We start from the raw sequence: 56057 nt of genomic DNA, 5'->3' as shown, positions 1-56057 counted from the left end.
GGTCATCAACAACGATTGGGGCCGCGGCGCCGCCGAGGACTTCGGCAAGATGATGAAGGAGAAGGGCATCGGCGTCGGCCTGGTCGAGACCATGGACCAGGGCGCCCAGGACATGAGCGCACAGCTCTCCAAACTGAAGGGCTCGGACTCCGAAACGATCATCGTCACCGCGGCGGTCGATCAGCTCACGCTGCTGTTCAAGCAGGCGGCCGCGCTCGGCCTGAAGAAGCGGATTATCACCACCGGCGGTTCGCAGAACCCCGACCAGATCATCGCCCAGGCCGGGGCCGCCGCCAACGGCACCATGCATCTGACGACCTTCCTGCCGTGGTTCCCAGACAAGACGCCGAACCCGGAAGCGACCACGTACTTCGTCTCCGAATGGAAGAAGCGCGGCTTCGACTTCGCGGGCTGCACCGAGAGCTTCCGCGGCTATGACGGCATCCGCACCGCGGCGGCCGCGATCGAGAAGGCCGGCAAGGCCGAGCCGGCCGCGATCAAGGCGGCGCTGTGGGACATCAAGCTGAAGGGCCTGAACGGCGACATCGTGTTCCAGAAATCCGGCCCTGCCGGCAAGGAGAGCGGCCAGAGCCAGCCCAACGTGTACCTGATCGAGATCACCGACGGCAAAGTCGGGATGAAGGACCTCTGATCGTACGACACGACCACCGGCGAGGCGCGACCAGCGCCTCGTCCTCCCCCGGCAGGTGAGGATCGACCTTGGGCGAATTACTCCAGCATCTCATCAACACGCTCGTGCTCGGCGGCACCTATGCGCTGCTCGGCATCGGCCTCACGTTGATCTTCGGCATCATGAATGTCGTGAATTTCACCCATGGCATTCTTTACACCTTCGGTGCCTACGTGATGTTCATCGTGGTGCAGAAGTTCGAGTTGAACTTCTTCGTCGCGCTGCCGCTGGCGATCGCGAGCGGCTGGGCGCTCGGCGCGCTGGTGGAATTGACGTTGCTGCGGCCGCTGCGCGGCTCCGACATCGACACCACCATGCTGGTGATGATCGGCGCCTGGATCGCGATGCAGTCGGCGACGCTGTGGGTGTGGGGCGGCGTCGCCAAATCGGTGCCGACGCCGTTTCCAGATGCGCCGCTGGAGATCGGCCCGATCTCGGTGTCGTGGCTGCGGCTATTCGTGCTGCTCGCCGCCGGCGCGCTGATCGTGCTCACTTACGTGCTGATCAACCGCACCCGGCTCGGCAGCGCGATGCGCGCGACCTTCCAGGATCAGGACACGGCAGCGCTGATGGGCGTCAACGTCAACCTGATCTACACCTCGACCTTTGCAATGGGCTCGAGCCTTGCCGCCGCGGCCGGCGCGCTGCTCGGCCCGGTCTATGTGGTCTATCCGGCGATGGGCGACCTCGCCGCCGTCAAGGCGTTCGCCATCGTCATTCTCGGCGGTCTCGGCAACATCACAGGTGCGGTGATCGGTGGCTTTATCCTGGCGCTCGCCGAAGAGCTGGGCGCCGGCTACATCTCGTCCGGCTATCGCGACGCGATGGGCTTCCTGATCATCATCGCCGTGCTGGTCTTCCGCCCGACCGGGCTGTTTCCTCGTGCGGAGCGCGTCGGATGAAATTGTTACTGTCGATCATCATCGTCGCTGCGCTCGCCGCCGTTCCGCTATGGCTGAGCGATCCGTATCTGCTCAACGCGCTGATCACCACCGGGATCTTCGTGATCGGCGCGATGAGCCTCAATCTGCTGCTCGGCTTCACTGGCCAGCTTAGCCTAGGCCACATCGCCTTCTTCGGCATCGGCGCCTATGTCAGCGCGTTGACCTCGCTCGGCTTCAGCGTCAACCTGCCGTTCGGATTGCACGTCGTGCACGAGCCGTGGCCGCCGCTGGCTGGCTTCACGGTCGCCGTGCTGGTGTCGGCGCTGTGCGGCTATTTGGTTGGGCGTCTGTCGTTCCGGGTGCGCGGCGCCTATTTCGTCATCGTCACCATCTCGTTCGCTGAGGTGGTGCGATTGGTGGCGCTGAATTGGGTCGAGCTGACGCAGGGGCCGTTGGCGCTGACGAGCATCCCGCCGATGCAGGTGAGCTTCCCCGGGCTGGGCGAGTTCATCTTCCGCACCAAGCTGCACAACTACTACCTAGTGCTTGGCGTTGCCGTGCTTTGTTATCTCCTGATCGCCCGGCTGGTGCGTTCGCATGTCGGTCGGGCGATGCGTGGCTTGATGGAGAACGAGACGCTGGCGGTGTCGATCGGCATCGATGTCACCAAGATATTGACGCCGGCGGCTGTGGTTTCGGCCGGCATTTGCGGCGGCGCCGGCAGCTTGTACGCGCACTACATCAAGATCATCGATCCTGAAATTTTCGCCTTCATCAACACGGTGACGATGGTGATCATGGTGATCACCGGCGGCAAGGGCACGCTCGCCGGGCCGGTGGTCGGCGGGCTGATCTTCGGCCTGATGCCAGTGGCGCTGCGGCCGGTGATGGCGCCGGAGGCGCAGTGGATCGCCTATGGCAGCGCGCTGATCGTCATCCTGTTCATCATGCCGCGCGGCATCGTGCCGGCGCTGGTGCAGTGGCTCCCGCGGATGAAATCGGTGGCAACGCCAAGCTTCGCCAAGCGTGGCGTCGAGGAGGGCGCATGATGACAGTCTCTGCAGCCTTGAAGCAGCCTGCGATACGGACTGCGCTCAGCGTCGACAAGGTCGCGATGCACTTCGGCGGCCTCGTCGCGATCTCCGACATGACGTTCTCGGTGGGCGAGGGCGAGATCGTCAGCTTGATCGGCCCGAACGGCGCCGGCAAGACCACGGCATTCAACGTCGTCACCGGCTTCCTGACGCCGACACATGGCGACGTCACCTATCGCGGCCAGTCGCTGCGCGGGATGAAGCCGCAAGCGATCGCCGATCTCGGTCTGATCCGCACCTTCCAGCGCACGAGCGTGTTTCCCAACGACACGGTCTACGACAACGTCCTGATTGGGCTGCATCGCCGCGGCCGGGTCGGCGTGCTGCCGTCGGTGCTCGGGCTGCCGCGGGTGCGGCGGCTGGAGGCGGAGCTGAAAGAGAAGGCGGCCGAGCTGGTCGAATGGGTCGGCCTCGGCCGCCGGACGCATGATCTCGCCGGCTCGCTGTCTTACGGCGAGCAACGCCTGGTCGGCGTTGCGCTGGCGCTGGCCGCCGAGCCGTCGATGCTGCTGCTCGACGAGCCGGTGTCCGGCATGAACGCATCGGAGACGCATACGTTCGTCCAGCTGATCCGCAAGATCCGCGATCGTGGCATCACGATCCTGCTTGTCGAGCACGACATGCCGATGGTGATGAGCGTGTCGGATCGGATCGTGGTGCTGAACTACGGCCGGATCATCGCCGAAGGGACGCCGGACGTGATCCGCAACGATCCGGCGGTGATCGAAGCTTATCTCGGCCAAGGGGTGAAGCATGCTTGAGCTCATCAACGCCGTATGCGGCTATGGCGGCGTCACTGCGCTGCAGGGCATCACCTTCGAGGTCAAGGCCGGGCAGCTCGTCGCGTTGATCGGAGCCAATGGCGCCGGCAAGAGCACGACGCTGCGGGCGATCTCCGGCCTGGTGCCGCTGCGCGCCGGCGCGCTGCGGTTCGACAACGAGGTGCTGACGGGCGCAAAGCCGCCCCGCATTCTGAAATCCGGCATCGCGCATTGCCCGGAAGGCCGCCGCGTATTTCCGCACATGACTGTCGAGGAAAACCTCGACATGGGCGCTTATTTGCGCAGCGATCGATCCGAGGTGGCCGCCGACCGCGACCGGATCTATGGCGAGTTTCCGCGACTTGCCGAGCGCCGCAAACAGGCCGCTGGCACGCTGTCCGGCGGCGAGCAGCAAATGCTTGCGATCGGTCGTGCGCTGATGAGCCGGCCACGCCTAGTGATGTTCGACGAGCCATCGCTCGGGCTGGCGCCGAACATCGTGGAGCGCACCTTCGCGATCATCCGCCGCATCCGCGACACCGGCACCACGGTGCTGCTAGTCGAACAGAACGCCTTTGCGGCGCTCGACATGTGCGACCACGCTTACTTGCTGGAAGGCGGTCGCATCGTGTTGTCGGGCACCGGCGCCGAGCTGATCGCCAATCCGCACGTCCGCAAGGCGTATCTCGGTGGCTGAGGATTGGACCGGCGGCGTTGCGCGGTCACAGGACCAATGGTTTCCGGTCTGCAGCCTGCCGCGGCTGACGGCCGAGGGCATCGTCGCGGTTCGTGTGGCCGGCGTCGATCTCGCGTTGATTTCGGACGGCGGCATGGTGTCGGCGTGCGAGCGGGCCTGTCCGCACGAGCAGGCCGATCTCGCCTGCGGACGGGTGGTCAACGGGCGGCTAGCCTGTCCGCGCCACGACGCCTCCTTCAGCCTGATTGACGGAGCGATCTCGGACGGCTGGCCGAGCCGGCCGTTACGGCTTTATCCGGTCCGGGTCGAGCGCGGCGAAGTGTTGATCAACGCTGTAAGCTTGATGCCGAAGCGCTGAGGACCTGCCACCAATCTCATTCCGGCTGATTAGCCCGAACCGAACCAAGTTGTACACCAAGGTCGTCATGGCCGGGCTTGTCCCGGCCATCTACGCCTTTGGGCGAGGCAGCTCAGTAAGGCGTGGATGCCCGGCACAAGGCCGGGCATGACGGGAAAGTCGGTGCAGGACTATGTAGCGCTGGCTTTGCACCTGTAAGCCTCAGCCGACCAATTCATGCGCGGCTTTGACGAGCGCGCCGTCGGGCTTGCGGAGTTCGGCGAGGATCGAGAAATGATCGTGGCCGGCGAGCGGCAGCAGCCGACCCGGTGCACCTGCGGCCTGACGGCGCGCGTACAAGTCCATCGAATCCAGCACCAGCGCCGGCAGTTCGTTCGCGCCGTAGGCGAGGTCGAGGCGCTTGTCGATCACCGGCAATCGCGATGGAGACAGCTTTTCGACTTCTTCATCGGTGAGTTGCAGCGCCTTGTTCAGCCCGGTATCGCGGATCGGCCCGAGATCGAACACTCCGGAGATCGACAGCCCCGCGGTGACCAGCGGATGATCCAGTGTCATCGCCACGAGGTGGCCGCCAGCCGACCAGCCCGAGGTGACGACTGGCCCGGCGACGCCGTGCTCCGGGCCATGCGCGGCGAGCCAGTCCAGCGCCGCGCGGCTCTCTTCGACGATTGTGGTCAGCGTCACGTCGGGCGCCAATGAGTAACCGGGGATTGCCATCGACCAGCCGTGCGCGGCGATGCCTCCGACCAATATGGCGAACAGCTCGCGCGAATTCTTCTGCCAATAGCCGCCGTGCCAGAACACCAGGCAGGGCGCGTCGCGCTCGGCCGCGGGATAAAGGTCGATCTTGTTGTTCGGGCGTGGGCCGTAGGACAGGTCGAGCACCGACTTCAACGTCGCGCGTGCCTGCGCGGACGAGGAGTTACGTTCGGCGATCAACTCGGGGCTGTTCTTGACGGCGCTGTTGTTGTCGTAAGCCGCGTCGCGCTCGCTTTGCGAAAGTTGCGCCCATTTGGTGCGGGGATCGGTAGGGCGGTCATTCGTCATTACGGCTCCATTCGGCTGTGGGCTGATTTCCGCCAGCTTTGCAGCAACCCCGTCCGCCTGTCGACCGCATTGTCCAGGCAGATGCCGCCTCGCGATTAATCAGCTCCGCGGACAACGGACATCAGCGGTCAGAGCGTGATCATGGAGGGGCGGCCCGTTCGCTGGGGAGCGTCGGCTCGCGTACATTGCGCGAACAGTCGTCGGCCTGTGTGGCGGCGCACCACTTGAAGTTGTTGCGCCGGCTACCGCGACCGCCGCTCGCGCGTCATCCATGGCAGCCGCTGGCCACAGCCATTGTCACCACACTGTCACACAACCCGGCGAGAGAGTGTCGGCGATTCACGTGGGCACCCTCATGGACTATTTCAGGCGTTTCACCTTTCTGTTCTCGGCTCCCACCTTCGAGGCGGATGATCTTGAGGGCATCCGGTTCAACCAGATCGTCGCCGAGATCGAACGGTCCGGCTTCGAGATCGTCAAGGCGCGCAAGCTCGAGGATGCCGAGATCGCGGTGCAGACTGACGCCGCGATCGGCTGCATGGTGGTCGACTGGGGCAAGAAGGGGCTCGAGGGCAAGACTGCTGCGCTGATCAACCTGATGCGGCGGCGCGGCCTCGATTTCCCGATCGTGCTGCTGATCCGCCGCAAGCGGTTTGAGGAAGTGCCGGTCGAGGTGCTGGATTTCATCGACGGCTACGTCTTTCTCTCCGAAGAGACGCCGACCTTCATCGCGCGCAATCTGATCAGCCGGCTTAAGCAATATGCCGACACGCTGAAGACGCCGTTCTTCGGCGCGCTGGTCGATTATGCGGAGGAGGGCAACCAGCTCTGGACCTGCCCCGGCCATAACGGCGGCATGTTCTACAGCCGCAGCCCGATCGGCCGGGTGTTCATCGAGCACCTTGGCGAGGCGGTGTTTCGCGACGACCTCGACAATTCGGTGCTCGACCTCGGCGATTTGCTGACCCATGAGGGGCCGGCGCTGCGCGCGCAGAAGGAGGCCGCGCAGATCTTCGGCGCCGAGAAGACCTACTTCGTGCTCAACGGCACCTCGACCTCCAACAAGGTCGCGCTCGGTGCGCTGGTCACCGACGGCGACCTCGTCCTGTTCGATCGCAACAACCATAAGGCGGCGCACCACGGCGCGCTGATGATGGGCGGCGGGATTCCGGTCTACATCCCCACCGTCCGCAACGCCTGGGGGCTGATCGGCCCGGTGGCATGGGATGCGCTGGACGAAGAGGCCTTGCGCGAACGCATCCGCAGCCATCCGCTGGTCAAGGACCCGGAAGCGTGGCGCAAGCCGCGTCCGTTCCGCGTCGCCGTGGTCGAGCAGTGCACCTATGACGGCACCATCCACAGCGCCGAGATGATCCTACGCCGCATCGGGCATCTGTGCGACTACATCCTGTTCGACGAAGCCTGGGCCGGCTTCATGAAGTTTCACCCGCTCTACGCCGGCCGGTTCGCGATGGGGCTGTCGAATCTCGGCGACGACGCGCCCGGCATTATCGCGACGCAGTCGACCCATAAGCAGCTCGCCAGTTTCTCCCAGGCCTCGCAGATCCACATCAAGGATCGCCACATCCGCGGCCAGAAGCGGCGGGTCGAGCACCGGCGCTTCAACGAGAGCTTCATGCAGCACGCCTCGACGTCACCGTTCTATCCGCTGTTCGCTTCCCTCGATGTCGGCGCGCAGATGATGAAGGGCCGCTCCGGCGAAGTGCTGTGGGACGATACGATCCGGCTCGGCATCGAGCTGCGCAAGAAGATCCGCGCGGTGCGGCGGGAGTTCGAAGAGAAGGAGGCGCGGGCCGAGCGGCGGTGGTTCTTCGATCCGTTCGTGCCCGATCGGGTGACGATCGCGGATGCCGCGCGCGAAGGCGCCGTGCACGACGTCGCCTGGGAGGCGGTGAGCACCGACCAGCTCGCGACCGATCCGGCGTTCTGGCAAATCGGACCGAGGGCAGCCTGGCACGGCTTTGCCGATATGGCGCTCGGCTTCGCCATGACCGATCCGAACAAGCTGACGCTGCTGACGCCCGGCTTCGACCGCGCGACCGGCCGCTATGCCGAGCACGGCGTGCCGGCGCCGGTGGTGGCGCAATATCTGCGCGAGAACCGGATTGTGCCGGAGAAGAACGATCTCAACTCGCTGTTGTTTCTGCTGACGCCGGGCGTCGAGGCGAGCAAGGCCGGCACGCTGATCAGCGGCCTCGTCGCGTTCAAGAAGCTGCACGACGACAATGCGCCGCTCGACGAGGTGATCCCGGAATTCTGCCGGCGCCGGCCGGCGCGCTATGCCGGCGTGCGGCTGCGCGACCTGTGCGGTCAGATGCACCGGTTCTTCCGCGATGCCGATGTCAGCGCGCTGCAGGCCAAGCAATTCCTGCCCGAACACATGCCCGAAATCGCGATGTCGCCGCACGACGCCGCGCGCTGCCTGGTGCGCAACGATGTCGATTATCTGCCGATCAGCCAGGTCGCGAACCGGATCGCCACCACGCCGTTCGTGGTCTATCCGCCGGGGATTGCGACGATTGTTCCCGGCGAGCGGCTGAGTGAACGGGCCAAGCCGATGCTTGATTACTTGCAGATGTTCGAGCGCAGCTTCAACGAATTCCCCGGCTTCGACGTCGAGATCCAGGGCGTCTATCGCGAGTTCGACGAAGCGGGCCGGGTTCGTCTCTACACCTATGTCGTGGCCGAATAGCCTGCCGCCCTTTGGAGTTGCCGTGGACGCCGCTTCGCCGATCCTGATCCGCGCCTCGCACGACGGCGACGTCGAGGCGATGCTCGATATCTATCGCTATTACATCCGGCGCGGTCTCGATGAGGGGATCGACGACCATGGCACGCCGCAGCCGGACGATCTGAAAGAGCGGCGCAAGAACCTACGCAATCGCCGCTTTCCGCATCTGGTGGCGATCCGTGGCGAGACCGTCGTGGGATATGCCTATGTGGTGCTGTTTCGCAAGCGGCCGGCTTATCGCTATACGGTGAAGCACTCGATCTATGTGCATCCGGATCACCTCGGCAGCGGCATCGGCCGGTTGTTGGTGCACGAGCTGATCGACGCCTGCGCCGCGGCGGGCTTCCGTCAGATGATCGGCTACATCGACGGCGACAACACCGCTTCGCTCGGCCTGCACCATAGCTTCGGCTTCGCCACCGTCGGGCGGCTGCCAGGCGTCGCGTATCGTTATGGCCGCTGGGCCGATACGGTGATGGTGCAGCGATCGCTGGGAGCCGGCGCGACCACGCCTCCGGTGATTTGATCGGAGCTCAATCCGACATGCTCCCTCTCAGGCTGCGCGCGTCAGCGTGAGGTCACCTCCGGCTTCTGAACGTCAACGTGATCAGCGCACCGCCGCCTGGAGCGTCGACCACGTCGATGGCGCCGCCATGTTCGTCGACGACCGCTTTGACGATCGCAAGGCCCAGTCCGGCGCCATCGCTGCGGGCGCGGTTGCCGCGCCAGAACCGCTGGAAGATCAGGCCGCGGTCAGCCTCTGCGATGCCGGGGCCATGATCGCGCACCGCGACGCTGGGTCGCTCCGCATCGATTTCGATCATCACCTCGGTGCCTGGTGGTGTGTGGCGGATCGCATTGTCGACGAGGTTGCGTAGCGCGCGCCGGATCATCTCGGCATTGCCGCGCACAGGGACGGGATGATCACCGCCGCGCAGGCCGATCTCCTTCCCGGCGGTGAGCGCAGCCGGCGCGACGGTCTCGATCAGTTCGGTTGCGATCTCGACGAGGTCGATGGTCTCGTCCGGATCGACCCGCATCGCGTCCATCTCGGCGACATCAAGCAGCTGCGACACGATCCGGCTCATCGCGGCAAGGTTGCGCTGCAGGTCTTTCCCGGCCGGTTTCGGCTCCAGCGTCTCGATCCGCGCGCTGAGGATCGCGAGCGGCGTCCGCAGTTCGTGAGCGGCATCCGCGGTGAACCGGCGCTGCTCGTTGAAGCCGTGTTCGAGCCGATCGAACGCCTGATTCACAGCGCTGACCAGCGGTCGGATTTCGCTGGGGATACCCTGCATCGGCAGCCGGATGTCGGTGCGGCTCGGGCCGATACTGGCGGCGCGCTCCGAAGCGTCGACCAGGGGGCGGATCGCGCGCCGGAAGATCACGATGTCGAAGGCGAGGAGCAGCAGCAGGATCGGCAGAACGATCCAGCCGGCGCGATGGAAGAAGTTGGCTGCAATGTCGTCGATGATGACGTCGCCATTCGACAGATCTTCGACCACCTGGATCGTCAGCGTCCGGCCGCCAATGCGTCGCTCGATGCTGTCTCCCGACAACCCGGTCGAACCAGTGACGAGACCGAACCACGAGGCGCGGTCCGCGGATCGGCGCGGTAGCAGCGGTTCGCGGTCCGGGTTCGAACTGAACAGCACTTGGCCTGAGCTGTCGATCACCGCATAGGCATAGCGGCCATAGGCCGCCGAATACACGTCACGCAGGTCCTGCGGCAGGGTGAGATCGAGTTGCCCGTCCGAGCCGACGGTGAGATGTTCGGCTACGACTTCAGCTTGGCGACGCATCGCATCGCTGTGCAGCCTGTCGATCTCGCGATTGAGCAGCCAGAACAGGATCAGCGGCAGCACCACCGCGGTGATCGTCAGCGCCACCACATGCAGCAGCAGGATGCGGGTGGTCAGCGAGTCGCGCCGGAACACTTACTTGATCTCCGACAGCAGATAGCCGACGCCGCGGATCGTCCGGATCTGCACCGTGGCACCGAGTTCTTCGAGCTGCTTGCGCAGCCGCGAGACATAGACCTCGACCGCATTCGAGGCGACGTCACCGCCGAGGCCGAAGATCTGATCCTCGAGCGTCTTCTTCGGCACGACGCGACCTTGCCTGCGCAGCAGCAATTCGAGCACGTTGAGCTCGCGGCCCGACAACAGGCGCGGCCCGCCACTGATCAAGATCTGGCGGCCTTCGGTATCGAAAGTCAGATTTCCGAGGGTAAGCGAGCGGCCGAGCAGGTGACCAGGGCGACGCAGAATGGCTTCAATGCGCGCCACCATCTCCTCGATCGCGAACGGCTTGACCAGATAGTCGTCGGCGCCGGCCTTCAAGCCGGAGACGCGGTCCTGCACGCCGCTGCGCGCGGTCAGCACCAGCACCGGGATCGATTCATGGCCGGCGCGCAGTTCGCGCAATAGCGACATGCCGTCGCCGTCCGGCAATCCGAGGTCGAGCGCCATCGCGACGTAGTTCACCGATGCAAGTGCAGCGCGCGCATCCTCGACACCGCTGACGATATCGACATCGTAGCCGGCGGCATTGACGCCCCGCGAAATCAGGTCCGCCAGTTCGAGGTTGTCTTCGACGATCAGGAGGCGCATCGCGGGGGCAAACAAGATTGTGACGATCGGGACTTGTGCTTCGTACCACGTGCAAGCCGTGAGCGTACAGAAGTCAAACGAAGGCAGCGAAATTGGTAATTTTGCGAGCGCGACGGCGCCGTGTCAGGTTGGTGTAAGCTCGGTCTGCTAACCACAGCGAAGGCGTCCGGAAACGGCCGATCTGTTCGACTGCGGGGCGCAGATGCAGCACAGCTGGAAGACACCGATTTACGCTGCAGCGGTCGCGCTTCTGATTGCGGCTGGGTGCGTGGGGCTTGCCATGCGATCCGGCAGTCTCGTCGCGCCGGCCGGAGCGCAGCCGGCGGATACGAGCCGGGATGGCATCGATCTAGCCCAGCAGACGATCGCGCTCTCGGCCAAGCAGGTCGAGGCGATCAGCATCGAAGCGGTCGAGCAGCGCGAATTCCGCATCACCAAGGACGCATTGGGTTCGATCGCCTACAACGAAAACCTGCTGGTGCAGGTGTTCACGCCCTATGCCGGACGGATCATCGACACCTTCTTCAATCTGGGCGACGAGGTGAAGAAGGGCGCGCCGCTGTTCACCATCGACAGTTCCGATCTGCTGCAGGCGGAGTCGACGCTGCTCGCGACCGCCGGCGTACTGGAGCTGCAGAACCGCAATCTCAACCGCGTGCGGCAACTGCTGAAGACCGGCGGTGCGCCGCAGCGCGATGTCGATCAAGCCACGTCCGATCAGCAGACCGCTGAAGGCAATCACAAGGCCGCGCGAGATGCAGTCCGCATCTTCGGCAAATCGGAAGCCGAGATCGACCGCATCATCGCCGAGCGGCACGTCGACTCGACCCTGATCGTGCGCAGCCCGGTGGACGGGCAGGTGACCGCACGCAACGCGGCACCGGGTCTCTACGTGCAACCCGGCAGCGCGCCTGCGCCGCTGACGCTCGCCAATCTGTCGATCAAATGGATGGTGGCCAACGTCGTCGAGACCGATGCGCCCGCGTTCCGGCTCGGCCAGCCGGTCGAAGCGCGGGTGGCGGCCTATCCTGGGCAGGTGTTTCGCGGCCGGGTGACGGCGCTCGGCAGCAGCATCGATCCGAGTTCGCACCGCCAGTTGGTTCGCTCAGAGATCGACGACCCGGCCAATCTGCTGCGCCCCGGCATGCTGGCCAATTTCACTATCGAGGTGGCGAAGCCGGTGACGTCCCCCGCGGTGCGGCTCGATGCGGTGGTGCGCGAAGGTGACGGGACCATGGCGGTTTGGGTGACACGCGACCGTCGCAGCTTTCAACGCCGGCTGGTCAAGATCGGCCTGGCTCAGGGCGGCCGCCGCCAGATCCTCGACGGCCTCGCGCCGGGTGAGCTGGTGGTGGGCACCGGCGCGATCTTCCTCAGCAACAAGCTCGCGAATGCCGCGAGCGGCTGACCGACACAACTGCCGGCGGCGTTCATCGTGTTCAAGAGCATCATCGAGTTCGGCCTGACCCGGAAGGCCATCATCGTGCTGGCGCTGATCGTGTTCGGTGGCGCCGGCATCGCCGCGTTCACCCGGCTCAACGTCGAGGCCTATCCAAATCCTGCGCCGGTGATCCTCGAGATCACCGCGCAGGCCGCGGGGCTGTCAGCCGAGGAGATGGAGAAGTACTACACCATCCCGATGGAGGTCGGGCTGTATCCGACACCCGGCGTGGTCAACATCCGCTCGACATCGTTCTACGGCCTATCGTTCGTCCGCGTCACCTTTGCCTACGGGGTCGACTACTATTTCGCGCTGACGCAGGCTGCCAATTCGATCCAGCAGAACATTTCGCTGCCGAATAATCTGGTGCCGACCATTCAGCAGTCGAGCCTGGTCGGCGAGATCTTCCGCTATCAATTGGTCGGTCCGCCGAATTACGGGCTGACCAATCTGCGCACTGTGCAGGACTATATCGTGGCGCGGCGGCTGATGACGGTGCCTGGGGTGGTGCAGATCAACGCCTGGGGTGGGACCACCAAGCAGTTCAATGTTGACGCCGACCTGCAGAAGCTGGAGGCCTACAACATCACCGTGCCGCAGATGGTGTCGGCGCTCGGCAACGCGAACCTCAACGTCGGTGCGCGCGAAATCACCATCGGCCAACAGTCCGTGAACATCCGCGGCATTGGGTTGGTCGATTCCGGCGGCGATGATTCCATCGCCAATGGCTACAAAGTCCAGGACATCGAAAACGTCGTGCTGACCCAGTCGGGCGGGCTGCCGATCCAGATCAAGGATGTCGCCAAGGTCTCGGTCGGCTATGTGCCACGGCTCGGCATCGCCGGGCGCGACAGCAGCGACGATGTCGCCGCCGCGATCGTGGTGATGGGGCGGACCCAGCACACCAACGACATCGTGCCGAAGGTCGAGGAGGAGGTCGCCAAGCTCAATCGCGACGGCAGCCTGCCGCCCGGTGTCAAGATCGTGCCGTATTACGATCGCGGCGCGCTCGTCGCGGTGACCACCCGGACGGTACTGCACAATCTGATCGTCGGTTGCCTCTTGGTGTTCCTGATCCAGTGGATCTTTCTAGGCGACCTGCGCAGCGCGCTGATCGTGAGCGCCAGCATTCCGTTCGCGCTGTTCTTCTCGATCATCATCCTGGTGCTGCGTGGCGAGGATGCCAATCTGCTGTCGCTCGGCGCGGTCGATTTCGGCATCATCGTCGACTCCGCCGTGATCATGATGGAGAACATCTTCCGCAATCTGCAATCGCCAGCCGAGCAGCAGCGGCGGATGCTGGCGCAGCTGCAGCAGAGCGGCGCCGGCACGGGCGAGCCGCAGGTGTGGACCGATCGGCTGCGGCTGATCTTTCTCAGCGCACTGCAGGTCGACAAAGCGGTGCTGTTCACCGCTGCAATCACGGTGACCGCGTTCGTGCCGCTGTTCACCATGCAGGGCGTCGAAGGCCAGATCTTCGGGCCGATGGCGCGGACCTATGGCTATGCACTGGCAGGTGCGCTGATCTCGACCTTCACGATCACACCGGTGCTGGCATCGCTGCTGTTGCCGAAGACCATTGAGGAACACGAGACCGCGATCGTGCGCGGTCTGCGCCGCGCCTATGAGCCGGTGCTGCGCTGGTCGCTTGGCCGCACCAAGGTCGCGGCGGTCGTTGGCCTGGTGTTCCTTTGTGTCGCCGGTTTGGCGGCCAGCCGTCTCGGCAGCGAGTTTCTGCCGGCGCTGGAGGAGGGCAATTTCTGGATCCGGGCCGCGATGCCGCCGACGATGTCGCTCGATGCCGGCACCAGTTACGTTCGCAAGATGCGCGAGATCCTGCTGCGGCATCCGGAAGTCATCACCGTGGTGTCGCAGCACGGCCGACCCGACAACGGCAGCGACGCCTCTGCGTTCTCCAACGTCGAACTGTTCGCCCCGGTGAAGCCGTTCTCGGAATGGCCAGCAGGCCTGACCAAGGAGATGCTGGCGGAGCAGCTGCAGAAGGAATTCGACGCCGAGCTGCCGGGCGTCACCTTCAATTTCTCGCAGTACATCCAGGACAATATCGAGGAGGCTCTGTCCGGGGTGAAGGGCGCCAACTCGGTCAAGATCGTCGGTCCGAACCTGCAGGTGCTGGAGCAACTCGCCGGGCAAGTGATGCAGGAGATGGCCAAGGTGCGCGGCGTCGCCGACCTCGGCGTGTTTCATCTGCTCGGCCAGCCCAATCTCAACATCAAGGTCGATCGCGAGCGCGCCGCGCGCTACGGCCTCAACACCGGCGATGTCAATTCGGTGATTCAGGCGGCGGTCGGCGGCAGCATCGCCACCACGGTGCTCGAAGCCGACCGACAGTTCGGCGTCGCGGTGCGGCTCGATCCGAAGTTTCGCGAAAGCGTCGATGCGGTGCGCGAGCTGAAGATCGCTTACGCGACGCCGAGCGGCGTCAACGCCTACATCCCGCTCAGCGAAGTCGCCAACATCTCGCTCGACACCGGCGCGTCCTTCATCTACCGCGAGAGGAGCCAGCGCTACATTCCGATCAAGTTCAGCGTCCGTGGCCGCGACCTTGGCGGCACCGTCGCCGAGGCACAGCAGCGGGTCAACGACGCGGTGCAGCTGCCGCCCGGCTATCGGCTGATCTGGTCCGGCGAGTTCGACAATCTCCAGGATGCCAAAGCGCGGTTGATGATCGTGGTGCCGATCACGCTGCTGCTGGTGTTCGTGCTGCTCTATGCGTTGTTCAATACGCTGCGCGACAGCCTGATAGCACTGCTCGGCATTCCGTTCGCGGCCGGCGGCGGCGTCATCGCGTTGTATCTGTCCGGGCTGGAATTCAGCGTCTCGGCCGCGATCGGTTTCATCTCGCTGCTCGGCGTCGCGGTGATGGACGGCATCCTCAACATCACCTATTTCCGCGAGCTACGCGCCGGCGGCGTGAGCGTCGCCGATGCGGTGCGGCAGGCCTCCGAGCAACGGATGCGACCGATGCTGATGACGGCGCTGTCGGCTGGCGTCGGGCTGTTTCCTGCGGCGCTCTCGCACGACATCGGCAGCCAGGTGCAGCGGCCGCTGGCGACCGTTGTGGTCGGCGGCATGTTCATCGGCCCGCTGTTGCTGCTGGCGGTGGCACCGGCGCTGCGCAAGCTCGCTTTTGCTCGCGAGGAGGTGGGGCGGACCAGCGCTGCTCCCCAGGCAGCACCACAGGGAGAGCCGTGATGCTGCGTTGGCTCGGCGCCCTCGGCACGTGCGTTTGTCTCGCCGGCTGTGCTGTCGGTCCGAATTTCGTGCAGCCCCCGTCCCCCGAGGTCGATCGCTATACGGCGGCGGCCGTGCCTGTGAGGTCGCCAGGGAAGACCCAGCCTTTCGTGGTCGCCGAGGATGTGCCGACCCGCTGGTGGTCGGCGTTTCGCTCGGAGCCGCTCGACCGGCTGGTGCGCGCGACGGTGGTTCGCAATCCAAGCCTGCAGGCGGCGGATGCTGCGATCAAGGTGGCGCACTTCAATGCGCTGGCGCAGCGCGGACTGTTCTTTCCGCAGGTCAGCGCCAGCTATGGTCCATCGACACAATTGTCGTCGAACAACGAGGCTTCCGATGCGCCGCAGCAGCGGCTGTCGCTGCACACCGCGCAACTCAACATCGCCTACACGTTCGACGTCTGGGGCGGCAACGCGCGGGCGGTGGAGAGCCTTGATGCCGTCACCGAGCAACAGCAGTTCCTACTCGAGGCGACGCATTTGACGCTGACCGCCAATGTCGTCACTGCGGCGATCGGGGAGGCCTCGCTGCGCGGCCAGATCGCTGCCACCAAGAAGATTGTGGCGATCGAGCGCGACATCCTCGGCATCCTTAAGTCGCAGTTCGAGGCAGGGCAGGCGGCGCAGGTCGATGTCCTGACCCAGGAGGCGGCGCTTGCCCAGGTCGAGCAGACCTTGCCGCCGCTGGAGAAGCAGCTGGCTATTCAACGAGATCTGTTGACCGCGCTGGCCGGCAACTACTCGGCGGCCCAGGTCCCGGAGCGTTTCGAGCTGGCGCGCCTCAGCCTGCCGCGCAACATTCCGGTTGTGGTGCCGAGCACGCTGGTGCGACGCCGGCCGGACGTTCGGGCTGCGGAGGCCAATCTGCATGCGGTAAGCGCGCAGGTCGGTGTGGCGGTGGCGGCGCGCCTGCCGAACATCAGCGTCGGCGCCAGCACGGCCGGCGCGAGCGCTACCAACTTTGCGCAACTGTTCGCGCCCGGCACCGGGTTCTATCTGCTGGCCGCCAATGCCACCCAACCGATCATCGACGGCATGGCCTTGCTGCACAAGCAGCGCGCCGCCGAGGCGGCACTGGAGCAGGCGGACGCGCAGTATCGCCAGGCCGTGATCTCGGCGCTGCAGAATGTCGCCGACGCGCTGCAGAGCCTGCAGCACGATGCAGCCCTGGTGCGCGCTGCCGCCAAATCGGAGGCCGCAGCAAAGGCCAGCCTCGACATCATCCGCAAGCAGCTTGCGCTCGGGCAGGTTAATCAGGTTGTGGTTCTGAACGCCCAGCAGACCTACCTCAATGCCTCGATCGCGCATGTTCAGGCGGAGGCGACGCGCCTGTCGGATGGGGCGGCGCTATTCATGGCCATCGGCGGAAGCTGGCCGGCGGGATGTGGAACCGATTGGCGAAGCTGCGTGCTCGACGATCTGCCCGTCACGGCAACTTTGCAGTAGGCCCGAAGGAGCAGGCGGGTTCCCGGCCTGCGACAGATCGATCCGCCGCGATTTTGTTATGTTATTGCAGATCGACAGGGATGCGAGGCGCGTGTTATCCGCTTGTCTCGACCCGTGAGTGCCATCGTGAAGCTGATCGCCCGCATTTTCCAGCATCGTCTGCTGCGCGTTTCGCGCCAGGCCTTCGCTATGGCCGTGCTGGCGGTGTATCTGCTCGCGGGCGCCATGCACGGGGTGTGCGATCTCGACGTGACCACTGGTTCCGCCACTACGATCGTCTCGCTGCCGTCGCACGGCGGCGACCATTCGGATAGCATCATCGCGGGCGATCACCACTGCCACGGTTGCTTCTCGGTGTCGCTGCCGAGCCCGAGCGTCGTCGCGACCGCGGCCGAGCTCGCCACTGCGCCCATGCACTATGAAGACGCCGAACGCCGCAGCGTTCAGCGTGGAATCGAACCTCCGCCACCAAAAGCCCTGATCTGAACATGACCGCTGGGCGCCACGCGCCCTCAATCCGTCGTTCGTCAGGTCTTCATCATGTTGTCTTCGATCGCCACGCGGCTCGCGTGCGCGGCCGTCTTGCTCGCCGGCTGTGTGCTGGCGGGAGAGGCCGGTGCGCAAACGCTGACTATGGGCAACGCGCTACAGCGCGCCCTCAACGCCAGTCCGCGGCTCACCGCCGCCGAACGTGACGTCGGCATCGCGCGGGGCCAGCGCATTCAATCCGGTGCGCTGATCAATCCCGAGATCTCCTACGAGCAGGACAATTCGTTCGGCTCAGGCGCTTATCGCGGCACGCGGTCGGCGGAGTCGACGCTACAGATCAGCCAGATGTTCGAGCTGTGGGGCAAGCGCGACGCCCGCATCGCCGCCGGGCAGGCGGGGCTCGATGCCGCCTCCATTGGTCGCCAGGCGGTGCGGCTCGAGGTGCTGTCCGAGACCGCGATCGCTTTCGTTACGGTGCTCGGGCTGCAGCGGCGCATTCAGATCCTCGACGAGCAGATCGCCGCGATCGACGCGATCACGCCGCTGCTGCAGCGCCGCGTCGAAGCCGGCGCATCGTCGGTGGCGGAGACCGGCCGAGCCGAGGTCGCTTCTGCGCTGGTGAAGGCGGATCGCGAACGCACCCGGTCGGCGCTCGCTACCGCCCGGCGGGAGCTGGCGATCCTGATGGGCGATACTGCGCCGAAATTCGCTGCGGTCTCCGGCCGGCTCGAAGCAATCGGCAAACCACCGGCGTTTCAGTCCGTGATTGCGGCGATCGACGCCAATCCGCAGCTGGTGCGCTGGAAGGCGGTGTATGCGCAGCGCAACGCCGAGCTGTTGCTGGCGCGCCTCAAGCCGTATCCGGACGTCACCGTGGCGGCCGGCTGGCGGCGCTACAACGAGACCGGCGACAACGCCGTCCGCTTATCGGTGTCGGTGCCGATCCCGCTGTTCGATCAGAACCAGGGCAACATCCTATCGGCGCAGGAGAGCCTGGCCAAGACCGCGGCGGAACGACAGGCCAATCGCAATACGCTGATCGTGATCGCGGGACGTGCCTACGACTCGCTGCAAGGCTCGCTGCGCGAGCTGGCAATCCTGCGCGACACCGCGATCCCGAAAGCCAGGGATGCCGCCGCCGCGATCTCAGAAGGCTACGGCCAGGGGCGCTACTCGCTGCTCGAAGTGCTCGATGCCCAAGGCAGCGTCGCGCAGGCGCGGCTGCGCGAGCAGGAGGCGCAGCAGAACTTCCATGTCGCCGTCGCCACCATCGAGGGTCTGGTCGGCAATCCTTTCGCATTGGCGCGGGGAGGCGCGCGATGATGAAACCGTTGATGTTGATCTGTGGTGCCGCTGCGATGTTTGCGCTCGGTGCCGCCGTTTCCGCCTATGCTCCGATCGGATCGCGCGAGCCGGCCCGGCAGGCTGCGAAGGACTCAAAGGGACACAATCACGCCGAGGGTGAGAAGGACCATGGTCATGAGGGCCACGGCGAGGAGGGCGCGGTCGAGATGAGCGACGCCAAGGTCGCGGCCTCAGGCATCGAGATCCGCACCGCCAAGGCAGAGACGCTGCACGAGTCGCTGGTGCTGAACGGCATCCTGCAGCCCAACCAGGAGACGCTGGTGCAGGTCACGCCGCGGTTCCCCGGCGTGGTTCGGGAGATCAAGAAGCGGATCGGCGACACGGTCGAGAAGGGCGAGCTGCTCGCCAAGATCGAAAGCAATCAGAGCCTCAGCGTCTACGAGATGCGCGCGCCGATCTCCGGCACTGTGATCGATCGCCAGATTTCGCTGGGCGAATACGCTTCCGAGCAGAAGCCGGCGTTCATCGTCGCCGATGTCTCCACGGTGTGGGTCGACCTGTCGGTGTATCGGCGCGATCTGCCGCGAGTGCGGATCGGCGACAAGATCTTGATCGACGTCGCCGACGGCGGCAAGCCGATCGAGGCCAGCCTGTCGTACATCTCCCCGGTCGGCAGCAGCGATACGCAGAGCGCGCTCGCCCGTGCCGTGGTGCCGAACGATGCGCTGCGCCTGCGCACCGGCCTGTTCGTCTCGGCGCGGCTGATCCTCTCGGCCAAGCCGGTGCCCCTCGCGGTGCGAGCCTCGGCGATCCAGACCGTCGAAAATCGCAGCGTGGTGTTTGTCCGTAACGGCGACAAGTTCGAGGTGCGCGACGTCGAGCTCGGCGACCGCGATGCCGAGAATGTCGAGGTCATGTTCGGCTTGCTCGATGGTGATCGCTACGCCGCAGCCAACAGCTTCGTGGTGAAGGCAGAGCTCGGCAAGGGATCGGCCTCCCATGAGCACTAATGTGATCGCCTCGGTTCGCGGAGATCGCTCATGATCGACCGGGTTCTTGCCTTCTCCGTCCGCCAGCGCTGGCTGGTGATGATCGGCGTGCTGATGATGGGCGCGTTCGGCGCCTGGAATTTTACGCGGCTGCCGATCGACGCGGTGCCGGACATCACCAACGTCCAAGTTCAGATCAACACCAACGCACCCGGCTATTCGCCGCTCGAAGTCGAGCAGCGGATCACCTTTCCAATCGAAACCGCGATGGGCGGGCTGCCGAACCTCGTCAACACGCGGTCGCTGTCGCGCTACGGATTGAGCCAAGTCACCGTGGTGTTCAAGGACGGCACCGACATCTACTTTGCCCGGCAACTCGTCAACGAGCGTGTGCAGCGCGCCAAGGATGTGCTGCCGACCGGAATCGAGACGGCGATGGGACCAGTCTCGACCGGTCTCGGCGAAATCTACATGTACACCGTCGAGGCGAAGGAGGGGGCGACGCGCGCCGACGGCAAGCCGTTTACGCCCAGCGATCTGCGCACCGCGCAGGATTGGATCATCAAGCCGCAATTGCGCAACGTCCCCGGCGTCAACGAAGTCAATACCATCGGTGGCTTCGCCAAGCAGTTCCACGTGCTGCCCGATCCGGCGAAGCTGATGGCCTATCGCCTCAGTTTCCGCGACGTGATGACGTCGCTCGCCAGCAACAACGCCAATGTCGGCGCCGGCTACATCGAGAAGAACGGCGAGCAGTATCTGGTGCGCACGCCGGGTCAGGTTAGTGACGTCGAGGAAATCCGGCAGATCGTGATCGGCTCGCGCAGCGGCGTGCCTGTGCGGATCATGGATGTCGCCGAGGTGAAGGAAGGCACCGACCTGCGCACCGGCGCTGCGACGCTGAACGGACAGGAGGTCGTGCTCGGCACCGCGATGCTGCTGATCGGCGAGAATGGCCGCACCGTGGCACAGCGGGTTGCTGCGAAGCTGCAGCAGATCGAGAAGTCGCTGCCGGAAGGCATGTCGCTGCGCGCTGTGTACGACCGCACCCATCTGATCGACGCCACCATCGCGACGGTGGAGAAGAACCTCGTCGAGGGTGCGCTGCTGGTGATCGCGATCCTATTCCTGATCCTCGGCAACTTCAAAGCGGCGTTTGCCACTGCGTTGGTGATCCCGCTGGCGATGCTGTTCACCATCACCGGGATGTTCGAGAACAAGGTCAGCGCCAATTTGATGAGTCTCGGCGCAATCGACTTCGGCATCATCATCGACGGCGCCGTGATCATCGTCGAGAATTGCCTGCGGCTGCTGGCCCACGAGCAGCAGCGGCAAGGCAGGCTGCTGACCCGTCAGGAACGGTTCGACACCATCATCGCCGGCTCGCGCGAAGTGATCAAACCGAGTCTGTTCGGCACGCTGATCATCGCGGTGGTGTATCTGCCGGTGCTGACGCTGACCGGCGTTGAAGGCAAGATGTTCACGCCGATGGCGCTGACCGTGCTGATGGCGCTGCTCGGCGCCAGCCTGCTGTCGATGACATTCGTGCCCGCCGCGGTGGCGCTGCTGGTCACAGGCAAAGTGTCCGAGAAAGAGAACTGGTTCATGCGGCTGGCGCACCGGGCGTATCTGCCGCTGCTCGATCTGGCGATCCGGTTTCGGCGGATGATCGTCGTGGCGGCGGTGATGCTCGTGGTCGTGAGCGGGTACATGGCAACACGGATGGGCGGCGAGTTCATCCCGAGCCTGGATGAAGGCGACGTCGCGATCCAGGCGATGCGGATTCCCGGGACCAGCCTGACCCAATCACTCGACATGCAGATCGCGCTGGAGAAGCGCATCCTGGCAATTCCTGAGGTGAAGGATGTGTTCGCCCGCACCGGCACGGCGGAGGTCGCGACCGACCCGATGCCGCCGTCGATCTCCGACGGCTATGTGATGCTGAAGCCGCACGATCAATGGCCGGATCCCAAGAAGCCGAAAGCTGAGGTCGTCGAACAAATCGAAACGGCGGCCGAGCAGGTGGCGGGCAGCCTGTATGAGCTGTCGCAACCGATCCAGTTGCGCTTCAACGAACTGATTTCCGGCGTGCGCAGCGATGTCGGCGTCAAGATCTTCGGCGACGATCTCGATGTGCTGACCCAGGTCGCCGGGCAAGTGCAATCGGTGCTGCAGAACATCAAGGGGGCGGCCGATGTGAAGAGCGAGCAGGTTGCCGGGCTGCCGGTGTTGACGGTGAAGCTCGACCGCAAGGCGCTGGCGCGGTTCGGCATCAGTGTTGCCGAGGTGCAGAATTTGGTCGAGATCGCCGTCGGCGGCAAATCGGCCGGGTTGTTGTTTGAAGGCGATCGCCGCTTCGATCTCGTCGTCCGGCTGCCGGATCAGATCCGTACCGATATCGAGGCGATCAAGGCGTTGCCGATCCCGCTGCCGCCGGCCGAGGGGCAGGCGAAAGCCACACCGGCGGCGTTCGGCGTCTCGCCGCTGTCCCAGATGCGTTACGCACCGCTGTCCGAGCTTGCCGAGATCGTGGTGGCACCGGGGCCGAACCAGATCAGCCGCGAAGACGGCAAGCGCCGCATCGTGGTCTCGGCCAACGTCCGGGGCCGCGACCTGGGCTCATTCGTCGGCGAGGCACAGCGGTTGATCGCCGACAAGGTCAAGCTGCCGGCGGGGTATTGGCTCGGCTGGGGCGGGCAGTTCGAGCAGCTCGTCTCGGCGACCCAGCGCCTGACCATCGTGGTGCCGATCGCGCTGCTACTGATCTTCCTGTTGCTGTTCATCAGCCTCGGCTCGGCGGCCGATGCACTGCTGGTGTTCAGCGGCGTGCCGCTGGCATTGACCGGAGGGATCTTCGCGCTGCTGCTGCGCGACATTCCGCTGTCGATCAGCGCCGGCATCGGCTTCATCGCGCTGTCCGGCGTCGCGGTGCTGAACGGCCTCGTCATCATCACCTTCATTGAGCGGCTGCGCGGCGAAGGCCGCCGGATCGTCGAGGCGGTGCGCGAGGGCGCGCTGACGCGGCTGCGTCCGGTGCTGATGACCGCGCTGGTCGCTTCGCTCGGCTTCGTGCCGATGGCGCTTGCCACCGGTGCCGGCGCCGAGGTGCAGCGGCCACTGGCGACCGTGGTGATCGGCGGCATCGTGTCGTCGACGATCCTGACGCTGCTGGTGCTGCCTGCGCTCTACATCCTGTTCCGCCGCGAAACGGCAACTGCGGGTGCCGATACGGATCCTGTCCCTAACACTTAAGGAGCTCATCGATGAAGAAGATGCTGATCGTCGCAGCCGCGCTGTTGTTCGCCGCGCCGGCGTGGGCGCAACACGACCACCACAAGGGGCCGAACGGCGGCCCGGTCGAAGATGTCGCCGGGGTGCATGTCGAGATGGTCGCCTCGGGCAAGACCGTGACGTTCAACGTCTTCGACGAGTCGAATAAGCCGCTGCCGACCAACGGCTTCTCCGGCGCCGCCTTGCTGATCTCTGGAAGCGAGCGCGAGACGCTGTCGCTCACTGCAGCCGGCACCGCGCTGAAGGCGGAGTCCAAATCGGAGATCGCTATAGGCGCTTCGGTCAGCCTCACGTTGAAGACGGCGGACGGCAAGACCGGGCAGGCGAAGTTCAAGCCCTGACGCAATGCGGGTGTTCGTCAGCGCGACGGTTGGAAGGCCAGCCGCGCTGTAGCGCACGAATTATCCCACTGCGGCTTTGCAATAGGGGACTTGGAGCGCCTTGCGAATGCTGACGCGCCAAGTTGCCGGCCCGCTCTCGAGATAGTCCCAACAGAAACTGCCGGGCCGCTTCACGTCGAACAGATAACGCAGCGGCCGCGGGTCGTGATCGCTGACCAGCTCCAGCCCTCGCTCGGGCGTGAGCTGGTCGAACAGGCTGAACACGATCGGGTGGCGCAGCGGCCGGGGAAACAGCCTGACGTCGATGACGGTGGTGATTTGATCTGTCATGCATGCAGCATCGCCGCGACGCCGCCCGCGATCGTTGTCGGGGCGCAAACAAAAGCGGCGATGTGACGTGCTTTTAAGATCGCTGCGAGTTGGCGAACGCGCGTAGCCGTGCGAGCCGGGCGATCGACGAAGCGGCGAGGCTCTGCGCCAATTCCAAACCCGCCTGGTCGGTGGCGCGGTCGGATTCATCCAGATAGATGGAGGTCAGTTGCTCGGCATAGCGCACCACGCGTCGCGGCACGTCTGCAGTGGTCTCACTGTCGGATTTCCCCGGCAGCTCGGCGCTGAGAGCCGCAAGGTCGGCTGAAGCAAGGCCATTCGACGACAACAGCTTCTCTTGGTCCGTTGGCGGCAGAGTTTGCGACCAGCGCACGATCTCTTTCAGCAGCAGGCTTTCCATCAGTGCGGCCGAGGACATTTCCCCCGTCGTCTGCTCTCCTGCGTCCTCGCCTTTGCACGATTGCTCGGCTCGCCACGCCAACCGGCGCTCGCGCCGCAGCAGGTCGGAGTCGACCAGCGCTTCTCGCGCCATTGTCTCCGCTGCGATTCGAAGCTCGGGCGCTGCGGCATGCGCGGCGACGTAGGTCCAGAACACGAAAGCTCGCTGCCGATGCCGAACGGCGATCGCCCACGCTTGGTACGGCGTCGACAGGGACGAGTCGGCCAGTTCGACGAGTTCCGATTTTGGAACCAGATCATCACCTGGGCCGATCGCGGGTGCGGCATCGGCTTCCTTGCGCGGAAGAGTCGAGCGACGTAGCTTGATCTCGGCGATCCGATCCTGTTCGCGCTCGCGCAGTGTCTCGAACACGCAGCGCACAGGTTCGACACTGTGATCGCTGTCATCTGTCAGCGACGCCGCCATCTGATCATAAGTCGAGGCGGCGCGTTCGGCCTGCGCCAGAGCGATGGCGTAGAGCTCGGCAAGAGTCTTCACCGCGTGCGTCGGTGTTGATGTCAAGAGCGGAGTGTTACGCATGGTCGTCTCTGGTTGAGCAGTTTAGGCATTATGTGCCGAATTTGCGCTGGCGCAAATCGGTGTCTTTGTCGGCTGCTATCGAAAGTCGACCACGCGATCCAGAACAACGGCGTTCTGTTCACTACTTGGAACCGGACCGTTGAGAAGATTGCGCCCAATCCTTGCCCTGTTTTTGTTTGTGCTCGCTTTGGCGAGCAGCGTGACGGCTGCTGATGCCGCGAGCCATCTGGGCGATTATCTCGGCCGTGCGACACCTTCCGAGCTCGTGCCGGGCGCAGACCGCTTCGGTCCGATGCAGGGCGATCCTGCGCTCGCCCCGGCGTATCAAGGCGATCGATTGCTGGGATTCGCCTATCTGAATTCGGACTTTGTTAACGCCACCGGCTATTCCGGCAAGCCGATCCAGATGCTGATCGGCATCGATCCGAACGGCGTGATCACCGGCCTGAAGCTGGTCGATCACAAAGAGCCGATCGTTTTGGTCGGCATTCCGGAAGCCAAGATCCTCGCCGCCGTCAACAAGCTGATCGGCGCCGATATGGCGCCGGTGGCGCGTGGCAAGGCTGCGGCGCCGCAAGTCGATATCGTCAGCGGCGCCACCGTCACCGTGCTGGTGATCGGCGACAGCATCGTACGTTCGGCGACCAAGTTGATTAAGAGCGGCCGGATCGGCGGCGGGCAGGGAGACGTCGCGCAGGCGCCTCCGGTGAACAAGACGGTCGATCTCACCAAGAGCGAGGTACGCGATTGGGAGAGCCTGGTCGGCGACGGCTCGGTGCGCCGGCTGCTGCTGACCAATGCGGACGTCGATCAAGCGTTCGAGAAGTCCGGGAACCGCGAAGCGGCGGCTCGTCCCGAGCCCGGCGAGCCGACCGACACGTTCATCGAGCTTTACGTCGCCGATGTCGGCGTGCCGACGATCGGACGCAGCCTGCTCGGCGATGACGGCTATCAGCGGCTGAAAGCGCGGTTGCAGCCGGGACAGCAGGCCCTGGTGATCGCCGGCCACGGCACCTATTCGTTCAAGGGCTCCGGCTACGTGCGTGGCGGCATCTTCGATCGCATCGAGCTGATCCAGGACGGCAACAGCATCCGTTTCCGCGACCGCGACCACACCCGGCTTGGAGACCTTGCGGCCGAGGGCGCGCCGGATTTCCCGGAGATCGGGCTGTTCCTGGTGCCGACCGAGTTCGGCTTCGATCCGACCGAGCCGTGGTCGCTGCAGCTTCTGGTGCAGCGCGTGATCGGCGCGCGTGACAAGGCGTTCCTGACCTTCGACCTCGGCTACACGCTGCCCGAAATCTATATCAAGCGCGAGCAGCGCGCCGTGACGGTGAGCAATACGCCGGCGCCGGCAGCCTCTGCGCCAGGTGCTCCAGCCAAGCCCGCTTCGCCTTCGGCGGCCGCCGCAGATGAGGCGCAGGACGAACCGTTGTGGATGCGGATTTGGCGCGGCGATCTGGTGCGGATCGGCATTCTTGCCGTCGCGCTGGGCACGCTGACGCTGATCTTCTTCTTCCAGAACCAGTTGGTCCGGCGGCCGACGATCTATGTCTGGGTGCGCCGCGCGTATCTCACCTTCATCCTGGTCTGGCTCGGCTGGTACGCCAACGCGCAGCTCTCGGTCGTCAACGTCCTGACCTTCACGAATTCCCTGATCACCGGATTCAGCTGGGATTACTTCCTGTCGGCGCCGTTGATCTTTGTGTTGTGGGCGTCGGTGGCTGCAGCCCTGCTGTTCTGGGGGCGGGGACCGTTCTGCGGCTGGCTGTGTCCCTTCGGAGCGCTGCAGGAGCTGCTCAACAATATCGCCAAGGCGTTGAAGGTCCCGCAGTTCAACGTGCCGTGGGGGCTGCACGAGCGGCTGTGGCCGATCAAGTACATCGTGTTCCTCGGGCTGTTCGGCCTGTCGATCTACTCCACCGCGGCCGCCGAGCACTTCGCCGAGATCGAGCCGTTCAAGACCTCGATCATTCTCAAATTCGCGCGGGAATGGCCGTTCGTGGTTTACGCAGCGACGCTGCTCGCAGCCGGCCTGTTCGTCGAACGGTTCTTCTGCCGCTATCTGTGCCCGCTTGGTGCAGCGCTGGCGATCCCGGGCCGTATCCGGATGTTCGAATGGCTGCGCCGCTGGCCAGAATGCGGCTCGCCGTGCCAGCGCTGCGCCAAGGAATGCCCGGTCCAGGCGATCCACCCGGAAGGGCACATCAACGTCAACGAGTGCATCTACTGCATGCACTGCCAGGAACTGTATTTCGACGATCACCGCTGCCCGCACATGATTCAGCTGCGGCTGAAGCGGGAAAAGCGCGAAGCGCTATCGTCGACATCGATGCGCGGCGGCAAAGGCCCCGCGACCGTGATCCTCGCCGGGGGCAAGCCGCTTGCCGCCCAGCCGGCGGGCGCCACTCAACCACCTCCAGCACAGTAAAACCCCAAGGAGAGCACTATGGGCGACCAGGATCACGGAAACGGCCTTAGCCGACGAACGCTACTCGGAAGCAGTGCCGTCGCTGCCGGCGTCGGCATCGTCGGCGGCGCGACCCTCGGCACCGGCGGCACGCTGATCGCGACCGCGGAAGCGCAGACCAAGCCGAGCAGCCCGGCGCGTCCAGCGATTCAGAAGAGTGAAGTCCATCCGGGCGAGCTCGATGAGTACTACGTGTTCTTCTCCAGCGGCCAGTCGGGCGAGCTGAGGATCGTCGGCCTGCCGTCGATGCGCGAGTTGATGCGGGTGCCGGTGTTCAATCGCTGCAGCGCCACCGGTTGGGGCCAGACCAACGAAAGCCTCAAGGTCCTGACCGAAGGCCTGCTGCCCGAGAGCCGCGAATTCCTGAAGAGCCGCGGCGGCACTTATGTCAACGGCGACCTGCATCACCCGCATCTGTCGTTCACCGAAGGCACCTATGACGGCCGCTACGCCTTCATGAACGATAAGGCCAACACCCGCGTCGCGCGTGTCCGTCTCGACGTGATGAAGTGCGACAAGATCATCCAGCTGCCGAACCAGCACACCGTTCACGGTCTGCGCGTCCAGAAATATCCGCGCACCGGCTACGTGTTCTGCAATGGCGAAGACCGCGTGCCGCTGCCGAACGACGGTCACAACCTGACGAAGACCAAGGACTACCACGCGATCTTCACCGCGGTCGACGGCGACACCATGAAGGTGGCTTGGCAGGTGATGGTCGACGGCAACCTCGACAACGTCGATGCCGACTACCAGGGCAAGTACGCCTTCGCCACCTGCTACAACTCGGAGGAGGGCGTCACCGCCGCCGAGATGACAGCCAACGATCAGGACTGGGTGGTGATCTTCAATCTCAAGCGGATCGAAGAGGCGGTGAAGAAGGGCGACTTCAAGGAAATGGGCGGCGTGCCGGTGATCGACGGCCGCCATGGCTCGCCTTACACCCGCTACGTCCCGGTGCCGAACGGCCCGCACGGCATGAACACCGCGCCGGACGGCATCCACATCGTCGCCAACGGCAAGCTGTCGCCGACCGTGACGGTGATGGACGTGCGGCTGTTCGACCAGCTGTTCGACGACAAGATCAAACCGCGCGACGTCGTCGTCGCCGAGCCGGAACTCGGCCTCGGCCCGCTGCACACCGCCTATGACGGCAAAGGCAACGGCTACACCACGCTGTTCATCGACAGCCAGATCTGCAAGTGGAACATCGATTTGGCCAAGCGCGCCTACAAGGGCGAGAAGGTCAATCCGATCATCGATAAGCTCGATGTGCACTATCAGCCGGGCCACAACCACTCGTCGATGGGGCAGACCAAGGAAGCCGACGGAAAGTGGCTGATCTCGCTGAATAAGTTCTCCAAGGACCGGTTCCTCAATGTCGGTCCGCTGAAGCCGGAGAACGATCAGCTGATCGACATTTCCGGGGAGAAGATGAAGCTGGTGCACGACGGTCCGAGCTTCGCCGAGCCGCATGATGCGACGATCGTGCATCGCTCCAAGATCAATCCGATCTCGGTCTGGGATCGGGCGGATCCGATGTTCGCCGACGCCGTCAAGCAGGCCAAGGCCGACGGCGTGAAGCTGGAGGAAGACTCCAAGGTGGTCCGCGACGGCGACAAGGTGCGGGTCTATATCGTCGCCACCGCGCCGAACTTCGGCCTCACCGAGTTCGACGTGAAGCAGGGCGATCACGTCACCGTCTATGTCACCAACATCGACACCGTCGAGGATCTCACTCACGGCTTCTCGATCGTCAACTACGGCATCCAGATGGAAGTCGCGCCGCACGCCACCGCGTCGGTGTCCTTCACCGCCGATCGTCCCGGCGTGTACTGGTACTACTGCTCCTGGTTCTGTCACGCCATGCACATGGAGATGAAGGGCCGGATGCTGGTCGAGCCGAAGAGCGTCTGAGAATGGCGGTGGCGGTGCGATCGATGATCATGGTGGCGGCGGCGCTGTTCAGCGTCGCTGCGGCCAGCGCTGCTTCAGCCGCGCGGATCGAGGTCGTGCCGTCGTCGGACCTGCAGGCGGTGCTGAACGGCGCCAGCGACGGCGACACCGTCGCGCTGGCGCCGGGAGACTATCGCGGGCCGATCAGGATCGAGCGCAAGCTCGTGCTGATCGGTCAGCCCGGCGCTGCCGTGCTCGGGCATGGGCAGGGCAGCGTGATCACCGTGGTGGCTCCAGACGTCACGGTGCGGGGCCTGTCGGTGCGCGGCTCCGGCCGCGACCCGCAGGCGATGGATTCGGGTATTTTTCTGACGCAGACTGCCGAGCGGGCCCTGATCGAAGGCAACCGCCTCGAGGACAATCTGTTCGGCATCAACGTCCATGGCGCCCGTGGATCGCGGGTCGCCCACAACATTATCGACGGCCTGCGCGGCATCCGCCTGAACGATGCCGGCAACGGCGTGCGGGTGTGGAATGCGCCGGACGTTGTGGTCGATGGCAACACCATCCGGTACGGCCGCGACGGCATCTTCTCAGTGACGAGCACGAAGGACCGCTTCATCAACAACCGGTTCGAGAAGGTGCGGTTCGCGGTGCACTACATGTACACCAACGACAGCGAGATCAGCGGCAACGTCTCGCTCGGCAATCATGGCGGCTACGCCATCATGTATTCCAACCGGCTGACAATTCTCGGCAACGTCTCCGAGCGAGATCGAGATTTCGGGCTGCTGCTCAACTACGCTAATTTCTCGCGGATCGAGCGCAATCGCGTGGTCGGCGGGCCGTTGTCCGGGATCAGCGCCGACTTCGAAGGCGCAGATGCCGACAAGGGCATGATGCCGGCCGAGCACGGCGCCGCGAATACGCAGTTCGGCCCGACCAAATGCGTGTTCATCTACAACGCCAACAAGAACCGGTTTCGCGACAACTGGTTCGAGAGTTGTGACATCGGCGTGCACTTCACCGCCGGTTCGGAAGGCAATGAGATCGTGGGTAATGCGTTCATCGGCAATCGCAATCAAGTCAAGTACGTCGGAACCCGCGACCTCGACTGGTCGAAGGATGGCCGCGGCAATTATTGGAGCGACAATCCGGCCTTCGACCTCAACAACGACGGCATTGCCGACGCCGCCTATCGGCCGAACGATCTGGTCGACCGCGTGCTGTGGACCGCGCCGGCCGCCAAGGTGCTGATCAACAGCCCGGCCGTACAGGTGCTGCGTTGGGCGCAGAGCCAGTTTCCCGCGCTGTACCCCGGCGGGGTGGTCGATACCCATCCGCTGATCGCGCCGCCGGAGCGGCCGATGCCGGGAGTGGGGCCATGACTGCAACCGTCGCCATCGAGCACGTCGAGAAGCGTTATCGCGCGGTGAGGGCGCTGTACGATGTGTCGTTCGCGCTCGAGCCCGGGCGGCTCAGCGCGCTGGTCGGCCACAACGGCGCCGGCAAGACCACGCTGATCAAGCTGATGCTCGGCCTGATCCGCCCCGACAGCGGATCGATCCGCGTGCTCGGTGAGAACCCTGCGGCCGGCGAGTTCGCCGGTCGTCGCAGCCTTGGTTTCCTGCCGGAGAACGTCGCCTTCAACGCTGCGCTGACCGGGCGCGAGACGCTGGCGTTCTACGCGCGGCTGAAGGGGAGCGACGCCAAGCAAGGCGCGGCTCTGCTGGAGCGGGTCGGCCTCGGCGAGGCATCGCGGCGCCTGGTGGGGACGTATTCGAAGGGCATGCGACAACGGCTCGGACTTGCGCAGGCCCTTCTCGGCCGGCCGCGTGTGCTGCTGCTCGACGAGCCGACCACGGGCCTCGATCCGGCGCTGCGGCTGACGTTCTATGAAATCCTCGACGAGTTGCGGCGCGATGGCGCGACTGTGCTGATCTCCTCGCATGCGCTCGACGAACTCGAAGGCCGCGCCGAGCAGGTTCTGATCATGAATCGCGGCATCCTGGTCGCCGACGGCACGCTCGCCGAGCTGCGTGCGCTCGCGGGACTGCCGATCCGGCTGACGCTGAAGCTGGCTGACCCGGCTGCGCGTCCGGCATGGCTGCCGAACGATGCTGTCGTCGCGCATGGCCGCTGCGAGATCGGCGTAGCCGATCACGCCGGCAAAATGGGACTGCTGCGGCAGGCGGCAGGCGATCCAGCCGTCACTGACATCGGTGTCGCCGAGCCGACGCTCGATGAATTGTACGCCCATTTCCTTCGGCAGCAGGAGCGGGCGGCATGAAGGCCATTGGTGTCATCGCCCTGAAGGAAATTCAGGAAGGCCTGCGCAATCGCTGGGTATTCGCGGCGACGCTGCTGCTCGCCGGATTGTCGCTGTCGCTGACGCTGCTCGGCAGCGCCCCGACCGGCCATGTCGGCGCCGCGGCGCTCGATGTGGTGATCGTCAGCCTGTCGAGCCTGACGATCTTTCTGTTGCCGCTGATCGCGCTGTTGATCTCGCACGACGCCATCGTCGGCGAGATGGAGCGCGGCACCATGATCTTGCTGCTGAGCTATCCGATCGCTCGGACCCACGTCATTCTCGGCAAGTTTCTCGGCCACGTCACCATCCTGAGCTTCGCGACCCTGGTCGGCTACGGTGTCTCGGCGCTCGCGCTGGTGATCAGCGGCACGCCAGTGTCGCCGCAGAGCTGGGCTTCTTTTGCCGCGATGCTCGTGACTTCGGTGCTGCTCGGTGCGGTGTTTGTCGCGCTCGGCTACGCGGCCTCGAGCCTGGTGCGGCAGCGCGGCACGGCAGCCGGCATTGCGGTTGGCATCTGGCTGTTACTCGTGCTGGTGTTCGACATGGCGCTGCTCGGCCTGCTGGTGGTCGATCAGGGCCGGCTGATCTCGGCAGGCATGCTCAACGTGCTGCTGTTCTTCAATCCGACCGATCTGTACCGGCTGAGCAATCTGACCGGCACCAATGTCAGCCAGTTCGCCGGCATGGCGGGGCTTGCCGGCACGGTTCAACCCAGTTTCGGCGGCTTGCTGGCCGGGATGGCGGCGTGGATCGCGCTGCCACTCGGCCTTGCGATCGCCGTGTTTGCCCGGAGGGAGCTATGAGGATTTCAGGTCATATCGTCGTGCTCGCGGCCGCGCTGCTACTCGTTGGCTGCAACGACAAGTCGGGCTCCGCCGTGATGCCGCCGCCGGTGGCGCTGAACGCCGACGCGATGGGCGTGTTCTGCGGCATGAACCTCGTCGAGCATCCGGGTCCCAAGGGACAGATTCTCACTGCAAGTCGGATCGACCCCTACTGGTTCTCCTCGGCGCGGGATGCGGTCGCCTTCACGCTGATGCCGGATCAGCCCCGCGACATCCGCGCGATCTACGTATCGGACATGGGCCGGGCGCCGAACTGGGATCAACCCGGCGAGACCAACTGGGTTGACGCCAAGAAGGCGTTCTTCGTGATCGAGAGCCGCAAGCGCGGCGGGATGGGGGCGGCCGAGACCGTGCCGTTCGGCGATCGCGCGGCCGCCGACGCGTTCGTCGCGGCGAATGGCGGGCGTGTCGTGACGTTCGATGCCATTCCCAGCAACTACGTGCTCGGCAGCGATACGCCGTCGGCGAGCGATCATCATGGCGCCTCCGAAACGCGGATGAACTAGCGAGAACCTTCTATGTCGCAGTCAGCACTCACTCGGCGGCGTTTCGTCACCATCGCGGCCAGTGCCTTCGGAATGGCGATGCTGGGACGGGCGGTGCCGTCGCATGCCGGCGAGCCGGTGCGCTGGCGGGGCTCCGCGCTTGGCGCTCAGGTGTCGATCGAAATCCATCACCCGGATCGTGCCGTCGCGGCGAAGCTGGTGGAGACGAGCGTGCGTGAAGTGCGCCGGCTCGAACAGGTATTCAGCCTGTATCGACCTGACTCGGCGATCTGCGCGCTGAACCGATCCGGGGTGCTGATCGCGCCGGACCCGGACATGGTGGCGCTGCTGCGGACGACACTCCGTCTGTCCGAACAGACCGGCGGCGCGTTCGATCCCACGGTGCAGCCATTGTGGGAGCTGTATCAACGTCACTTCGAGCATGCAGGGGCCGGTCCGGCCGGCCCGGCCGCGGCTGATGTCGCAGGCGCGCTGGCCAAGGTCGGTTATAGCGACGTGCTGGTTTCGGCCGACCGCATTGCGCTGAAACGAGCGGGCGCCGCCATCACGCTGAACGGTATCGCCCAGGGCTTCGCCACCGATCGCGTGGTCGATCTGCTGCGCAACGGCGGCATGACCACCACTCTGGTCGACATCGGTGAGATACGTGCGATTGGCGCCAAGCCTGACGGGACGCCGTGGCGGGTTGGCTTAGCCGATCCGGAGAAGGCCGGCGTCGAGCTTGGCACCGTCGAACTGGTGGACCGGGCCGTGGCAACGTCATCCGGCGCAGGCTTCCGCTTCGATCCGGCGGGGCAGTTCACGCATCTGTTCGATCCATCGACGGGACGCTGTCCGTCGTTGTATCGTTCTGTTAGCGTGGTCGCGCCAACCGCGACTGAGGCCGATGCGCTATCGACCGCCTTCAGCGTGCTCGACCGCAGCCGTATCGCCGCGATCCTTCGCGCGCGGGCGGGCGTCGAGGTGTTGCTGGCGGATGCAAAGGGGAGCGTGCAGTGGCTCCGCGCCTAAGGAAGTTCGTGCTGCTCTGACGCTGCGGTGATGTCGTGATGCTGGATTGGCCGACCGTCTTTCGTATCATCCATGTGCTCGGAGTGGTGCATTGGATCGGCGGACTGCTGTTCGTCACCTTCGTGATCCTGCCGAGCCTTCTGGACATGGAAGCGACAAAGCGGCTGCCGTTGTTCGATGCGCTGGAGCGGCGCTTTGCTGCCCAGGCGCGAATCTCGACGCTGCTGGTCGGGATCTCCGGTTTCTACATGCTGTACGCCTATGATCGCTGGGCCCAGCTCGCCGATCCGCAATTCTGGTGGCTCGGCGCGATGCTTGGGCTGTGGGCGATCTTCATCGTGATGTTGTTTATCGCCGAGCCGCTGTTTCTGCACGCCTGGTTCGACGCGCGCGCGCGCCGTGATCCGGACCGCGCATTCCGGGTGGCGCTCCGCGGCCATCGGGTGCTGAGCACGATTTCGCTGATCACCGTGCTCGGCGCGGTCGGCGGTGCGCACGGGCTGTTCTGAACCGCCATTCGCGATTGAGCTTGCGACAGAACAACGATGGCCGGGGCCGCTCGGTTAGCGTCGGCTGAGCCATGGAGTGAGCCGCGATGAGCCGCAGCAAAGACCAAGCCGAACGTGGGCGCCGCTGGTATGTCGGCGGCCGGCTGCACCTCGATGTCCGCGGATTGCCGTGTCCCGAACCGCTGGTCGCCGTGCTGCGCTTGATCGATGGCGGGGACGCCGGTGACGGCCTGACGGCGCTGGTCAGCCAAGAGCCGCTGCTGCTGTATCCTGAGCTGGACGCGCGCGGCTGGTCCCATCGCCTGGTGACGCCGGGCGGCGACACGCTGCTGCGTGACGGCGAGGTGGTGCTCGAAATCCAGCGAGGCTCGGCATGATCGGCGCCGGCGGATTTCTCGGCACGGCCAAGAGCCGGCTGCTGCCGGCTTCGGTGCCGTTCCGGTTCTTCGTCGCCGCAGCGGTGTGCCACGTGCTGCTGTGGGGTGCCGTCCTGTTCGCGGCGAACGACTTCCCGCGGTTTCGCGGCGGCGCCGGCCCGTCGCTGGCCGCGGTGCATCTGCTGACGCTCGGCGTGCTGACATTCACCGCGGTTGGCGCCGCCGTGCAGCTTCTTCCCGTAGCGACTACCAAGCCGCTGGCGGCGGTCTGGCCGATCCGGCTGGCATCCTGGTTGCTGATCCCCGGCGCCATGGTGCTGATTGCCGGTATGGCGATTGTCGACAGCGCTTGGATGATCGGCGGGGCTGCAGCGTCGACGCTCGGGCTGTTGCTGTTCGGTGCGTTGCTCGCCGACAATCTGCGCCGCGCCGGCAGCATGCCGGTGGTGCGCGCCTATGGCTGGGCGGCGTTCGCGTCGCTGATCGCGCTCGTGGCGCTTGGGCTCGCGCTGTCGCTCGATGACCGGTTTGGATTTTTGATCGATCACGCCGCCGCAGCCCGCGCTCACATGATCCTCGGCGGTTTCGGCTTCATGGGCATGCTGGCGCTCGGCTTCAGCCATGTGCTGATCCCGATGTTCGCGCTGTCGAATGCGCCGGATCAGCGGACGGCGTGGTTCGGTTTCGGCGCCGCCGCTGCCGCAGTGGCGCTCGGCACGATCGGGGCGCTTCGCGATGTCCCTGCGCTGCAGACAGCGGCTTGCGTGGTGGGCGCGGTTGCGGTCGGCCTGCATCTTGGCCTGATGCGTGTCGCGCTCGCCGGCGGCATGCGCAAGCGTCTCGGCCTGTCGTTCGTGCTGATCCGTTTCTCCTGGGTGATGTTGGCGCTGACGCCGCTCGCCGCGCTTGCTGCGCTACAGGGCTGGGCTGGCCTCGGCGGGCCCACGCTGTTCGGCTTGGTGGCGCTCGGCGGCTGGCTGATGACGTTCTTGCTCGGCGTGCTGCAGCGGATCGTGCCGTTTCTGGCCTCAATGCATGTCAGCCGCGCCAGCGGCGGGCCGCCGCTGCTGACGGATCTCGGTGTTGCCGCTCCGCTCAAGATGCACGCTGTCTGCCATCTGATCGCGATCGCCGCGTTGGCGCTGGCGATCGTGTTCGACATTCCGCAGCTCGCTGCCGGCGCTGCGATGGTCGGCGCCGCCGGAGCGCTCGCCTTCGCTGCTCACATCGGCAGCGTGCTGCCGTCGCTGACGTCCGGCCGCACCCGCAACTGAGGTCATTAAGGAGCCCGCCATGTTCGCCAACCGCATCAGCCAGACCCTGCACGACGAACATCGCGCCACCATCGCGCTGATGGAGCGACTGGAGGCGGCGATCTCGCGCCGGCAGCCGATTAGCATTGCCGATTCCGCGGGCGCGCGGCTGCTCGCCGATCTCGCGGCCGCGATCGAAGCCGACACGCTGCGCCATTTCAATTTCGAAGAAACCCAGTTGTTCACGATGTTCGACTCGGTCGGCGACCAGCTGATCGGCGATCACCTGACCGAGGAGCACAACTTCATGCGGCCGCTCGGCGAGAAGCTGATCGCACTGGCGCGGGCCGCTCAGGCTGGCGGCTTCGACGCCGAGAGCTGGCGCGAGTTCAGCCGTTCCGGCGCCGAGCTGGTCCAGCGCATGGTGGTGCATGTCCAGAAGGAAGAGATGGCGCTGCTGCCGTTGCTCGATCAGACCATGGACGAGGCCACCGAAGCTCGTCTCCACGATGCCTATGTCCGCGCCTCGCAAGGAGCGGAAGCGACATGACCCCATCGCCCGCCGCGCCCCGCGGCTTCGGCCGCTTGATCGGCATCCACGGCCGGCTGGTGCTGATCGCGCTGGTCGCGGCGGTGCCGATGCTGATTCTGGCGCTTGTGATCGTCGCCCAGCTCACCGACAGCAAGCGGCAGGTCAAGAACGAGGCGCTGCTGTATTCGGGGCGGCTGCTGCTGGAAAGCGTCGACAAGGAGATCAGCCGCTATGTTTATGCGGCGGAGACGCTGACGGCGTCGCCGGCGCTGCTCGCGGATGATCTATCCGGTTTTCGCAGCGAGGCGGGCCGCACGCTGGCGGCATTGCCGTTCGCCAAGATTCAGGTCGCCGATCGCAACGGTCGTATCCTGCTCGACAGCACAACGGCGGGCAGCGATCCGCAGCCGTTGGCCGATGCCGATGTTCTTGCGGCTGGGCAGCGCGCGGTCGCGACGGCGACGCCGCAGATCGGGTATTTGGCCCGTACGCTCGACGGCGAGACGGTGATCGGGATCACTATGCCGGTGCGGCGCGATGGGATGGTCGTTCGTCAACTCATTATCGAGATCGAGCCCCGACAGATCCGCGCGCTGCTCGATGCCCAGCATCTGCCGGAAGGTTGGGAAGCCGCGATCGCAGATAGCAACGGCCATCTGGTGGCGCGCTCATTGCCGGGCGAATGGGCCGGGCGGGCGATTTCATCGAGCTGGCGCGGGCTGTTGGGGCGCGAGGGGCTGCAGGAATTCTCGACGCCCGAGGGCGTGCTGAAAGTCTCCTCGGCATTTCGCTCGCAGCTCACCGCCTGGACCATCGCGGTGGGGCAGCCGAAGGAGATCTTCGAAGCGCCGATCCTGCAGACGTTTCAGCTCGCGCTCGCCGCCGGCTTGATCGTGATCGTGATCTCTTGCGGATTGGCGGCCTGGATCGCCCGCAGCGTGACGTCGCCGATCCGTTCGCTGGCCGCCAGCGCGACTGCGCTCGAATGCGCCGAGCGGATCACGATGCGGCGATCCGGCATCCCTGAGTTCGACCGCGCTTTCCGTGCCTTCGATGAGGCGGCGCGGCTGGTGATCGCGCATCAGCGCGCGCTGCACGACAGCGAGGAGCGGATCAGCGTCGCCCAGGACGCCGCCCATGCGGGGATCTGGGAATGGCGGATGGAGGACAACCGTCAGATCTGGACCGATCCGCTGTTCAGGCTGTACGGCCTTCGGCCGAAGGCCCGCCGTCCGTCATTCGACACCTGGATCTCGGTGATCGACCCGGCCGATCGCACGCGTGCGGTCGAGGCCGTAGAGCAGGCGGTCGCTGTCGGGCGCGAATTCGAGGTTCAGTGGCGCGTGAATTCCGGCGCGGTCGCTGAGCCGCGCTGGCTGCTGTCGCGCGGCCGGCCGTTGCGCGGGCCCGACGGTGAGGTCGAGCGCTACGTCGGCATCGTCATCGACATCACCGAGCGCAAGCGCATGGAGGAGGCGGTCCGGGAAGGCGAGGTGCGGCTCCTGCACGCCGCCCGGCTGTCGGAGATCGGCCGGATGGCTGCGGCTTTGGCGCACGAGGTCAACCAGCCGCTCGCGGCGGTGGCCAACTACATGGCCGGCGCGCGGCGGATGATCGAGCAGGACAGCGAGCCGAGCCTTCTGATGCGCAAGGTCAAGGACGCGGTCGAGAAGGCGAACGGTCAGGCGCTGCGTGCTGGTGAGATCATCCGGCGCCTGCGCGAGTTCGTCGGAGTGGGCGACTCCGAAAGGACGATCGAGGACGCGCGCTCCGTGCTGCAGGACGCCGCGCTGCTCGCCACCATCGCGGCGGAGCACGATGGCATCACAGTCCGAACCGCTTTCGCTGACTCTGGTGAGGTGCTGGTCGACAAGATCCAGATCCAGCAGGTGGTGCTCAATCTGGTCCGCAACGCCATCGAAGCGATGGCGGGCGCGTCGACCAAACAATTGACGCTGGGCCTGCAGCAGCGCGGCGGCTGTCTCGAATTCAGCGTGAGCGACACCGGCTCAGGCATCGCGCCCGATGTACGCGAGCGGCTGTTCAGTCCGTTTTCGACGACCAAGCCGGGCGGCATGGGGATCGGCTTGTCGGTGTGCCGCGAGATCGTCGAAGCGCATGGCGGCAAGATCTGGGCGGATACGAGTCCCGCCGGCGGCATGGTGTTCAGCTTCACCTTGCCGCTGCTCCGCGAGGAATTGGCGATGGCCGAGCAGGGCGCGGCGTAGCGACGCTCTACTGCGGCCGGCCGTCCGAGGGCGGCGGGAGATCGTCGTCGTTCGGGCGCCGGCCGAGGATCGTGACCTGCTCGTCGTAGCCTCGGCGACTGCTGTAGAACACCAGCACCATCAGACCAATGCCGATCACCAGCGAGAACGCGATGCCGATCGTCATGGCGATGTAGCCTTGCGCCGGCACCTCGACGTCGCCGACCACGAGCCCCTCATAGGCGAAGAACACTGCCAGGCCGAGCAGCACCAGCAGCGCCGTTACCATTGCCCATACGCCGATCGAGGTTTTTCGGGGCGGGGGGCGGCGCGGTTCGGCAGAGGGTGTCGGATCCATGATCATCGTCTCCGCTGTTGCTGGGCGTTCCCCGCCCGCAACAAACCTACGCCTGACAGAGCCATTGGTTCTGTCGCCACCGGCTGAGTGCCATGACGCCGAAATGGCCGAGCGGCTCGAACACCACGTTGTCGATCGGCACGGTCGCCGCGGCGCGCTTGACCAGGGCCCGCCTGCGGGCCCTGGGAACGTAGCGATCGAAGCTGCCGACCGAGAACCGGCTGGCCGGATCGATCCGATCGAGCCATTCGATCGGGTGGAGGCCACGTAGTGCGCGGGTGAAATCACCGAGCGTGACGCCGGCCGCTTCGGCCTCGCGGCGCACCGGTCGCGCCGCGGGACTTTGCCAGATCATCAGGTCGCCGCGATCGGCCGAAGCGAAGCTCCACAGCGGCGTGCGGTAGCGGCCGGCGAGCAGCGTCGCGGGTACCGATCCCATGCTGAGGCCGACCAGCACCGGCGGGCGCCGACGCTCGATCTGGTCGGCGGCATCCTCGATCACTGCGCGATTGGCGCGCGCGCAGACGTCCGGGTCTGCGGCGACCACTGCGGCAGGCAGCTCGTAGCAGAGCCGCCATTGCCGCAGTCCGACCAGACCGAAGTCGAACGCAGTCTTGAAGCTGGTCCGCCATGGCAGGAAGTAGATCGCCCCGTTCGGGTCGTTGCCGACGATCCGGCGAAACGGATCTGCGCGCGCCATGGCAGTCGTCCGTCAGTAGGTGCTGGTGCCGTAGCTCGCACCACGCGACGACAGCAGGCGGGACAGCGACACGATCTGGTACAGCGCCGACAGTGCCACCAGGATGTACACGATCCGCGCGGCGGCCGACGAGGTCGCTGTCTCGTTCGCGCCGTTACCGAGAATTGCGGTGACGAGATCGAAATCGAACAGGCCGACGAGTCCCCAGTTCAAGCCGCCGATGATGATCAGCAGAAGCGTCAGGGCGTTGATGATGCGCATGGTTTTCTCCGTTGATGTTGGTGATCCAACAGTGCGGAGAGAGGCGCGTTCCTAAAGCGAAGATGCGCGCTGAGTTTGCGCGATTAGAAATGTCGTACCTGCTTCGAGATCAAGCGGCATCGCTGAGCATCTCAGATGAACGGCTTGCCGCCGGTGACCGCCACTGTCGTCCCGGATGTGTAGCTGGACAGCGGATCGGCCAACATCACATAGGCGGTGGCGAGTTCGGCGGGCTGGCCGGCGCGGCCGAGCGGGACCTGTTTGCCGAAGTTCTTTACCGAGTCCTCCGGCATCGTCGATGGAATGAGCGGCGTCCAGATCGGGCCGGGGGCGACCGCATTGGCGCGGATGCCTTTGTCGGCGAGCATCTGCGCCAGGCCGCCGGTGAAGTTCTGGATCGCGCCCTTGGTCGTGGCGTAGGCCAGCAGGATCGGGTTCGGCATATCGGAATTGACCGACGCGGTGTTGATGATCGCGCTGCCCGGCTTCATGTGCGGCACCGCGGCCTTGGTCAGATAGAACATCGCGTGGATGTTGACCGCAAACGTGGTCTGCCACTCCTCGTCGCTGATGTCGCCGATATCGTTGAAGGTGGCCTGATGTGCGGCATTGTTGACCAGGATGTCGATGCCGCCGAGTTCCTTGACGGCGCGGTCAACTGTTTTGCGGCAATGATCCGGCTGGCTGATATCGCCGGCCACGAGCACGGCCTTGCGGCCCTCGGCCTCGACCAGCGCCTTCACCTGTTGCGCGTCGTCGTCCTCGTTCAGATAGGCGATCAGCAGGTCGGCACCCTCGCGAGCGTAGGCGATCGCGACCGCACGTCCGATGCCGCTGTCGCCACCGGTGATGATCGCGACCTTTCCGGTCAGCTTGCCTGAGCCCTTGTAGCTGTGTTCGCCGTGATCAGGACGCGGCGTCATCTCGTCGGTCGAGCCCGGCATCGATTGGCGCTGGCTCGGGTAGGGCGGCTCCGGGTAAGTCTGCGTCATCGGCTGCTCCTCATGTTGCAGCGCTAACCGCGGGGGAGCGTGGCTGTTCCTTGGCGGGGCCGATCGGTCAGGTATCGAACAGCGCGCTGATCACCGTTTCAGGATCCGCCGGCTTCTCGCAGCGGACGATGTGATCGAACCGCGGCGGAATGGTGTGGTGGTCATAGCCGGTCGCGAACACGAACCGCACGCCGCGCGCGGTGAGTTCGTCGGCGAGCGGGAAGACCATCCTGCCTTGCAGATTGATGTCGAGCACCGCGCCGTCGAGATGCGGGTTCGATGAAAGGGCAGCCATCGCGTCCTCGACTCGCGAAAACGGGCCCACCACCTCTGCGCCGCTTTCCTCGAACTTGCGCACCATGTCGTCGGCGATGAAGTACTCGTCCTCGACCAGGAGAATACGCCGGCCGGACAGGGCTGAGGATGGACTGCTCATGGCGCCTGCTCCGCTTCGGTCGTATCGAGAGGAAGGCTGATCGTGCATCGCACGCCGGTGTCTCTCAACTCGAATGTGGTGGTCGCGCTCAGCGCGTAGGGCAGCGCGCGTTCGATCAGTCTGCGGCCATAACCGCCGGTCTGCTCGCCCTGGGTATCGGGTTGTTCCGGGCTGCGGCCGTGTTCGATCCAGACGAGTTCGAGCTGGCGGCCGGATGGCAGCATGCGAACCTGCCAGATGACGTCCAGTCGCCCGGTCAGGATCGCCAGGGCCCCGTATTTGCGGGCATTGGTCGCCAGTTCGTGCAGCGCCAGCGCCAGGGTCTGAACGCTCGAATTGCGCAGCGGCACGTTGGGACCGCTGATCGCGACGCGGGTTCTGTCGATTGCGCCCAAGGCATCCAGCGCCACCCGCACAAGCGTGGCGATGGTAATTGGTTCCTGCGCTGAGCGTGACAGCAGCCCCTGGACGCGGGCGAGCGCCGCCAGCCGGTCGTTAAACTGCGATTGAAACCTTTCCATCGTCCGGCTGGTCGACATCGTCTGCCCGGCGATCGACTGCACGACGGCGATCAGATTTCGGGTGCGGTGCTGCAGCTCGGTCACCATCACTTCCTGCCGCTGCTGCATCCGGCGCAGGGTGTCGATGTCGGTGGACGTTCCGAGCCAGCTCAGGATTTCGCCGGCGCTGTTGCGCACCGGCGCTGCCCTGATCGCGAACCAGCGATAGCTGTCGGTGTGGCCATGCCGAATCCGGTACTCGGTCTTGAACGCCCCGGCTTCGTGGGCCTCCGACCACGCCTTCAGCGCCAGGGGCCGATCGTCTGGATGCACGGCGTCCTGCCAGCCGAAGCCAACGCTCCGCTCGGTCGGCAGGCTGGTGAAGTCGCTCCACTGCGGGCTCGACCAGATCCAACTGCCATCGAGCGCTGCCTGCCATACCTGTTGCGGAATGCCCTCGATCACGACGCGCAGCCGGGTCTCGCTCTCGCGAATCCGTTCTTCATTGCGGCGACGTTCGGTGACGTCCTGACCAATCTTGAGGAAGCCGTGGACCTGTCCGTCGGGCCCCCGAACGCTGGTGACGCTGCCCTCGATAAACACACGTGAGCCGTCCTTGTGTACGTGCCAGCGGACGTTCGGCGCCGCGCCTTCACGCCGGGCGGTCTCGATCTCCTTGACATCCTCGCCGCGGGCCCGGTCCTCCGGTGTGAACAACATGTTGGCTGATCGGCCTTTGGCTTCTTCAGCCGTCCATCCGAACACCGCTTCGGCCCCGGGCAGCCAGTCGATGATCCGATCGACCGCATCGGTGGTGAAGATCGCATAGTCGTGGGCGGCTTCGACGATCACCCGGAACCGTTCTTCGGCTTCACGGAGCGCGCGCACTTTGTTGAGACGATCGATCACCGGGCCGAGGATGGTGGAGTAGGTGCGAAGGAATTCCACGTCATCCTGCGAAAAGTCGCGGGGGTTGCGGCTGTCGACCTGGAGCAGGCCATAAGGGCGGCCGCCCGGCAGAAAGATCGGCACATTGGCAAGCGCGACGACGCCCGCGGCCTTCAGGAAGGCTGGCAGCTCGAACCTCGCCTCGGTCCGGACATCGCGGCTTGTGACGGGCACGCCGGCCTCGATCGAGAACGTCTCGGACGTGAGTTCGCGCATCGGCAGGCGAAGGTTGCCGACGATGCCGGCGTCCCAGCCGACGCCGGCGCGCACGAACAGGCTCTGGGTACGTTTTTCGATTTCCAGAACTTTCGCCCGATGAGTGCCGAGGGCGTCGCCGACAAGGCGGCAGGCTTCGGTCAGGACGTCGGTGAGATTTTCATTGCGAAGCGCAAACTCACCAAAGTCGGCCAGGAGCCGCTGCCGCTTTCGCCATTGTTGGTGATCGTCCATCGCCGGACTCCGGTGAGAATCGGCGCCTTCACCCCCGCGAGGGAGCAGGCGTTCCTGGGCCGATTCACCGTGCTGTCAGCGGCGCGCTTCGCGGGATTCTAGCCAAGCGATGATTCCAAGCGCGGCCTCCATCGACCGTGCCCGGCGTTCCCAGTTCTCGTGAGCCTCGTGATCGCCGCTCTCTTCGGCTTCCTGCTTCCAGCGGTCGGAAAACACCGACAGCCGTTGCTCGAGCGACAGATGCTGCTTGGTTCGGTTGCGACGCTTCTTCACGCAGATCCCTTTCGTCGTTGGGATCAGGCTAGAAGCGGAGCACCCTGGATGCATTCACCTATGCTAATTGAACCGCAAAAGAAGGCGCACAACGGCGCCAACCGGGCGGCAAATTGTCAAGACTACTTGACAATTCTCAGTTTGCGCCGCGCCGCCCGATCCGTTCCGACAAGGGAAACCGGATGGTGCAGCGAAACCCGTCCGGCTCGAACGCGAGGTCGGTCTCGGCCTTGAGTTCGTATCCAAGCGTGCGGGTCAGCACCTCGGTGCCAAAGCCGTTGTGGGATGGCTGGGGAACAGCCGCGGTATCAGTTTCTTTCCAGACGAAGGTCAGCAGCGGGGCTGTGCCGTCGCCGTCGACGGTCCAGGAGATCGCGATGCTGCCGTTACCGCCGAGGGCGCCGTGCTCGACGGCGTTCACCGCCAGTTCGTGGACGGCAAGAGCGAGCACCTGGCCGGCGCGGGCCTGCAGATGCAGGTCGGGCCCGGCGAAGGTGGCGCGCTCGCCGTCGCGGACCTGATAGTGCAGCAATTCGTCGGCCAGGAGCTTGTGGAAGTCGATGGCGCCCTGTTCGTCGGCAACGGCCTGGGCACGCATCAGCGCGTCAAGCCGGTCCTCCAGATGACCGACATAGGAATCGAGATCGCGGCGGGCGCCGGCCGACTTGCGGATGATCGTGCGCAGCATGGCCATGGTGCTGCGCAGGCGGTGCCGCAGCTCGCCCGGGGCGTCACGTTGGTCCAGCAGGCGCCGCAGGCGGCGGTTGTCCGCTTCAAGTTCAGCGATCCGGCTGTTGGTGTCGTCGATCGGCATGCGCATGCTCACAGCGAAGTCTGGCTGATGTCGGGGTTGTCGGCATTCAGCAGCGACAGCGGGCCGAACAGATGCAGGTAGCCGTCGTCGAAGAACGACAATTCGCGCAAGCCTTCGAGGTTGTGAATCGTCAGGCGGCGACCCCGCAGTGAAATCATGCCGGTTTTTCTCAACTCTTGCAGCGAGCGGTTGATATGCACCATCGACAAGCCGAGCAGATCGCCGAGATCGGCCTGGGTGATCGGCATGTCGTAGGAGAGCTCGTCGCCATCTACGAGGCCGATCATCCCCAGCCGTAGATGCAGCTCACAGAACAGGTGGCCGAGCCGTTCGGTGGCGCTGCGGCGCCCGAGGCTGACGAGGTGTTCGCGCTCGATCGCGGACGCGACCAGCAGGTCCCACCACAGCGCTTCTTCGATCCGGGGGCTGAGCTGCGCCACGCTACGGATCGCATCCGTGCGGACCTGCGCAATCACGCAAGGCGTCAGCGTGCCAATGGCATGGTCCATGAAACGGGGAAGCACGCCGAACGGCTCACAAAGGTCGCCGGGGAGGAACAGCGAGATGATCTGGCGGCGGCCGTTCTCCAGCGTCGTGTAGCGGCAGGCCCAGCCGTCGACCACCAGCGGCAGATAGCGCGGCTGTCCGCCCAGCGGCACGACATCTTCGCGGGCGCCGAGGGTGCGGGCCACCTGCGTCAGCCGGAGGAGGGTCTCCTCGTGCTCTTTGGTCAGTCGTGCTCCGTGTCGGAGCTTACGCAGAAACGGGTGAACCATCGGTACACCTTTTACGAATGGCTCGATCAGGGCGATGTCGAAACCCGCGCTCTAACATTTATCAATCAATTCGACCCCTGCAATCACCCGCATGAGCACATCGGAACACCATCGCCATGGCGCGTTGTCGCACAAATCCTCGGGAAGCTCACACCACGGGACGACTGCATCGCAACACGCCCTTCGCGAATTGGTTCCCTCGCGTGCCTGGCCATATCGCTGCTTGAGCTTCGGTTCTGGCGTCGGCGGGGTTTCACCTAAGTTAGAGACGCTGGCCGGAGACCGATACTATGCTGCCAATCAATCCTGTGGACTTCTTCTCAGCGTCCGTTCCACCAGCCACCTAGCGCATTTCGGCCGAGAGAGTGATGATCGAAGACGATTTCGACAGCCGGACCGTCGCCAACATGACGGTCGCTCTTGAGCGGATTTGCGGGACGTTGCCTGACGGTGAGGACCACGCCGTCCGGGCGCGGGTGGCGGAAGCAATCCTGACCTGCGCCCGCGAGGGGCGCCGCACCCTCGGCGACTTCGAAGCAGCTGGCCGGCGCGCATTGCGGCGCCCGCCCGAAGAGGCTCCCAGCGCCGACTGACGGGCGCGGAGCGGTTTTGTGATCCGCTGCATGCCCGATCAAGCAGCCAGCGGAACCAGCGCCACGATGCGGCGGGTCTGCCGGTCGACGATCACCAGCCGGTCCGACACCACCAGACACTGATCGCCCCAATACCCGTTCATGATCTCTGTAACCTCCGGCGGCAGATCGCTAAGTGTGATCTGGTCGGGACCAGGACGCCGATCATCAATTCAAACCTTGCCTGGTCGGCGCGCTGCAGATCCGATTGGCCGGCGATGATGCCGCTGACTTGGCGGCGTTGATCGTCCGACAGCGACAGCGGCTGGGCTGAACCTTTGATCGCTCGCTGGCGCTCGCCCGCTGGGCCGGGCTGGCCGCCGGGGTCGTTTTTGCCGACCGTGCTTTCGCCGGAGCGCTGTGCTTGCTTACTGGGAAGCGTAGTGACGTCACGGCCCGCCGAGCCGCCCGCACTGCCGGGCGCGCGGCCGAGTGGATTGTCGAAAAACGACCAGCCAAGCACGCCGAGAAACAGCACTGCGGCGACGACGGCCGCGACCAGCATCATGCGCTGGTTGCCGCCGAGGTCGCGGTTGCCAGCTCGCCTTCTTCGATCGTTCATGTGATCTATCCAATAGAACTCACGAGGATGAGCCGGTGAGCGCGGGGCGCCGCGCTCATCGGCACATGATCATTCAGCGGCAAGCGCCTTGGAGTCGATCTGTTCGCTCTGCGCGCCGGAGAGTGGACGGGCCGGGCCGAGCACCGGTTCTTCTCCCAGCGGTTCGAAATGACCGGCGTAGAACTCGCCGCGGCCGTCCATCGAGGGGCCGGTGGAGAACCGTCCCTCCGGCGGCGGCGTGCCGTCGCGCGAAGTGCCCATCATGAAGTAGCTGAAGCGCTGATGCTCCTGGCGTTGATCGAAGCTGTTCGGGATCGGCAGCGCCGCGGTGCCGCCCAGTTCCTCGATCACCGCAAGCCATTGTTGCTGATGCATGGTGTCGCGCGCGATCATGAAGTGCAGCATGTCCCGCATGCCGGGATCGGAGGTGGAGTTGAACAGCCGCACCGCCAGCGTCCGCCCGGTGGCTTCGGCGGCGACGTTGCAATACATATCGGCGGCGATGTTGCCGCTGGCGTAGATGTGCGAGCAGTCGAACGGCACGCCGTCGGAATTGGCCGGGAAGGCTGCGAGGCCGGTCGAGAGCAGATGGCGTTGCATCATGCCTTCGAGTACCTGGCGCGTGCTTTCGCCCCCCATCACCGCGCCGACCACCTTGTCGGCGGCCCCTTCTTCCTTTGCGCTCAGCGGCGCATCTTCGAGGTTCAGCGCGACCGCGGTCGCCAGCATCTCGACATGCCCCATCTCCTCGGTCGCGGTATTGAGCAGTAGGTCGCGATACTTGTTGTTGGGCGCGCGTGCGCCCCAGGCTTGGAAGAAGTACTGCAAGCAAACCCGGATCTCGCCCTCGATGCCGCCAATCGCCTGCTGAAGCTGTCGGGCGAAAAGAGGATCGGGATTCTCGACACGGACAGGATATTGCAGCCGCTTGTCATGGTAGTACATCGAGTTGTCCTTTCGAGCTCTGGGAATTCCGGCGCGAGCCGCATTGAGGCTCGTCGTCAGCTGGTCGGCCAACCGATCGTCCGGACCATCGTTCCTAATTGAACACCTGCTGATCGTCCGCTGATCGGGAACGTTGGATGCAGACATTGATTGGTGGTGATCATCACCAGGGAGGATTGCGATGGAGGACACCATCAAGAGCCTGCTCGACAAACAGCCGGCCGAAGGATCGCGAGAGACGATCGACCGGCAGCTCGCGCAGCAGGAGCAGAGGAAGCAACAGAACGGCGAGGCGCTGTTCCGCGATCAGCTCGGCGGCGCAGTGCTGGAAGTGTGGGGCGACTTGCCGCGCGATCTGCAGGAGGCGATCTTCGAAATCGCGATGCGAAACGCGCCGGAGCAGCGGAATGAGCTCGCCAAGCTGCTGCACGAGCGCCATCCGCGCACCGAGCAATCGCCGCAGTCGTAGGATATAGCAGAAGGGCAGGACGTTGGCTTGATTGCCCGACGCGCGTATCAGGGGTTGGGCCGCAAACCCGACCGAAGACATGCGGCACCGTCGATGAAGCGCGCTAGTCTAAAGAGTCGCGATCTGATCGCCGCGATCGGCGGTCCGATGGGGGATGGTTTCGCAGGACCGTTCGATGTGCGGGACGCGGCGCAGATGCAGATAGTCCGGGGTAAATCCGGAAACTTGCACGAGCGCATCCCAATTGGTGATGGTGATCGTCTTCGATCGCCATTGCAACCAAGCGCTGTGGCGCAGATCCTGAATGATGCGGTTGGCGTGAACCGCCGAGATGCCGCAAGCCGCGGCAAGATCCGACTGTGTGAACGGCGAAGGAAAGCAGTAGTCGCGCGCCTGGCCGACCGCCTGCAGCCGCGTGGCGATCTCGCACAGCAAATGCGTGACACGGGTGAGCGAGTCGCGGGCGCCGAGATTGACCACCCAGTTTCGCAACGCTGAGACGTCCGCGAGCGCCAGCATCGCCAGAGCATGCGCCATCTGGCGGCTCTGCACCGCGATCGATCGGAAGAAGGCATGCGGCACCAGCGCCACCACGGCGGGACCGAGCGCATTCAGCGTCGCCTGCCGGCTCGGCGCCAGGATCGTGTGTAAGTCCGGCACGTCGCCGGGCACGTGGATCGACGTGATCAACGCATCTCCGCGGTCGCCTTCGCGCCAGCACAGATAGCCTTGCAGCACGACGCAACAATCGTCGGAGCGTTCACCTTGGCGGAGGCGTTCGTGCGGCTTGAGATGCCGAATGGTGGCGGGCATGCTGGCAAGCAGTTCGAGGTCCTGGTCGGACAGCTCCGCAAGACTGGTGAGACGATTGGCCAAATTGGTGAATGCGAAGCCAGTTCGCATCGGCGGTTCACTCTCACTGACGATCACGGCAGCGCAGAGTAGCGAGCCGTGACCCCGCGGTCTTTATCATAGGATATAGAGCGATATTGACCGGCCGATGCGGCGCGGCTCAGTACGACTGAGACGAACGGTTCAGGCCGTGTGGCCGGGATCGTTGTTCCGTGGCGTCTTTTTCGCACGCTGCGGCGTCATGCGATCGCCGTCCCGCTGACTGCCGTCGGTGGTGGAGCCGAGTTCTTCCCGAGCAATATCGTCCTCACTGAACGACGGTTCGCGACCGTTGATCGGCGTGTCGGTCGGATGCGTCAGGCGAGTACGGTTTGCCATGTGGGCTTCCTCAATGTGTGAGGCCGATCAGCGATCTTGCCGATAGCCTTGGCTGTGGGTGTTCTGTTCGATGTTGTCGCGCTTGCCGCGCTCGGCATCGACGTCGCGGACGCCGCGATCATCGTGCGGCGCCGAAACAGGATCGGCGCCCGGGCCCTTAGCTGCGATTGTCCGGCGCAATTGGTGGTCGCTTGGTCATGGTTGATCCTCCTGTGCCGTGAACGCGAGGCGATCGGGGGCGTTCCTGGAGGTTGCTGAACTCGCTCCGCCACAGGAACAACTGCCCGTTTCGGCACTTAGGGACACCATGGAAGACGACAAGCTCGACGCCAAACGCACCGGTAATGAACCTGCGCCACTGCTGATGATCGCGGTTGCCGTGGTTCCGCTGATCGCCATCGTTGCTTGGCTGCTGGGCGTATTCGGCTGAAAACTCAGAGCCGATGTGCCTTCACCATCGCCTGAAGCCGCAGCGCGTCACCCGGCGCTGCGCTTTTCTGGTCATTGTCGAAATAGACATACACGTCGTGGCCCGCGCGCTTCCAGCCTGCGGCGCGCTTGGCCCAGTGTTCCAGGGCCGCGACAGAATAGCGGCCTTTGTAACGGCCGCCCGGACCATGTCCACGGATGTAGACGAAATCTGCGGTGCGCCGCCACGGCGCCGGCGCGTCGTGGTGATCCGAAAGACACAGCGCGATGTTGGCACCGCGCAGCAGTCTGAACACCTCCGCTGTGTACCAGCTCGGGTGGCGGAATTCGAAGGAGTAACGTCGCCGCGCGGACAGCATCGGCAAGAAGTCGCGTAGGCGGCCTGTATCGATTTCGAACTGCGGCGGCAATTGAAACAGGATCGGGCCGACCTTATCGCCGAGTAGCGCCAGGCGGTCTTCCATCAGCGCGAGGCTGTTGGCGGATTTTTCCGACAGCCGTTTCCAATGCGTGATGAACTTCGAGGCCTTCCAGGCGAACACGAAGTCTGTGCCGGTCTGGTCGTGCCAGGACTGCACGGCGGCTGGCGTCGGGGTGCGATAGAACACTCCGTTGAGCTCGGTAGTGGCGAGTTGGCTGGCGTAGTACTGCAGCTGGTGCTTGATCGGAAAGCCGTCGGGAAAGAACGGCCCGCGCCACGACTGATAGTGCCATCCCGATGTGCCGATCAAGATCCGCGCCAAGACGATGTGCTCCAGGTTGCCTTCGCGACAAGCGGCGTCCGCTGTGCTGGTTCCGAACTGCTGGCGAGGAACGGGCGATAGTGGCGCCGGTTGACCGCGAAACCATCGGAGCATGTCATGACCGAACAACGTCCCTTCGCCGTCGTCACCGGAGCTTCCACCGGCATCGGCTTCGAGCTCGCCAAATGCTGCGCCCAAGCCGGCTTCGATCTGCTGATCGCGGCGGATGAACCGCAGATCGAAAAGGCTGCCGCCGAGCTGCGCGCTGCCGGCGTCTCGGTCGAGCCGGTGCAGGCCGATCTGTCGACCCAGCAGGGCGTCGACCGGCTGGCGGAGGCGACCAACGGGCGGCCGGTCGATGCGTTGATTGCCAATGCCGGCCGCGGGCTCGGACACGCGTTTCTCGATCAGGACATCGAGCAAGCCCGCAAGGTGATCGACACCAACGTCACCGGCACGGTGCTGCTGGTCCACCGTATCGGCAACGAGATGCGCCGGCGGAACGCGGGGAGGATCCTGATCACCGGCTCGATCGCCGGTTTCACGCCGGGCAGCTTCCAGGCGATCTACAACGCCACCAAGTCGTTCCTCAACTCGTTCTCCTTCGCGCTACGTGACGAGCTGAAAGACACCAAGGTGACCGTCACCTGCCTGATGCCTGGGGTCACCGACACCGAGTTCTTCCGCCGTGCCGACATGCTGGATACGGCGGTTGGTACTGCCGACAAGGACGATGCCGGCGAGGTCGCCCGGATCGGGTTCGACGCGATGATGAGTGGTGAGGGCGATGTCGTCAGCGGATGGAAGAACAAGCTGCAGACCACGGCGGCCAACGTGATCCCGTCCGGTGTGCTGGCGAGCCAGCATCGCAAGATGGCGGAGCCCGGCAGCGCCAAGCGCTGAGGCGCCCGTGACACAGGCGATTGAAACGGGCATCCGGCGGATGTCCGGGCGGTTTGTGGCGGCAATCACCAATGTGCGGGCGGAGATACCCGCCTGACCCTGACGGCGCGCCCGCCTTCCGACATGCGCAGCAAGCAAGATCGCGCCCATGCACGGCGTTGACGTGATGGCAGCGGTCGGGTGGCATCGGTGCGATGTTCGCCGACAACTCAACGGAGTTGCGCGGCCGGCTGCAGCGCGGCAGCCTGAGGAGGTGTGGCGGAACGTCGGATCACGCGGAGACCGTCGATCGCTTGGATGCCGGGTGCAAGCGCCGCCACCATATCGTCGTACCCGGTCTGCCACCGCTGCGCCAAAGCGCGCCGGGAGAAGTTGAAGCTCTTCTCCGGCCCCGGTTCGCTCGGGCCTGCGCGATAGCTCAACAGGGTAGTCTCGTCCTGGAACTCCGCTGCCCCGGCGGCGCTGCGCTCGAGCGCCCTGATCCGGATCTTGTCCTTCAAACGCAGGTAGGTTTGATTGCCAAATAGCAGGTCGTTCTTGCGCTCGAGCGCCGCTTCCAGCGAGGCAGGCGGATGATCGTCGCGTGCATACAGATCCAGCACGAACAGCCGCAGCGGCCCCACGGACTCGGCCAGGATCGGATCGAACGGCGCATTCAGCGACAGCCCGCCGTCGACCAGTGTCCGAACGCCGATCGTCACCGGCGCGAACTCCGGCAAGAAACCACAGCTGGCCAGCAGGTGATCGAGCTCGATTGGCTCGCGGTGGGAGTCGAAAATCACTGGGTCTCCGCTGCAGACGTCGGTGGCGGCGATCGAGAGCCGCAGGTCGCCTCCATTGATGCGGCCGAAATCGATCAACCGCGCGAGCCGGCGGCGCATCGGTCCGAGATCGTAAAGACTCCGGAAGCCGAACGGTGCCGGCAACCGCGGATGGAAGTGGTTCGGGTCGCCGATCAGATGTGCCGTCACCGCGCTGATCCAGCCTTCCAGATGCGGGAGTGGCGACCAAGTGGGTTCACTGCGGGTCAGACTCCAGAACTCGCGCAAGGCATCGATGCGACGAGGCGGCGGATTGCCCGCGATCAGCGCGGCGGTGATTGCGCCGGCTGAGGAGCCTGCGAGCCAGTGCAACGGCTGAGCTCGCTGTGCGAAAGCCTCGAATGCGCCGCCGTGATACGCCGCGAGGCTGAGGCCGCCGGCGAACACCAGGACTGTGACGGTGCCGTCGTTGTGGTCGGGGCGCGCGGCCAAGCTAAGTGGCCTCCGAGGCGTGGCCATTGCGGCGCCGGGCATCGTCGGTCAGCGCCTGCGCGCAGGCCCAGTCCAGCATGGTGATGCCACCGACAGCCGCGAGGGCCAGCGCGACGTTGCCGCGTTTCGGATTATCGCGGCGGAGCTGTAGCGCCAGCGTGCCGACATCGAGCGCGTCGCCGCCGACCCGGCTCCAAACCGATGCGGCCGACTCGGTGGTGAGGATGGCGACACCTGAAGCGATCTCTCGTGCGCCATAGAGCTGCAGCAGATGCTCGTTGCCTTCCATGCCGAGCGCGCGTGCGAGACGACGCGGCGCCAGCACCTCCGCCGCGCCGAGGCCGAGCGACACCCATCCGAGGAACCGGGCCAGCCGGCGGGATTCGCTTGGCGTCATTTGCAGGGAGGCAGAAGTCATCGGTACGCTCTCCATCAGGTTCACCCGCCAACGATGCCGATCGTGCAGCGTTCCAACTCAGCCTGGGCGCCGGATTGGAACGTGGCCGGAGGCCGACGGTTCTTTGCGTATCCACGATGGAGAGCGACGTGCGTGTGATCCCGACCCGCCTTCACGGCGCGATCGATTATCTGGTGTCGGTTTTGGTGCTGGCGTTGCCGTTCATGGCCGGTGAGCAGGGCGGCCCGCGCTGGGTATTCGCGGCGGTGGGCTGCGCGGGAATCACCTACAGCCTGATCACTGATTACGAGTGGGGCGTCGTGCGGCTAGTGCCGATGCCGTGGCATCTAGCGCTCGACTTGGTGTTTGGCGTTGCAATGCTCGCCCTTGGCATCTTCCTCTGGCTATCACTCCTCGGGGTGATCAGCGCCGTGATCGGCATCGCTGCGCTGATCCTGGCGGCCATCACGGAGCTGCGCCCGCGCACAGCGTGCCAGATCGCATCATGATCAAGCCGCCACCGGCCGAGCCGATCGAGGCTGCCATCCACCTCTGCGTCGATATGCAGCGGATCTTCGCGCGCGGCGGTGTGTGGGAGACGCCGTGGATGGAGCGCGTCCTGCCGGTGGTCGTGGATGTCTCGAACCACTATGCGAGATCAACGATCTTCACCCGCTTCATCACGCCCGAGCATCCGGAGCAGCGGCCGGGGCGGTGGCAGCGTTACTACCAGCGCTGGGAGGCCGCTTTGCGGCCCAATCTGGAGCCGGAACAGCTCGACCTAGTGCCGGAGTTGCAACGCCTGGTGCCGCCTGCGCAGGTGATCGACAAGCCGGTGTACTCCGCCTTCAAGCATTCACCTCTGGCATCGCTTCTGGTCGAGCGTGGCATTGGTACCGTTGTGGTCTCTGGGGCCGAAACCGACGTCTGCGTACTCGCGACGGTGCTCGATGCCGTCGATCTCGGCTTTCGCGTCGTGCTGGTCGAGGATGCGCTGTGCAGCTCGTCCGACCCTGGTCATGACGCACTGATGACGATGTACCGCACCCGATACGGCCAGCAGATCGATCTCGTCAGTCGGGAAATGTTGTTCGATCTCTGGAAGTTTTGACGCAGACGAAGGCCTAGTTCCGATAGGAACGGTGCACATCCGGCCACGTTGAACGCGCGATCATTTCAACTGGAGACTGAAGAATGGCTCAGGACGCACGTGAGATCTTTGTTACCGGGCTGCGCAACGCCCACGCCATGGAGACCCAGGCGCGGGAGATGATGGAGCGGCAGTCCGAACGGCTCGACGACTATCCGGAAGTGAAGGCGCGGGTGCAGCAGCATTTGCAGGAAACCGAAGGCCAGCTCAAGCGGCTCGACGAGTGCCTGTCCGCCTGCGGCGAAAGCGCCTCGATGCTGAAGGACACCACGCAGTCGTTCATGGGCAACATGGCGGCGCTGGCTCACACCGTGATGCCCGACGAGATCCTGAAGAACACCTCCGCCAACAATGCCTTCGAACATTTCGAAATTGCCGCCTACAAATCGCTGCTGGCGCTCGCCGACATCGCCGGCTTCGGTTCGGCCAAGCCGCTGCTGCAGGCGTCGCTGAAGGAAGAAGAAGCCATGGCGGCGTGGATCGACCAGAATATCGACAGCGTCACACGATCCTACGTTCAGGCCCAGGCGGCCTGAGCTTGCACTCCTGATAAATCGGAAGACTGTGGCCGGGCTCAGCCCGGCCATTTGCGTTGGTTGCCCTGCATTGATGGCACTCGGTCCCCCAAGACCGACGATGGCCGGGGCGATCCCGGCCATGATGAAGTCGTTGCATGTCGGTTAGTGGCTGAGCCCGCTCAGCTTGGTTTCATCACCACCTTGATGCAGCCCTCCTTCTTGTCTCGGAAGGTCTTGTAGAGTTCCGGGCCTTCTTCCAGCGTGGCGCGGTGGGTGATCACGAACGAGGGATCGATCTCGCCCTTTTGGATGCGGCCGAGCAGTTGCGGCAGATAATGCTGCACCGGAGTCTGCGCCATCCGCATCGTCAGGCCGCGGTTGATCGCCGAACCCATCGGGATCTTGTCGAGCAGTCCCCCATAAACGCCGACGATCGACACTGTGCCGAAGTTTCGGCAGCAGTGGATCGCTTGGCGCAACACGTGCGGCCGGTCCGTGCCCATGAAGGTGGCCATCTTCACGCGGTCGACCATCGAGTCGAAGCTCGCCATTGCGGCGGCTTCGGTTCCGACCGCGTCGATGCACGCATCGGCACCGCGGCCGTTGGTGAGATCCTGGATCTTGTCGTAGACGTCGTCGTCCATGAAGTTGATGACGATCGCGCCGGATTGTCGCGCCATCTCCATGCGCTCCGGCACTGTGTCGATCGCGATCACGCGTTCGGCGCCGAGCAGGAAGGCGCTCTTGATCGCCATCTGGCCGACAGGGCCGCAGCCCCACACTGCTACGGTTTCACCACCTTTGAGATTGCAGAAGTCCGCTGCCATGAAACCGGTCGGGAAGATATCGGACAGGAACAGAACCTGTTCGTCGGTCAGACCATCGGGCACTTTGATCGGACCGACGTCGGCATACGGCACGCGCAGATACTCGGCCTGACCACCGGCATAGCCGCCGAGCATATGCGAGTAACCGAACAGGCCAGCGGGCGAATGGCCCCACATCTTCTCAGCCGCCTTGGCGTTGGGATTCGATCGCTCGCAGCCTGAATAGAAGCCGCGCTGGCAGAAGAAGCATTCGCCGCAGGAGATGGTGAACGGGACCACCACCCGATCGCCGACCTTGAGCTTGGTATTCTCGGAACCGACCTCGACGACTTCACCCATGGTCTCGTGGCCGAGCACGTCACCGCTCTGCATCGACGGCATGATTCCGTCCATCAGGTGCAGGTCCGAACCGCAGATCGCGCAGGCCGTCACTTTGATGATCGCATCGCGGCCGTGTTCGATTTTAGGATCCGGCACGCTCTCGCAGCGGATGTCGTTCTTGCCGTGCCAGGTCAGAGCTTTCATCTGCAGTTCCTCGTCGTTGATGGCGAGGGGAAAAGCCGAACATGGTCGGTTGTTCCTGTTGTTGGGCTGGAACGCCGCGACCTGAAGACGCGACTGGTTAGTTAGGAACGGCGTCTCTGAAGCTCCGTTGGCCTTTGCGAAAACTCAGCAATCAGAACAATGACAGGAGCGACGATGATGCGGAAGACGACGACAGCGATGGCCGTGCTTGCAGTGCTGGCGCTTGGCGCCAGCCAAGTGATGGCCCAAGGCGGTGGTGGCGGCGGTGGAGCCGGCGGCGGCGGGGGTGGT

59 protein-coding genes (1 of these 59 running past the window's edge) are annotated in these 56057 nt (G+C 64.8%); 35 read left to right on the top strand and 24 right to left on the bottom strand.

From position 1 onward, the window contains the following. The 6 genes from DY467_RS18995 to DY467_RS18970 all read left to right on the top strand — a co-directional run. Window positions 1-652, top strand: partial view of an ABC transporter substrate-binding protein gene (locus tag DY467_RS18995; protein ID WP_164638256.1) — the 3' portion only. The gene continues 503 nt to the left of window position 1, outside the view; only the last 652 of its 1155 coding nucleotides appear in the window; the start codon falls outside the window, past its left edge; it ends in the stop codon at window positions 650-652. Window positions 653-720: 68 nt separating this feature from the next. Then, entirely contained in the window at window positions 721-1593 is an 873-nt protein-coding gene (locus DY467_RS18990) for a branched-chain amino acid ABC transporter permease (protein ID WP_164573065.1), read from the top strand. Beyond that, entirely contained in the window at window positions 1590-2624 is a 1035-nt protein-coding gene (locus DY467_RS18985; protein ID WP_164638254.1) for a branched-chain amino acid ABC transporter permease, read from the top strand. Before DY467_RS18990 ends, DY467_RS18985 begins: the two co-directional genes overlap by 4 nt. After that, window positions 2624-3430: an ABC transporter ATP-binding protein gene (locus DY467_RS18980; RefSeq protein WP_164638252.1), complete on the top strand. Its 807-nt coding sequence runs from the start codon at window positions 2624-2626 to the stop codon at window positions 3428-3430. The genes DY467_RS18985 and DY467_RS18980 overlap by 1 nt, the downstream gene beginning before the upstream one ends. After that, window positions 3423-4127 (top strand): ABC transporter ATP-binding protein, encoded by a 705-nt coding sequence (locus DY467_RS18975; protein ID WP_107356194.1) that lies wholly within the window; start codon window positions 3423-3425, stop codon window positions 4125-4127. The genes DY467_RS18980 and DY467_RS18975 overlap by 8 nt, the downstream gene beginning before the upstream one ends. Continuing rightward, window positions 4120-4485, top strand: coding sequence for a Rieske (2Fe-2S) protein (locus DY467_RS18970; protein ID WP_164638250.1), 366 nt, complete (start codon window positions 4120-4122; stop codon window positions 4483-4485). Before DY467_RS18975 ends, DY467_RS18970 begins: the two co-directional genes overlap by 8 nt. Before the next feature lie 201 nt (window positions 4486-4686). Here DY467_RS18970 and DY467_RS18965 read toward each other — a convergent pair whose 3' ends face one another. Beyond that, window positions 4687-5532, bottom strand: coding sequence for an alpha/beta hydrolase (locus DY467_RS18965; protein ID WP_164638248.1), 846 nt, complete (start codon window positions 5530-5532; stop codon window positions 4687-4689). Window positions 5533-5887: 355 nt separating this feature from the next. Here DY467_RS18965 and DY467_RS18960 point away from each other — a divergent pair, with 355 nt between their 5' ends. Both DY467_RS18960 and DY467_RS18955 read left to right on the top strand, forming a co-directional pair. After that, window positions 5888-8245, top strand: coding sequence for an Orn/Lys/Arg family decarboxylase (locus tag DY467_RS18960; protein WP_164638278.1), 2358 nt, complete (start codon window positions 5888-5890; stop codon window positions 8243-8245). Beyond that, the gene (locus DY467_RS18955) at window positions 8229-8810 is read left to right on the top strand and encodes a GNAT family N-acetyltransferase (protein ID WP_164638246.1); all 582 of its coding nucleotides are present in this window, start codon (window positions 8229-8231) and stop codon (window positions 8808-8810) included. Before DY467_RS18960 ends, DY467_RS18955 begins: the two co-directional genes overlap by 17 nt. A 52-nt stretch (window positions 8811-8862) precedes the next feature. Here the strand turns inward: DY467_RS18955 and DY467_RS18950 are convergent, their stop codons facing one another. Continuing rightward, window positions 8863-10218 carry an ATP-binding protein gene (locus tag DY467_RS18950; protein ID WP_164638244.1) on the bottom strand — a complete coding sequence of 452 codons (1356 nt, stop codon included), beginning with the start codon at window positions 10216-10218 and terminating at the stop codon, window positions 8863-8865. Beyond that, window positions 10219-10893 (bottom strand): response regulator transcription factor, encoded by a 675-nt coding sequence (locus DY467_RS18945; protein WP_164638242.1) that lies wholly within the window; start codon window positions 10891-10893, stop codon window positions 10219-10221. 280 nt (window positions 10894-11173) lie between these two features. Here DY467_RS18945 and DY467_RS18940 point away from each other — a divergent pair, with 280 nt between their 5' ends. The 8 genes from DY467_RS18940 (at window position 11174) to DY467_RS18905 (ending at window position 23449) form a co-directional block, all read left to right on the top strand. Beyond that, window positions 11174-12301, top strand: a complete 1128-nt coding sequence (locus tag DY467_RS18940) for an efflux RND transporter periplasmic adaptor subunit (RefSeq protein ID WP_164638240.1) — start codon at window positions 11174-11176, stop codon at window positions 12299-12301. A gap of 27 nt (window positions 12302-12328) precedes the next feature. Further along, entirely contained in the window at window positions 12329-15550 is a 3222-nt protein-coding gene (locus tag DY467_RS18935; RefSeq protein WP_164638239.1) for an efflux RND transporter permease subunit, read from the top strand. Continuing rightward, window positions 15550-17034 (top strand): efflux transporter outer membrane subunit, encoded by a 1485-nt coding sequence (locus tag DY467_RS18930; RefSeq protein ID WP_164638237.1) that lies wholly within the window; start codon window positions 15550-15552, stop codon window positions 17032-17034. Before DY467_RS18935 ends, DY467_RS18930 begins: the two co-directional genes overlap by 1 nt. Window positions 17035-17160: 126 nt before the next feature. Further along, window positions 17161-17520, top strand: a complete 360-nt coding sequence (locus tag DY467_RS18925; protein WP_164638235.1) for a hypothetical protein — start codon at window positions 17161-17163, stop codon at window positions 17518-17520. Window positions 17521-17574: 54 nt separating this feature from the next. Then, a complete protein-coding gene (ihpA, locus tag DY467_RS18920) occupies window positions 17575-18846 on the top strand; it encodes a divalent metal ion exporter subunit IhpA (protein WP_164638233.1) in 1272 nt (423 codons plus the stop codon). Further along, a complete protein-coding gene (gene ihpB / locus DY467_RS18915; protein ID WP_164638231.1) occupies window positions 18843-19838 on the top strand; it encodes a divalent metal ion exporter adaptor subunit IhpB in 996 nt (331 codons plus the stop codon). Before ihpA ends, ihpB begins: the two co-directional genes overlap by 4 nt. Window positions 19839-19868: 30 nt before the next feature. Further along, window positions 19869-23069 (top strand): efflux RND transporter permease subunit, encoded by a 3201-nt coding sequence (locus tag DY467_RS18910; protein WP_164638229.1) that lies wholly within the window; start codon window positions 19869-19871, stop codon window positions 23067-23069. Between the two features lie 11 nt (window positions 23070-23080). Continuing rightward, window positions 23081-23449, top strand: coding sequence for a hypothetical protein (locus DY467_RS18905; RefSeq protein ID WP_164638227.1), 369 nt, complete (start codon window positions 23081-23083; stop codon window positions 23447-23449). 60 nt (window positions 23450-23509) lie between these two features. On the opposite strand, the gene DY467_RS18900 is transcribed toward DY467_RS18905, so the two are convergent. Next, the gene (locus DY467_RS18900; protein ID WP_164638225.1) at window positions 23510-23779 is read right to left on the bottom strand and encodes a DUF2249 domain-containing protein; all 270 of its coding nucleotides are present in this window, start codon (window positions 23777-23779) and stop codon (window positions 23510-23512) included. Between the two features lie 73 nt (window positions 23780-23852). Further along, window positions 23853-24758 carry a ferritin family protein gene (locus DY467_RS18895; protein WP_164638223.1) on the bottom strand — a complete coding sequence of 302 codons (906 nt, stop codon included), beginning with the start codon at window positions 24756-24758 and terminating at the stop codon, window positions 23853-23855. Between the two features lie 199 nt (window positions 24759-24957). Here DY467_RS18895 and DY467_RS18890 point away from each other — a divergent pair, with 199 nt between their 5' ends. The 12 genes from DY467_RS18890 to DY467_RS18835 all read left to right on the top strand — a co-directional run bounded on the left by DY467_RS18890 (window position 24958) and on the right by DY467_RS18835 (window position 38696). Beyond that, a complete protein-coding gene (locus tag DY467_RS18890; protein ID WP_349627661.1) occupies window positions 24958-27189 on the top strand; it encodes a 4Fe-4S binding protein in 2232 nt (743 codons plus the stop codon). An 18-nt stretch (window positions 27190-27207) separates the two neighbouring features. After that, window positions 27208-29145 (top strand): TAT-dependent nitrous-oxide reductase, encoded by a 1938-nt coding sequence (nosZ, locus tag DY467_RS18885; protein ID WP_164638219.1) that lies wholly within the window; start codon window positions 27208-27210, stop codon window positions 29143-29145. Between the two features lie 2 nt (window positions 29146-29147). Further along, complete coding sequence (locus DY467_RS18880; RefSeq protein ID WP_164638217.1) at window positions 29148-30512, top strand: nitrous oxide reductase family maturation protein NosD; 1365 nt, start codon at window positions 29148-29150, stop codon at window positions 30510-30512. Next, window positions 30509-31414: an ABC transporter ATP-binding protein gene (locus DY467_RS18875; protein ID WP_164638215.1), complete on the top strand. Its 906-nt coding sequence runs from the start codon at window positions 30509-30511 to the stop codon at window positions 31412-31414. Before DY467_RS18880 ends, DY467_RS18875 begins: the two co-directional genes overlap by 4 nt. Continuing rightward, window positions 31411-32238, top strand: coding sequence for a DUF2705 family protein (locus DY467_RS18870; RefSeq protein ID WP_164638213.1), 828 nt, complete (start codon window positions 31411-31413; stop codon window positions 32236-32238). Before DY467_RS18875 ends, DY467_RS18870 begins: the two co-directional genes overlap by 4 nt. After that, a complete protein-coding gene (locus DY467_RS18865) occupies window positions 32235-32786 on the top strand; it encodes a nitrous oxide reductase accessory protein NosL (protein ID WP_164638211.1) in 552 nt (183 codons plus the stop codon). The genes DY467_RS18870 and DY467_RS18865 overlap by 4 nt, the downstream gene beginning before the upstream one ends. A gap of 12 nt (window positions 32787-32798) precedes the next feature. Further along, window positions 32799-33797: an FAD:protein FMN transferase gene (locus DY467_RS18860; RefSeq protein WP_164638209.1), complete on the top strand. Its 999-nt coding sequence runs from the start codon at window positions 32799-32801 to the stop codon at window positions 33795-33797. Window positions 33798-33835: 38 nt separating this feature from the next. Continuing rightward, the gene (locus DY467_RS18855; RefSeq protein WP_107344027.1) at window positions 33836-34306 is read left to right on the top strand and encodes a hypothetical protein; all 471 of its coding nucleotides are present in this window, start codon (window positions 33836-33838) and stop codon (window positions 34304-34306) included. Window positions 34307-34392: 86 nt separating this feature from the next. Continuing rightward, window positions 34393-34683, top strand: coding sequence for a DUF2249 domain-containing protein (locus DY467_RS18850; RefSeq protein ID WP_164638207.1), 291 nt, complete (start codon window positions 34393-34395; stop codon window positions 34681-34683). Next, window positions 34680-35957 carry a hypothetical protein gene (locus DY467_RS18845; RefSeq protein WP_164638205.1) on the top strand — a complete coding sequence of 426 codons (1278 nt, stop codon included), beginning with the start codon at window positions 34680-34682 and terminating at the stop codon, window positions 35955-35957. Before DY467_RS18850 ends, DY467_RS18845 begins: the two co-directional genes overlap by 4 nt. 19 nt (window positions 35958-35976) lie before the next feature. Next, complete coding sequence (locus DY467_RS18840) at window positions 35977-36486, top strand: hemerythrin domain-containing protein (protein WP_164638203.1); 510 nt, start codon at window positions 35977-35979, stop codon at window positions 36484-36486. Beyond that, window positions 36483-38696, top strand: a complete 2214-nt coding sequence (locus DY467_RS18835; RefSeq protein ID WP_164638202.1) for a sensor histidine kinase — start codon at window positions 36483-36485, stop codon at window positions 38694-38696. Before DY467_RS18840 ends, DY467_RS18835 begins: the two co-directional genes overlap by 4 nt. A 7-nt stretch (window positions 38697-38703) precedes the next feature. Here DY467_RS18835 and DY467_RS18830 read toward each other — a convergent pair whose 3' ends face one another. From DY467_RS18830 to DY467_RS18790, 9 genes are all read right to left on the bottom strand, one after another. After that, window positions 38704-39033, bottom strand: coding sequence for a hypothetical protein (locus tag DY467_RS18830; protein WP_349627660.1), 330 nt, complete (start codon window positions 39031-39033; stop codon window positions 38704-38706). 46 nt (window positions 39034-39079) lie between these two features. Continuing rightward, a complete protein-coding gene (locus DY467_RS18825) occupies window positions 39080-39733 on the bottom strand; it encodes an alpha/beta fold hydrolase (protein WP_164638200.1) in 654 nt (217 codons plus the stop codon). A gap of 12 nt (window positions 39734-39745) precedes the next feature. Continuing rightward, complete coding sequence (locus DY467_RS18820) at window positions 39746-39994, bottom strand: DUF378 domain-containing protein (protein WP_107344033.1); 249 nt, start codon at window positions 39992-39994, stop codon at window positions 39746-39748. 131 nt (window positions 39995-40125) lie between these two features. Next, window positions 40126-40986 (bottom strand): SDR family oxidoreductase, encoded by an 861-nt coding sequence (locus DY467_RS18815; RefSeq protein WP_164638198.1) that lies wholly within the window; start codon window positions 40984-40986, stop codon window positions 40126-40128. A gap of 67 nt (window positions 40987-41053) precedes the next feature. Next, window positions 41054-41422: a response regulator gene (locus DY467_RS18810; protein ID WP_107344035.1), complete on the bottom strand. Its 369-nt coding sequence runs from the start codon at window positions 41420-41422 to the stop codon at window positions 41054-41056. Continuing rightward, the gene (locus DY467_RS18805; protein ID WP_164638196.1) at window positions 41419-43320 is read right to left on the bottom strand and encodes a PAS domain S-box protein; all 1902 of its coding nucleotides are present in this window, start codon (window positions 43318-43320) and stop codon (window positions 41419-41421) included. The genes DY467_RS18810 and DY467_RS18805 overlap by 4 nt, the downstream gene beginning before the upstream one ends. A gap of 75 nt (window positions 43321-43395) precedes the next feature. Further along, entirely contained in the window at window positions 43396-43593 is a 198-nt protein-coding gene (locus DY467_RS18800) for a hypothetical protein (RefSeq protein WP_107344037.1), read from the bottom strand. A 136-nt stretch (window positions 43594-43729) separates the two neighbouring features. Continuing rightward, window positions 43730-44407 (bottom strand): HWE histidine kinase domain-containing protein, encoded by a 678-nt coding sequence (locus tag DY467_RS18795; RefSeq protein WP_164572313.1) that lies wholly within the window; start codon window positions 44405-44407, stop codon window positions 43730-43732. 8 nt (window positions 44408-44415) lie between these two features. Next, on the bottom strand, window positions 44416-45183 hold the full coding sequence (locus tag DY467_RS18790) for a Crp/Fnr family transcriptional regulator (RefSeq protein ID WP_107344038.1): 768 nt from the start codon (window positions 45181-45183) through the stop codon (window positions 44416-44418). A 368-nt stretch (window positions 45184-45551) separates the two neighbouring features. Here DY467_RS18790 and DY467_RS18785 point away from each other — a divergent pair, with 368 nt between their 5' ends. Further along, window positions 45552-45776 carry a hypothetical protein gene (locus DY467_RS18785; protein ID WP_107344039.1) on the top strand — a complete coding sequence of 75 codons (225 nt, stop codon included), beginning with the start codon at window positions 45552-45554 and terminating at the stop codon, window positions 45774-45776. Window positions 45777-45814: 38 nt separating this feature from the next. Here DY467_RS18785 and DY467_RS18780 read toward each other — a convergent pair whose 3' ends face one another. The 3 genes from DY467_RS18780 to DY467_RS18770 all read right to left on the bottom strand — a co-directional run bounded on the left by DY467_RS18780 (window position 45815) and on the right by DY467_RS18770 (window position 47322). Next, window positions 45815-45919 (bottom strand): DUF1236 domain-containing protein, encoded by a 105-nt coding sequence (locus DY467_RS18780; protein WP_246701581.1) that lies wholly within the window; start codon window positions 45917-45919, stop codon window positions 45815-45817. After that, window positions 45916-46377: a hypothetical protein gene (locus DY467_RS18775; protein ID WP_164638194.1), complete on the bottom strand. Its 462-nt coding sequence runs from the start codon at window positions 46375-46377 to the stop codon at window positions 45916-45918. The genes DY467_RS18780 and DY467_RS18775 overlap by 4 nt, the downstream gene beginning before the upstream one ends. A 69-nt stretch (window positions 46378-46446) precedes the next feature. Beyond that, window positions 46447-47322 carry a manganese catalase family protein gene (locus DY467_RS18770; protein ID WP_164638192.1) on the bottom strand — a complete coding sequence of 292 codons (876 nt, stop codon included), beginning with the start codon at window positions 47320-47322 and terminating at the stop codon, window positions 46447-46449. A gap of 181 nt (window positions 47323-47503) precedes the next feature. On the opposite strand from DY467_RS18770, the gene DY467_RS18765 reads away from it, so the two are divergent. After that, window positions 47504-47791, top strand: a complete 288-nt coding sequence (locus tag DY467_RS18765) for a hypothetical protein (protein WP_164638170.1) — start codon at window positions 47504-47506, stop codon at window positions 47789-47791. Between the two features lie 108 nt (window positions 47792-47899). Here the strand turns inward: DY467_RS18765 and DY467_RS18760 are convergent, their stop codons facing one another. The 3 genes from DY467_RS18760 to DY467_RS18750 all read right to left on the bottom strand — a co-directional run bounded on the left by DY467_RS18760 (window position 47900) and on the right by DY467_RS18750 (window position 49201). Continuing rightward, on the bottom strand, window positions 47900-48694 hold the full coding sequence (locus DY467_RS18760; RefSeq protein ID WP_164638190.1) for a Crp/Fnr family transcriptional regulator: 795 nt from the start codon (window positions 48692-48694) through the stop codon (window positions 47900-47902). Window positions 48695-48826: 132 nt separating this feature from the next. Further along, window positions 48827-49021 (bottom strand): hypothetical protein, encoded by a 195-nt coding sequence (locus tag DY467_RS18755; RefSeq protein WP_164638188.1) that lies wholly within the window; start codon window positions 49019-49021, stop codon window positions 48827-48829. Window positions 49022-49048: 27 nt separating this feature from the next. After that, a complete protein-coding gene (locus tag DY467_RS18750) occupies window positions 49049-49201 on the bottom strand; it encodes a hypothetical protein (RefSeq protein ID WP_164638186.1) in 153 nt (50 codons plus the stop codon). 127 nt (window positions 49202-49328) lie between these two features. On the opposite strand from DY467_RS18750, the gene DY467_RS26730 reads away from it, so the two are divergent. Next, window positions 49329-49451, top strand: a complete 123-nt coding sequence (locus DY467_RS26730; RefSeq protein ID WP_263991434.1) for a hypothetical protein — start codon at window positions 49329-49331, stop codon at window positions 49449-49451. 4 nt (window positions 49452-49455) lie between these two features. On the opposite strand, the gene DY467_RS18745 is transcribed toward DY467_RS26730, so the two are convergent. Beyond that, complete coding sequence (locus DY467_RS18745; RefSeq protein ID WP_164638184.1) at window positions 49456-50193, bottom strand: DUF72 domain-containing protein; 738 nt, start codon at window positions 50191-50193, stop codon at window positions 49456-49458. Window positions 50194-50310: 117 nt separating this feature from the next. Between DY467_RS18745 and DY467_RS18740 the strand changes: the two genes are divergently transcribed. After that, on the top strand, window positions 50311-51096 hold the full coding sequence (locus tag DY467_RS18740; RefSeq protein ID WP_164638182.1) for an SDR family NAD(P)-dependent oxidoreductase: 786 nt from the start codon (window positions 50311-50313) through the stop codon (window positions 51094-51096). 209 nt (window positions 51097-51305) lie between these two features. On the opposite strand, the gene DY467_RS18735 is transcribed toward DY467_RS18740, so the two are convergent. Together DY467_RS18735 and DY467_RS18730 are read right to left on the bottom strand one after the other, a co-directional pair. Then, a complete protein-coding gene (locus DY467_RS18735) occupies window positions 51306-52349 on the bottom strand; it encodes a patatin-like phospholipase family protein (protein ID WP_246701580.1) in 1044 nt (347 codons plus the stop codon). Between the two features lies 1 nt (window position 52350). Beyond that, complete coding sequence (locus DY467_RS18730; protein ID WP_164638180.1) at window positions 52351-52767, bottom strand: hypothetical protein; 417 nt, start codon at window positions 52765-52767, stop codon at window positions 52351-52353. A 116-nt stretch (window positions 52768-52883) separates the two neighbouring features. Between DY467_RS18730 and DY467_RS18725 the strand changes: the two genes are divergently transcribed. From DY467_RS18725 to DY467_RS18715, 3 genes are all read left to right on the top strand, one after another. After that, entirely contained in the window at window positions 52884-53255 is a 372-nt protein-coding gene (locus DY467_RS18725; protein ID WP_164638178.1) for a hypothetical protein, read from the top strand. After that, window positions 53252-53857, top strand: coding sequence for a cysteine hydrolase family protein (locus tag DY467_RS18720; RefSeq protein ID WP_164638176.1), 606 nt, complete (start codon window positions 53252-53254; stop codon window positions 53855-53857). The genes DY467_RS18725 and DY467_RS18720 overlap by 4 nt, the downstream gene beginning before the upstream one ends. A gap of 83 nt (window positions 53858-53940) precedes the next feature. Beyond that, complete coding sequence (locus tag DY467_RS18715; protein WP_164638174.1) at window positions 53941-54432, top strand: ferritin-like domain-containing protein; 492 nt, start codon at window positions 53941-53943, stop codon at window positions 54430-54432. A 161-nt stretch (window positions 54433-54593) separates the two neighbouring features. Here the strand turns inward: DY467_RS18715 and DY467_RS18710 are convergent, their stop codons facing one another. Further along, on the bottom strand, window positions 54594-55766 hold the full coding sequence (locus tag DY467_RS18710; RefSeq protein ID WP_164638172.1) for a zinc-dependent alcohol dehydrogenase: 1173 nt from the start codon (window positions 55764-55766) through the stop codon (window positions 54594-54596). Between the last annotated feature and the right edge of the window lie 291 nt (window positions 55767-56057).

This window comes from Rhodopseudomonas sp. BR0G17 (assembly GCF_010907025.1).
Taxonomy (GTDB): Bacteria; Pseudomonadota; Alphaproteobacteria; order Rhizobiales; family Xanthobacteraceae; genus Rhodopseudomonas; species Rhodopseudomonas palustris_H.
This window is presented reverse-complemented; position numbering and strand designations above follow the sequence as displayed.

Coding starts and splice junctions, on each gene's coding strand:
- DY467_RS18985 (WP_164638254.1), top strand. CDS start 1,590: ATGAAATTGTTACTGTCGATCATCATCGTCGCTGCGCTCGCCGCCGTT.
- DY467_RS18980 (WP_164638252.1), top strand. CDS start 2,624: ATGACAGTCTCTGCAGCCTTGAAGCAGCCTGCGATACGGACTGCGCTC.
- DY467_RS18975 (WP_107356194.1), top strand. CDS start 3,423: ATGCTTGAGCTCATCAACGCCGTATGCGGCTATGGCGGCGTCACTGCG.
- DY467_RS18965 (WP_164638248.1), bottom strand. CDS start 5,532: ATGACGAATGACCGCCCTACCGATCCCCGCACCAAATGGGCGCAACTT.
- DY467_RS18960 (WP_164638278.1), top strand. CDS start 5,888: ATGGACTATTTCAGGCGTTTCACCTTTCTGTTCTCGGCTCCCACCTTC.
- DY467_RS18955 (WP_164638246.1), top strand. CDS start 8,229: ATGTCGTGGCCGAATAGCCTGCCGCCCTTTGGAGTTGCCGTGGACGCC.
- DY467_RS18945 (WP_164638242.1), bottom strand. CDS start 10,893: ATGCGCCTCCTGATCGTCGAAGACAACCTCGAACTGGCGGACCTGATT.
- DY467_RS18940 (WP_164638240.1), top strand. CDS start 11,174: ATGCGATCCGGCAGTCTCGTCGCGCCGGCCGGAGCGCAGCCGGCGGAT.
- DY467_RS18930 (WP_164638237.1), top strand. CDS start 15,550: ATGCTGCGTTGGCTCGGCGCCCTCGGCACGTGCGTTTGTCTCGCCGGC.
- ihpA (WP_164638233.1), top strand. CDS start 17,575: ATGTTGTCTTCGATCGCCACGCGGCTCGCGTGCGCGGCCGTCTTGCTC.
- ihpB (WP_164638231.1), top strand. CDS start 18,843: ATGATGAAACCGTTGATGTTGATCTGTGGTGCCGCTGCGATGTTTGCG.
- DY467_RS18910 (WP_164638229.1), top strand. CDS start 19,869: ATGATCGACCGGGTTCTTGCCTTCTCCGTCCGCCAGCGCTGGCTGGTG.
- DY467_RS18905 (WP_164638227.1), top strand. CDS start 23,081: ATGAAGAAGATGCTGATCGTCGCAGCCGCGCTGTTGTTCGCCGCGCCG.
- DY467_RS18900 (WP_164638225.1), bottom strand. CDS start 23,779: ATGACAGATCAAATCACCACCGTCATCGACGTCAGGCTGTTTCCCCGG.
- DY467_RS18895 (WP_164638223.1), bottom strand. CDS start 24,758: ATGCGTAACACTCCGCTCTTGACATCAACACCGACGCACGCGGTGAAG.
- nosZ (WP_164638219.1), top strand. CDS start 27,208: ATGGGCGACCAGGATCACGGAAACGGCCTTAGCCGACGAACGCTACTC.
- DY467_RS18880 (WP_164638217.1), top strand. CDS start 29,148: ATGGCGGTGGCGGTGCGATCGATGATCATGGTGGCGGCGGCGCTGTTC.
- DY467_RS18875 (WP_164638215.1), top strand. CDS start 30,509: ATGACTGCAACCGTCGCCATCGAGCACGTCGAGAAGCGTTATCGCGCG.
- DY467_RS18870 (WP_164638213.1), top strand. CDS start 31,411: ATGAAGGCCATTGGTGTCATCGCCCTGAAGGAAATTCAGGAAGGCCTG.
- DY467_RS18865 (WP_164638211.1), top strand. CDS start 32,235: ATGAGGATTTCAGGTCATATCGTCGTGCTCGCGGCCGCGCTGCTACTC.
- DY467_RS18860 (WP_164638209.1), top strand. CDS start 32,799: ATGTCGCAGTCAGCACTCACTCGGCGGCGTTTCGTCACCATCGCGGCC.
- DY467_RS18855 (WP_107344027.1), top strand. CDS start 33,836: ATGCTGGATTGGCCGACCGTCTTTCGTATCATCCATGTGCTCGGAGTG.
- DY467_RS18850 (WP_164638207.1), top strand. CDS start 34,393: ATGAGCCGCAGCAAAGACCAAGCCGAACGTGGGCGCCGCTGGTATGTC.
- DY467_RS18845 (WP_164638205.1), top strand. CDS start 34,680: ATGATCGGCGCCGGCGGATTTCTCGGCACGGCCAAGAGCCGGCTGCTG.
- DY467_RS18840 (WP_164638203.1), top strand. CDS start 35,977: ATGTTCGCCAACCGCATCAGCCAGACCCTGCACGACGAACATCGCGCC.
- DY467_RS18835 (WP_164638202.1), top strand. CDS start 36,483: ATGACCCCATCGCCCGCCGCGCCCCGCGGCTTCGGCCGCTTGATCGGC.
- DY467_RS18830 (WP_349627660.1), bottom strand. CDS start 39,033: ATGGATCCGACACCCTCTGCCGAACCGCGCCGCCCCCCGCCCCGAAAA.
- DY467_RS18825 (WP_164638200.1), bottom strand. CDS start 39,733: ATGGCGCGCGCAGATCCGTTTCGCCGGATCGTCGGCAACGACCCGAAC.
- DY467_RS18820 (WP_107344033.1), bottom strand. CDS start 39,994: ATGCGCATCATCAACGCCCTGACGCTTCTGCTGATCATCATCGGCGGC.
- DY467_RS18815 (WP_164638198.1), bottom strand. CDS start 40,986: ATGACGCAGACTTACCCGGAGCCGCCCTACCCGAGCCAGCGCCAATCG.
- DY467_RS18810 (WP_107344035.1), bottom strand. CDS start 41,422: ATGAGCAGTCCATCCTCAGCCCTGTCCGGCCGGCGTATTCTCCTGGTC.
- DY467_RS18805 (WP_164638196.1), bottom strand. CDS start 43,320: ATGGACGATCACCAACAATGGCGAAAGCGGCAGCGGCTCCTGGCCGAC.
- DY467_RS18795 (WP_164572313.1), bottom strand. CDS start 44,407: ATGCCGATCGACGACACCAACAGCCGGATCGCTGAACTTGAAGCGGAC.
- DY467_RS18790 (WP_107344038.1), bottom strand. CDS start 45,183: ATGGTTCACCCGTTTCTGCGTAAGCTCCGACACGGAGCACGACTGACC.
- DY467_RS18785 (WP_107344039.1), top strand. CDS start 45,552: ATGATCGAAGACGATTTCGACAGCCGGACCGTCGCCAACATGACGGTC.
- DY467_RS18780 (WP_246701581.1), bottom strand. CDS start 45,919: ATGAACGGGTATTGGGGCGATCAGTGTCTGGTGGTGTCGGACCGGCTG.
- DY467_RS18775 (WP_164638194.1), bottom strand. CDS start 46,377: ATGAACGATCGAAGAAGGCGAGCTGGCAACCGCGACCTCGGCGGCAAC.
- DY467_RS18770 (WP_164638192.1), bottom strand. CDS start 47,322: ATGTACTACCATGACAAGCGGCTGCAATATCCTGTCCGTGTCGAGAAT.
- DY467_RS18765 (WP_164638170.1), top strand. CDS start 47,504: ATGGAGGACACCATCAAGAGCCTGCTCGACAAACAGCCGGCCGAAGGA.
- DY467_RS18760 (WP_164638190.1), bottom strand. CDS start 48,694: ATGCGAACTGGCTTCGCATTCACCAATTTGGCCAATCGTCTCACCAGT.
- DY467_RS18755 (WP_164638188.1), bottom strand. CDS start 49,021: ATGGCAAACCGTACTCGCCTGACGCATCCGACCGACACGCCGATCAAC.
- DY467_RS26730 (WP_263991434.1), top strand. CDS start 49,329: ATGGAAGACGACAAGCTCGACGCCAAACGCACCGGTAATGAACCTGCG.
- DY467_RS18740 (WP_164638182.1), top strand. CDS start 50,311: ATGACCGAACAACGTCCCTTCGCCGTCGTCACCGGAGCTTCCACCGGC.
- DY467_RS18730 (WP_164638180.1), bottom strand. CDS start 52,767: ATGACTTCTGCCTCCCTGCAAATGACGCCAAGCGAATCCCGCCGGCTG.
- DY467_RS18725 (WP_164638178.1), top strand. CDS start 52,884: ATGGAGAGCGACGTGCGTGTGATCCCGACCCGCCTTCACGGCGCGATC.
- DY467_RS18720 (WP_164638176.1), top strand. CDS start 53,252: ATGATCAAGCCGCCACCGGCCGAGCCGATCGAGGCTGCCATCCACCTC.
- DY467_RS18715 (WP_164638174.1), top strand. CDS start 53,941: ATGGCTCAGGACGCACGTGAGATCTTTGTTACCGGGCTGCGCAACGCC.
- DY467_RS18710 (WP_164638172.1), bottom strand. CDS start 55,766: ATGAAAGCTCTGACCTGGCACGGCAAGAACGACATCCGCTGCGAGAGC.